Genomic DNA, 57,671 nt, shown 5'->3' with positions numbered 1-57,671 from the left:
AGCCGGGGTTTTTCTCCATGCCGTTGGCGCTGAGCGACACGACCGGGATATAGCCGTAGCCGCTTTTTTTGAGCGCCTTGCGCAGCAGATGGATATAGTTTGACGCGCGGCAGCCGCCGCCTGTCTGTGTGATGAGCAGGGCGACCTTATGCAGGTCGTATTTGCCCGACTCAAGCGCGTCGATCATCTGCCCGATGACAAGCAAGGCAGGGTAACAGGTGTCGTTATGCACGTTGCGCAGGCCGCTGTCTACGACGTTCTGGCCGCTGTTTTCCAAGAGCTCGGCCTTGTAGCCGTATTCGCGCAGGATGTTGATCATCAGCTTGAAGTGGATGGGCAGCATCGTCGGCACCAGGATGGTATAATCGCGTTTCATTTCCTTTGTAAAAAGGACGCGTCCGTCATTTTGCTCAGGCATGGACCCGCCTCCTTTCCTCCACAGCCTCCAGGAGGCTGCGGATACGGATTTTTACCGCGCCCAGATTTGATATCTCGTCGATTTTAAGCTGTGTGTACAGCTTGCCGCCGTCCTCCAGGATGGCGCGCACCTCGTCGGTTGTGATGGCGTCAATGCCGCAGCCGAATGACACGAGCTGTACGAGTTCCATATCCGGCTGACGCGTCACATATTTGGCGGCGTTATAGAGGCGTGCATGATACGTCCACTGATTGAGGACATGCACGCGCACCGGCTCCTCCAGATCGGCCACACAGTCCTCACTGACAACGGCGATATGAAACGACGCGATCAGCGCGTCGATGCCGTGGCTGATCTCCGGATCGATGTGGTACGGCCGGCCCGCCAGCACAACAATCCTGCGGCCGGCCGCGCGCGCCTCGTCGATGATGCGCCGGCCCTCGGCCTTTACATCCTGCATCCACTGGTCATACGCCGCATAGGCTGCGTCGGCCGCCGCGCGTACCTCGCTCTGCGTGATATCCGGGAACACAGCCGCCAGCGCGCCGCGTATCTTATCCGCGAATTTCTTCGGGCGGTGCACGGCGACATGCGGATACAAAAAGTGTACGTCAGGCTCGTTTAATTCCGCGACGTTTGAATGAAGCAGCTCGGGATAGTAGGCGACGACCGGGCAATTGAAGTGGTTATCGCCCTTCTCCTCGTCGAAATTGTATGTCATGCACGGATAAAAGATCGTTTTGACGCCGCGCTCCAAAAGATCCGCGATATGCCCGTGCATCAGCTTGGCTGGATAGCAGACCGTATCGGAGGGGATAGAGAACTGTCCTTTGATATAAGTTTCACGCGTCGATACGCCGCTGATCACAACCTCGAAGCCGAGCTTTGTGAGAAACGCGTGCCAGAACGGCAGGTTTTCAAGCATATTCAGCCCGAGCGGCAGGCCGATTTTCCCGCGCGGACCCGGCACGGGCGCAAGCGACAGCAGCTTTTGCAGCTTCCAGGCGTACATATTGGCCGGCGCTTCGGCAGCTGCGCGGCCGAGCGGACGCTCGCAGCGGTTTCCGGAGATAAATTTGCGTCCGCCGCCGAAGGTGTTGACTGTCAGATTGCAGTGGTTTCCGCACAATCCGCAGACAGCGGAGCGCGACTCATGCCGAAAGTCCCTGAGCGCCCCGGCCGTGATGACGGCCGACTGCTCAAGTCCCAGCTCGCGCGCGTAAAGCGCCGCGCCGAACGCGCCCATCAATCCGGCGATCTGCGGACGGATGACGTCGTGGCCAAGCTCCATCTCAAAGCTGCGCAGCACCGCGTCGTTTAAAAACGTGCCGCCCTGTACGACGATATTCTCCCCAAGCTCCTTGGCGGAATGGGCGCGGATCACCTTGTAGATCGCGTTTTTCACGACCGACATCGATATGCCCGCGGAAATGTCCTCGACGGACGCGCCTTCCTTCTGCGCCTGCTTCACCGAGGAATTCATGAACACCGTGCAACGCGACCCGAGGTCGACCGGATAGCGCGCGAACAGCCCCAGCTTTGCAAACTGCTCGACGTCATAGCCCATCGACTGGGCGAATGTGCTGATAAACGACCCACAGCCCGACGAGCACGCCTCGTTGAGCATGATCGAATCGATCGAATCGTTGCGCACTTTAAAGCATTTGATATCCTGCCCGCCGATATCGAGGATGAAGTCGACATCGGGATTGAAAAAGCGCGCGGCTTTAAAATGCGCCATCGTCTCGACAAGGCCCGCGTCAAGCGTAAACGCGTTTTTCACCAGCTCCTCGCCGTAACCGGTCGCCGCGCCGCCGCGGATTTGGACGCGGCCCTCGCAGCGCGGCAGCAGCGACCCAAGCTCGGCGCGCACTAGCTCGACGGGATTGCCGCGGTTGGCGCTGTAAAAATCGTAAAGGATTCGTCCGTCCTCGGCGATCAGCACAAGCTTTGTCGTCGTGCTGCCGCAGTCTATGCCGAGATACGCCGCCCCCTCGTATGTATCAAGATCGGCGCGCCCAACGGACGCCTTTGCATGGCGGTTTAAAAACGCGGCGTAGTCGTCGAGGTTTTCAAACAGCGGGCGCAGATGGCGCGAAGCGGGCGTTTCATTTGTTGTATCCTCGATTTTCGCCACAAGCTCGTCATACGTCAGCGGGCCGGCGGCTTTTTCGGCGTACAGCGCGCTGCCGAGCGCGACGGCATAGCGCCCCATATCGGGGAATACGGCGTTTCCGGGTGAAAGGCCAAGCGAGCGCACGAACTCGCGCTGAAGGGCCTTGAAGAAATAAAGCGGACCGCCCAGAAAAAGCACCTTACCAGTGATGCGGCGTCCCTGCGCCAGGCCGGTGATCGTCTGGTCGACGACGGCCTTGAAGATGGAAGCGGCGATATCCTCCTTGCGCGCGCCCTGGTTTAAAAGCGGCTGGATATCGGATTTCGCAAACACGCCGCAGCGCGACGCGATGGTATAGAGCTTCTCGCTGCCAAGCGCGAGCGTGTCGAGCTCGCCGGGCGTAACGTCGAGCAGCGTGGCCATCTGATCGATAAACGCGCCCGTCCCGCCGGCGCACGAGCCGTTCATGCGCTCCTCAAGCCCGCCGGTGAAAAAGATAATTTTCGCGTCCTCGCCGCCAAGCTCGATGACGCAGTCGGTGTCGGGCGCATACGCCTTGATCACCTCGCCGGTGGCAAAAACCTCCTGGATAAACGGCAGGCCCGCCGCCTTGGCGACGCCAAGCCCCGCCGAGCCGGACAGCGCCACACGCACCGGCTGGCCGCCGATGACGTCGCGCGCCATACGGATAAGCTCCAGAGTCTTTGGCCGCACCTGCGACATATGACGCTCATATTGTTGATAGACGACTTCGCCGTCTTTTACGATGATAACCTTGACCGTCGTCGAGCCGATGTCGACGCCGATTGTCAGCGGGCGAACACAGTCCGTCCTGTCCATGATAGAGCACCCCTCTTTGAAATCCCATGTCGGGCGAACGCCGTTTATTCCATTTCCGGGGAAATAAAAAAACGGACAAAACCGCCATGCGGCGGCTGTTTACACTATCTTAACATGTTTGCGGCGCACGGTCAATTTGCGTCTGCGCTTAAATTGTTGGCAGTTCGCGCTGAATTTGGGGGAATGTGCACAAATTTACTATACTTTAAAAAGAAAAAAATTTTACCCAGAAGATACCGCCGCGGCCAGCCGGATTTTGTCCGCAGCCAGCGGACATCGGCGGGCCGCGGCGTCCGTCATTCCTTTTTCATCTTAGCCGCCTTGATCACCTTCAGGCGTGAAAATTCCTCGCGGTCCTTCTCCTCAAGCGCGTCGGTGATAAAGCGCGCTGTCTCGCGATAGCGCGGGATCACAATATTCTCCAGGGCGTTCGCGCGGCGCTGCGTCTTGCGGATGGCGTTGGCCAGACGGTAAACGCTGTTTTCTACTTCGGCCAGCAGCGCCGTGACGCGCTTTGCCTTCTGAAAGCAGACATACGCGTAATCAAAGCGTGAATTCGTATGGTCAAAGCCGTAGCACATGCGGATTTCGCTCTCCGCCAACCGCACATTCGGGATTTCAACGCCCATGACGCTGCGATAGGTGATCGTCACGCCGTCCTCAACCGGCACGGCCATGGCCGTCTCCTGTACGACGCCGAGCGTGACGTTCGCCTCCTGGAGCGCCTCATAGGCGCTGTGGTACGTCTGGCTGATCTCGCCACGCAGCGATTTGACCTGGTCGATCAGCAGCATCATTTCCCGAATCAGAATATTGCGCTTGCGGTCGAGCAGATCAAAGCCGAGCGTTGACAGCTCCAGCGATTTCTGGATAGCGATCAGGCTTCCCTTGGTCGGCGTCACATTCAGTTCGTTCGGCATGGATATTTACCCCCTTCCCGCAGAGTGGCCGGCGCGTCAGACGCCGAACCGCTTGGCCGCCTCGTCCGGCTTGTAAAACTGCTCAAGCGTGTTCGAATCGACGCGGTCAAGCTCCTCGCGCGGCAGCAACGACAACAGCGCCCACCCGAGATCGAGCGTCTGCTCGATGGAACGGTTCTCGTCAAACCGCTGGCGCACAAAATGCTTTTCAAACATCCGCCCAAACGTCATATATTTCTGATCGGCGGGGGAAAGCTCCTCCTCGCCGATGACAGACGCGAGGGCGCGCGCGTCCTGCACGCGCGAATACGCGGCGAACAGCTGGTTGGAGCAGTCGGAGTGGTCGGCGCGTGTGTACCCTTCGCCGATGCCGTCTTTCATCAGACGCGACAGCGACGGCAGCACCGAAACCGGCGGATAGACGCCTGTCTGGTCAAGCTGGCGGTCGAGCACGATCTGCCCCTCCGTGATGTAGCCCGTGAGGTCCGGCACCGGATGGGTGATATCGTCGTTGGGCATTGTGAGAATCGGCACCTGCGTCACCGAACCGCCGCTGCCCTCGATGATGCCCGCCCGCTCGTAAAGCGACGCAAGATCCGAATACAGATACCCCGGAAAGCCCTTTCGCCCGGGGATCTCGCCTTTTGAGGAGCTGAACTCGCGCAGCGCCTCACAGTAGGCGGTGATATCGGTCATGATGACCAGCACATGCATCCCGCGCTCAAACGCAAGGTATTCCGCCACAGTCAGCGCGCAGCGCGGCGTCAGGATGCGCTCGATAATCGGATCGTTTGAAAGGTTTAAAAACATGACAACGCGATCCATCACGCCGCTGTCCTCAAACGAACGGCGGAAATAGTCGGCGATATCGTTTTTAACGCCCATCGCCGCAAACACAATCACAAAATTGTCGGCGCCCGGCCCGGAAAGGCGCGCCTGGCGCACCATCTGCACAGCGAGCTTATTGTGATTCATGCCGGAGCCTGAGAAAATGGGCAGCTTTTGCCCACGGATCAGCGTGGCAAGCCCGTCGATCGACGAGATGCCCGTGTTGATATAATTGCGCGGGTAAACACGCTCCACCGGGTTCATCGGCATTCCGTTGATATCCGCGGACTGCTCACAGAACAGCTCGCCAAGCCCGTCGATCGGGCGGCCGGAGCCTGAGAAGGTGCGCCCGAGCACCTCGGGCGAAAGCGGCATCTCCATCGGGTGGCCGAGCAGCGTTGTCTTTGTGTTTTCCAGCGACATGCCGCGCGTTCCCTCGAATACCTGGATCACGGCGCGCTCGCCCATCAGCTCCACAATGCGGCCAAAGCGGGTTTCGCCGCTTGTCAGGCGCAGCGAAACCATCTCCTCAAACGAGGCGGAGGGCACGCCGTCCAGTACGACCAGCGGGCCGTTGATCTCATGAAGCCCTATAAACTGTAACATCCATCCGCCTCCCTTCAAAGCGTCTGCGCGAGCTTGGCGATCCAGTCGTCGATCTCGCGGTAATAACCGTCAAACATGTCAAGGCGGTCGTTCGGCACGTCGTATTTGATCTTGACCAGCTTGTCGGGCAGGCCCGTTTCTGTAATTTCAGAGACGGGAAGGCCCTTTTCAACGACGGCCCTGGCCTTATCGTAAAAGTAGAGGATGACCTCCATCATCTTCATCTGCTTATTAAGCGGCACATAGGTGTCGTCGCGATGGTAGGCGTTCTGCTGGAGCAGGCCGACGCGGATGATGCGCGCGACCTCCAGCACAAGCTTCTGATCGTCGGGCAGCACGTCCTCGCCGATCAGCTTGACAATCTCCATCAGCTTGTTTTCCTCAAGCAGCACTGTTGAAACACGCTGCCGACGCGCCAGAAAATCGGGCGAAATATGTTTTGCATACCATGGCGCAAGATCGTCAAGGTATTCGCTGTAGCTGGTCGTCCAGTTGATGGCGGGGTAGTGGCGCGCGTAGGCGAGCGCCTTGTCAAGCGCCCAGAAGCAGCGGACAAACCGTTTTGTATTCTGCGTGACCGGCTCGGAGAAGTCGGCGCCCTGCGGCGAAACCGCGCCGATAATTGTGACGGAGCCTTCGGCGCCGCAAAGCGCCTGCATATAGCCGGCGCGCTCGTAAAACTGCGAGATGCGGCTTGAAAGGTAAGCCGGGAAGCCCTCCTCGGCGGGCATTTCCTCCAGCCGCCCGGAAATCTCACGCAGCGCCTCCGCCCAGCGCGACGTTGAATCGGCCATGATCGCGACGTGATAGCCCATGTCGCGGTAATACTCCGCGAGTGTGATGCCTGTATAGATCGACGCCTCGCGCGCCGCCACCGGCATGTTTGACGTGTTGGCAATCAGCACGGTGCGGTCGGTCAGCGGCTTTTTGCTTTTAGGGTCCTCAAGCTCGCCGAACTCCTTGAGCACCTGCGTCATCTCGTTGCCGCGTTCGCCGCAGCCGATATACACAATGATATCCGCGTCGCTCCACTTGGCGAGCTGGTGCTGCGTCATTGTCTTGCCCGTCCCAAAGCCGCCGGGGATCGCGGCTGTGCCGCCCTTGGCGACAGGGAACAGCGTATCGATGACGCGCTGCCCGGTGATGAGCGGCCGGTCGATCGGCAGGCGGCGCGCCACAGGGCGCGGCTCACGGATCGGCCAGAGCTGCGTGAGCGAAAGCGGATGCATATGCCCTTCATCGTCCCGCAGCATAAGCAGCGTTTCGCCGGCCGTATACGCGCCGTCCGGCCTGACGTCCACGGCTGTCCCGGAAAGCCCTGGCGGCACCATCGCGCGGTGCTCGATGATCGATGTTTCCGGACAAACCGCGAAAATCCGGCCGCCTGTCAGCCGGTCGCCCTCCTGGACGCACATTGTAACGTCCCATTTTTTCTGCATATCGAGCGCCGGCAAATCACCGCCCGCCGGGATAAATGCGCCGTTTGCGGCGGCAATTTCGCGCAGCGGCCGTTCAATGCCGTCAAAGATATTGGAAAGGATGCCCGGCCCGAGCGCCGCGCACATCGGCCCGCCCGTCCCCTCGACCGGCTCGCCGGGGCGCATACCAGTGGTCCCCTCATAAACCTGGATGGTCGTCTCGTCGCTGCCGACGCTGATGACCTCGCCGATCAGGCGCTTATGGCCGACAAACACCTTTTCCTGCATTTGCAGCGCGCCGGCCTCCTTGACCTTGACGACCGGCCCGTTGATGGAATAAACCGTATTCTGCGCCACCGGCAATCACCCCTGTCCTTCCTGCGTGGAGGCGTCCTCCAGCATAAAATGGGAGTTATGGTAAAACCAGTCCTTCTGCTGTGCGAGCGCCGCGCCAAGGCTCAAATCGATCTCGACGCCGCGCGCCCTGTTTACCAGCACAACTCCGCCAATCGGCACGGCCGCGTCGTCGGCCTCGACGGTGCAGCCGGGATACAGCTCCCGGATCTTTGCGTCGTAGCCGATGTCGTCGGCGCGCAGCTTGATCACGCTGCCGTCCATCGGCCAGTCGCGCGCCAGCGAGCGCACCCGCCCCAACAGAAATTCCTCATATTGGCCGCTTTTGCAAAACGAAGCCAGCTCGACGCGCGCCTCGGCCAGCAGCTCGGCAAGGTACTGCTCCCGCTGCCGGTAGAGCGCCTGCTTCATCTGCTGCGTTTCATGGGCGATCTCGCCGGCCGTCTCCTTTCGGATCTGCGCGACCTGTGCCTGAATATCGTTATACAGTTCGTCATACAGGCGCGCCTTTTCCTGTTCCAGCGCCTCGTCCTTCATCCGCTGCGTTTCCGTGCGGATTGCATCGCTTTCCGCCTGCACGCGGTTCATGATCTCCCGCTCGAAATACTCCAGTTTTTCGGTCTGTATATCGGACATGGCCTGTCACCTCCCGTTGGCTGCGCGGCTTACAGCTTGACGCCGATCGCCTCGCTCACATATTTTTCAATGGTCTGCGACACATCCCCCTCGCCATGCCGGTCGGGAATCTCAACGATCAGCGGGCGTTTCTGTGTCAATTTATAGCGGTACACCATTGCGGGACAGGTATTAATCAGTTTTTCCGTCATCAGCACAATACCGATTTCCGGGTCGGCCATCACACGCCGCAGCGACGCGAGTACCTCATCCTGCGTGTGGATCACCTCGCCTTCGATCCCGGCAAGGCGCATCCCCATCATGGTGTCAATGTTATCGCTCAAGGTATAGAATCTCATAAGCACCTTTCCCCGCTTTTTTGAAAAAAAGCTTGGCAAAAAACTTTCCGGCTTTTTTGAAAAAAGCCTCGGCAAAAAACTTTCCGGCTTTTTTGAAAAAAAGCCTCGGCAAAAAACTTTAATCGGCTGCGCCGCGAACAGTGGGGCAGGTCCCGACATTTTTACAGGCTGCGCCTGCCCCGGGGTTGGGTCCATGGGATAGGGGCGGCTCGCCCCTGTCCCGTGAGGCGCGCTGAGGGGCGCTGCCGCGGCTCGTCCGCGCCCGGCGCTATAGCGCCGGAAAGCCCCGAATAGCCGGCCGGGCAAGCGCAGCGCCCGGCGGTGAGCGACCCGCGCACGGGTCGCGCGCGCCAGCGCGTCCCTCCTATAGCTTATTGATCAGCAGGATTGAGATCAAAAGCCCATAGAGCGCGACGCCTTCGCCAAGCACGACAAAGATCAGCGCCTTACCAAACGCCTTGGGATCCTCGGAAAACGCGCCGATGGCGGCCGGGGCAGTGGAGGCGATCGCAATACCTGCGCCCAGGCACGAAAGTCCTGTTGCCAGCGCGGCCGCCAGAAAGCCCATACCCTGGCCGGCGCCTGAAGCTGTGGCCGCCGCTGCGGCTGCCGCGGCCGTTTCGGGCGCTTCGGCAGCCACGCCGACCGCCATAACGACCATCAACGCAGCGGCGACAAAAAACAAGCCCGCATTCATAACAAGACGGCGGCGCGCACGGCCCGTATCACGGTTTCTTCTGGTGGGAAGCAGCAGCAGGAGCGCAGCGATGACCGCAGCAGTTGGAATTAGATACAGCATATTGATGAACCTCCATATATTCATTTGCTTTCATCCGGCGTCACAGCGGCGGGGACAAACGGTTTTCCATCGCCGTCGAAATACCGGCTGAACAGTTCATAAAATTCCAGACGGAGCACCTGAATGCCGACAATCAGGCCCTCCATACCGATCACAAACAGATTTCCGACCACGATGACAACCGGGCTTGCCGCACCGCTGACCATCTCGGACAGCGTAAATACGACAGCCATCATACCCGCATGGCTCAATACAAAGCCTCCCACGCGCAGAAACGACATCGTGTTGGAAAAAAAGCTTAAAACCACCTCAAACAATTCAAACGCGCCTTCCGTCAGATACGCGCCCATGCCCTCGGCCGGACGCGCCGCCATATGACGGACCGCTTTGCCCAGCGGCTCCTTGAACAGGATCGCCGCAAGCGGCAGCACCATCAACAGGATGATGTAAAGCGGCGTAAACAGATTTTTCCCGGTCAGAAACAGCATGACCGCACCGAACAGGATAGAGCCGTAAAACAACAGCCCCGCAATGCCGTTCGCGGAAAATATGGCCCTCTCATAATCATGCCGCCGAAATCCGGTCCAAATGCCGATCAGGATGGAAATGCAGATCAGCGCCACGCCGAGCGCGACGGCCGCCAAAAGCACCAGGTTTGTATTTTCAGGCGCCATGACCTCAACCGGCTTTCCGGGCAAGCCGAGCACATCCGTATAAAACGGCGTCAACAGCTCCTCAAAACCGAATACGGAGCCGTAAAACGCGCCGAAGATACAGGAGAATATGCCGATGCGGTTGATTACGCGTCCAAGCGCGGCGCCCTTTATGCGCCAGAACAGCCATCCGCCGAGCGCCAGCAGGAGTCCCTGTCCCAGATCGCCGAACATCGCGCCGAACAACAGGCAATAGGTGATTGCGACAAACGGCGTGGGGTCCGGGTCGCTGTAGGCCGGCACACCGTACATCTCGACAAACAGTTCGAACGGCTTGGCAAACCATCCGTTTTTCAGCTTTGTCGGCGCCTTCAGGCGCTTGTCCGAATCATGCGGCCGGATTTCAACATCGACTCCGTCAAGCTTTTTTAATTCCGAGGCGAAAGCGGCCGCACGGTCCTGCTCGATGAAGCCGGTCAGATAAAACACATCCATATATTCGCGTCTGAGCACGGACACATAACGCCTCAGCTCAAATGAATCCGACAGAAACCGAATCCGTGAATAGATGCGTATAAATTCCGCATTGTTTTCACGCACTACATCGGCAAGCTGCTTTTTGGTCTGCGCCAGCGCGTCGCGGTTGCGCGCGATCTGCTCGCGCAGACGCTCGAGCGCCGCCTCCGGCGTCCCGTGGATAAATTCCGGCACGCGCACGCGCTCAAAGTAAAGCGATGAAAACAGATCGTCGATTTCCGGAGCGTTGTCCGTCAGGGCGAAATAGGCCCCCCACTGATAATCGCCCTCCACATCGAACGATTTAAAGATAAACGGCCGCTCGGCATAATGGTCGAGCTTGCGCGCCCCGTCAAGCGGAAGGCGCCCAAAGCGCACCTTTGTATATTCGCAGGAAAAAAGATCGTCGAACGCCACCTCAAGCTCCGCCAGGTGCGAAAGGATCACAAGCCCGGATTCATCCTGTTCAATCTCGCTGTGCAGATAGTTCTGCCGCTCGCGTAGCGCCGTCGTCTTTTCCCGGAAGGCGGAGCAGAAATCCTCACAGTAGCGCGCCTGAAGCGCCTCGCCCGCCGCCTTTGCATCGTAATGCGGCGTCAGCCCGGCGGCGACGCCCGCATCGGTGATTTTGGCGAGCAGCGGCCCATATGGATTTTCCTCCGCGAGCGGTGTAAAGCCCCGGATACCTCCGGCCGCCTGTAAAGGCGGCTCGGGGTGGAACGCCCCGCTGCCCAGACATCGCATGATCACGTCGTCCAACCGCCCAAGGTCGCCCGCGATACTCACGAGCGCCATTTTTGCAATGGCCATGACCAGCCTCCATTTCTCCGGCCTCGCCGGTAATTCGTTCAAAGTCCGCCCAGGGGCTGTTTGAAAATAGAGGAAAGAAAAATTTCCAAACCGTCCGATTCCCCGCGCATTTTGTTACGCCCGCGCGAGCATGGCGCCGATCCGTTCGGGCGGCAACTGGTAGCGCACGCCTTCAATGATGCGGATGATGTCCTCCGTCTCCATCGCGCGCAGCAGCATAAACGCCAGATAAACCACCTGCGGGTCCGTGGCGAAACGCAGTGTCCGCAGCGTTTCGTGATAACGGACACGTTCGGTTTCCGATTCAATGAAGGCTGCCTGCGGGTCGATATGACGCCCAAGCGCAGTCTGAGAAAGCAGCTTCATAAATGTCTGCGCGTCTTTCGCCTCGATCATCGCCTGCATCTGCTGCGGCCGGATACGCCAGTGATAGGGAAGTATCGTTGCACGGATGCGTTCAGCATCGGCATTGAAATACGTTTTCATGCGGAAAATCGTGTTGAGGTTCATCAGCTCCGCACGCATCCTGATCAGCCCCGAAAGCTGCATGGCCGCGCGTTTCGGCGCGCGCGACGCGCGGGAGAGCATCGACTCAAAATAGTATGTGCGCAGCGCCACCTCATACCGGGTGAAGCGCAGCGAACCGCTCTGCGGCGGGTACTGCTCGCGGCAGGCGCGCAGAATCGCTTCATACGGCGACGCCCGTACAGCCTCGATCAGTTCATCGAGCGTTTTCGCCTGCGCCAGCGCTACAAGGTCAAAATGGGCATGGCTCTGCATAAAGCTTGGCAGCGCCGCCAGCAGGTCCCCGCCGCCTGAAATGATAACGCGCAGGGCCGACAAAATCAACTCGATTTCCATATCGGGCACAATATAGCCATAGATGCCGCCGGCGCCCGACCCAGGCACGTAATGCGTCAACCGCGCGTACTGATAAAACAGATCGCGCCGCAGAAGCGTCTCCAGACGGCCGCGATGGATCGCGCTGTCCTGCACGCCCTCGAGCGCCTGCGCGTAGGCGGTGTGTTCGCGCAGATAGGCGGAAATCTCCTGCACGCTCTGCTTGCGCAGCAATTCATCATATTGGCCGGGCGTCAGCATCCGGCCAAAAGCCGCCCGCGCCTTGGCGGCGACCGCGTTTTCACCGTGCGGCATAGCCGTCACCCACCAATGCAGCGGCTGACGATCCGCCGCAGCCATTCATCATGGCGCGCCGTATAGGCGCGGCGCAGCGCCTGCATCCGTTGTTCATTCTGCGCACGCAGTCCTGCGAGGGCTTCGTCGCGATCCCTCCCCGCCTGCTGGCGGACCTGTTCGACGCGTTCGGCCGCATGCGCGCGCATCTGCTGTTCCATCGCGCGCTTGTCCTCATCCATATGCGCGAGCGTCTCGCGGCGCGCCTCCCGAGCCTGCCTCACAAGCTCGCGCCCCTTATTGTCATATTCCACCAGCAGTTTGATGACCCGCTCCATTGCGCGTCCCCCTTTGCAGCGAAAAAATTCGAATTCTGACCCATTATAATTTTATCCAGTGTAATCCCTTTTTTTTAGATTTGCAAGCGTTTTCAAAGCAGATTTCATCCTTTTTTCATTTCCTTCGCATGGTTTACAAATTTCCACTCCTGCTTTTGTCTATTTTATCTAAGCGGATGGAAAACCATTCGTCCGGCTGGAATTTTATTTGGTTCCCTTCGGGAAAATTGGTTGCCAATCGCTTGATTTTCATTATACTATTTGTTATAATCAGTATACATATAGATATAGCTACACATGCGGCGCCCCACGCCGCGCGCCACAAGAGAGGGAGGACCGCGCATTATGAAAAAACTGGTGGGAACGATCAGCCTGCTGCTTGCTTCTGTAACAATCCTTGCCGCGCCTGTTTCGGCGGCGTCGATCATTACAGGGGACAGCTTCGGCAAGTCGTCAAATAAGCCCTGGGAGGTTGACCGCTACGCCCCGGACGAGTTTGACACGAGTGAAAACGAATTGTACATCACTGTGGGAGCGAAGGGCTTTACTTCTGCGCGCCCCGCAGACAAGCAGGATAATTACTACGCCGTGCAGGGCAAAAAGCTCGCGGCTGCTAAAACCTCGTCGAACACATGGACTGCGACCGTCAAAATCAATGTTGACGACAACTGGTTTTCATCGAACAGCAACAATCGCCGCGCCGAGTTCCGCGTCGATCTCAAGGACGGCTCCGGCAATGCGATCAAGGAGTCTGCCACGCTCGCCCTCCAGAAAATAGGCAACAAGGCGCCGTATCTCGTCTACTACACCTCCAAGTCGAAAACTGGCTGGAGCCAGGCGCGCACCTTTGTCAACGGGGATAAGGAAACTGAGTATCTTGAAGTCGAACCGGGCTGGAACAGCCTGCTGATCAGGTGCGACAAGGGCGTCATCTCCTATTACCTCAATGAAAAGAAGCTTGGCAACTGCACGCTTTCCACAAATCAGAAGGATGTGTATCCGTCGTATCTGGCGCTTGGCGTCTATAACTACAACCGTGCCGATACCGTTTCGTTCGACAACCTTTACCTCTACGACGGCAGCTATGCCATGCGCCAGCTTTCTTCCAAGGCGCAGGATGAACGCGACGAGCGGCTGGAATCGCAGTATGAGAAAAAGCGCAACAGCTGGGAGGACAAATATACCGAGTACATGTTTAACCGCAATTCCGACGAGGACGTTTACCTCAACGGCAGGAAGGTCCTGGAGGGCGGCAAGTGGTATAAGCAGAGCACAGTCAAGAGCAAGCTCAAGGTGTCCAACAAGGATTTCGATGTTGAATATGACCTGCTGATGGAAAAGATCGCTCAGCTCACCACCGAGGACGGCGGATCGGTCGAATATGAGACGCGTGAAACCAAAGATATGCCTGACGAATACTGGGACTATTGATTCCCATTTACTCCTTTCCAGAACGGCGGATGTTTCTGCATCCGCCGTTTCTTTTTATTCCGTTTATTGGGAAAAGTCAACAAAATTCCATGCTCTTTCTTGACAAGATGCCGACTTGGTACTATGATAACGTCGTATGAGTATCGTAAAATCAGGGGAAAAGGGAGCAGCCAGATATGAAAATCAAACGCGACGATTTAAGGAATATTGCAATCATCGCGCACGTCGACCACGGCAAGACGACGCTCGTGGACGGCATGCTCAAACAGAGCGGAACTTTCCGTGAAAATCAGGCCGTGCAGGAGCGCGTCATGGACTCCAACGATATCGAACGCGAGCGCGGCATCACCATCCTTGCCAAAAACGCGTCTGCCGAATATAAGGGCGTCAAGATCAATATTGTCGATACGCCCGGACACGCCGACTTCGGCGGCGAGGTGGAGCGTGTGCTCAAAATGGTCGACGGCGTGCTGCTGCTTGTCGACGCGGCCGAGGGACCCATGCCGCAGACGCGTTTTGTTTTAAGCAAGGCGCTCGATCTCGATTTGGGCGTCATCATCGTCATCAATAAGATCGACCGGCCCGACGCGCGCGTTTATGAGGTCGTCGACGAGGTGCTTGAACTTTTGATGGATCTTGGCGCTTCAGATGAACAGCTTGACAGCCCGATGGTGTTCTGTTCCGGCCGCGATGGAACCGCCTCGTATTCGCCGGAAACGCAGGGTGTCGATCTTCAGCCGCTCATGGATACGATCGTTGACTATATCCATGCGCCCCAGGGCGACCCGGATGAACCGACGGCAGTGCTCGTTTCGTCGATTGATTACAACGAATATGTTGGACGCATCGCGATCGGACGTATTGAACAGGGGGAATTGAAGGTAAACGCGCCTGTCACCGTCTGCGATTACCACGACAAGGAGCTGTTAAAGCAGGGCAAAATCACGGCTATCTACCAGTTCACGGGCGTCGGACGCACTCAGGTGCAGTCGGCTACAGTCGGCGATATCGTCATGTTTTCGGGCATTGAGGATATCAATATTGGAAATACGGTCTGTGCCGCCGGCTCGCATATCGCGCTGCCGTTTGTCAAGATCTCCGAACCGACGGTTGAAATGACCTTTTCGGTCAATACAAGCCCGTTTGCGGGACGCGAGGGCAAATTTGTTACGACGCGCCAGATCCGCGACCGCCTCTACCGCGAGCTGCTGCGCGACGTCTCTCTGCGCGTGAGCGACGGCGACACAGCCGATTCCTTCGTCGTCTGCGGCCGCGGTGAAATGCATCTTTCAATTCTGATTGAAAACATGCGCCGCGAAGGATATGAATTCCAGGTCAGCACGCCCAAGGTGCTCTATAAGACGATCGACGGCGAGCAGTGCGAGCCGTTTGAGGAACTGACCATCGACGTTCCGGCCGAATATTCCGGCGCCGTCATGGAAAAGATGGGGCCGCGCAAGGGCGAATTGCAGTCGATGGACCCAGTTGGCAGCCGCATGAAAATGGTATTCATCATCCCGGAGCGCGGCCTGTTCGGCTATAAGAGCGAATTTCTCACTGACACGAAGGGCGAGGGCGTCATGAATACGCTGTTTCATGGTTACGCGCCGTATAAGGGCGATATTCCGCGCCGGCAAAATGGTTCGCTGATTGCGTTTGAAACAGGCGAAACGATCACCTATGGCCTGTACAACGCCCAGGAGCGCGGCACGCTGTTCCTCGGCGCAGGCGAACCGGTTTATGCCGGCCAGGTTGTGGGCATGTCGCCGAAAAATGAGGACATCGCGGTCAACGTCTGCAAGCGCAAGCAGCTTACAAACACGCGCGCCTCCGGTTCAGACGACGCACTGCGTCTCATCCCGCCGCGCCGCTTCTCACTTGAAGAGGCGCTCGAATTTATCGGCGACGACGAGCTGCTTGAGGTCACGCCAAAAAATATCCGTATCCGCAAAACCATCCTCGATCATTCGCAGCGTATGCGTGAGCAGATGAAAAAGAAATAACGAACGTGTAGGGGAAACGCTTATGAAAAAATGGATGATACGACTGGCTCTGCTGCTTGGATACACGGTCCCATATCTCTATTTATCCATGTATATCGATTTGATCTATGGAACCCCTGTTTTTTACGCCGCGGCACTGGCCGGTTATGTCATCCTGTATCTGCTGGCGGCTAAAACGCATAACCGCTCCGCCGCCCTCATTGGAACGGTATGAACCGCTGTTTCCTCATACTGCTTCATGCAGTATGGCTGGACGCAGGCATGGGAATGGTATTTTAAGCCTTTCACGGCCGCGCAGCTTTTGGCGGTACTGTCCCTGGCCGCCTTTTTCATCCAGCTTTTGGCCATATGGGCTGCTGAAAAAAAGAAGCCGTAAAAAAACCGGGCCGCCGCGCGTTTGCGCGGCGGCCTCTTTTTTGTATTCCTGGCTCTCTATTACGGCGCAGCCTGTATAAACGCAGGGCCTGCCCCACTGTTCGCGGCGCAGCCTGTATAAATACCGGAACCTATCCCGCTGTTCGCGGCGCAGCCGATTAAAGTTTTTTGCCGAGGCTTTTTTTCAAAAAAGCCGGAAAGTTTTTTAGCTTACCTTTTTTTCAAAAAAGCAGGCGCTTGCAAAATCCACGCCAGCCGCGCGGCGTCTGTCACGGCTTTTGCTGACGCAAGGCCCTGCGTTTGAACAGGATTCTTGCGGCCTGCGGTCCGCGCTTTTTACGAGGGCTGCGGCCCAGGAAAAGGGCTCCGCCCTCGAAAAAAGGCAAGACCCACGAGGGGCCTTGCCTTTTTTCTCACCCGCCGCCTTTTGAAAAAGGCGGGCGAAAACTTTTGATCGCCGCGGCGTAAAACTAATTATGCAGGGCCTGCCCCACTGTTCGCGGCACAGCCTGTATAAATACCGGAACCTATCCCACTGTTCGCGGCACAGCCGACTAAAGTTTTTTGCCAAGCTTTTTTTCAAAAAAGCGGGGCGTTACTTGAGGGCTTCTTCGACGGCGACAGCGCAGGCGACGGTCGCGCCGACCATCGGGTTGTTGCCCATGCCGATGAGTCCCATCATCTCGACGTGCGCCGGGACAGAGGACGAACCGGCGAACTGCGCGTCGCCGTGCATACGGCCCATGGAATCGGTCAGGCCATAGGAAGCCGGGCCGGCAGCCATGTTGTCCGGATGGAGCGTGCGGCCTGTGCCGCCGCCGGAAGCGACCGAGAAATATTTGACGCCGTTCTCATACGACCATTTCTTGTACGTGCCGGCAACGAGGTGCTGGAAACGTGTCGGGTTTGTCGAGTTGCCCGTGATGGAAACGTCGACCTTCTCATGTTTCATGATGGCGACGCCCTCAAGCACGTCGTTGGCGCCGTAAACCTTGACCTTGGAGCGTTCGCCGTCGGAATACGGCGTCTCGCCGACTACCTTCAGCTCGCTTGTGGCGAAATCGTAGTCCGTCTCAACATACGTAAAGCCGTTGATGCGGGAAATAATATAGGCAGCGTCCTTGCCAAGGCCGTTGAGGATGACGCGCAGCGGCTCTTTGCGGGCCTTGTTGGCGTTGCGGGCAATGCCGATAGCGCCTTCGGCGGCGGCAAACGACTCGTGGCCGGCGAGGAAGCAAAAGCACTTTGTCTCGTCGCGCAGGAGCATCGCGCCAAGATTTCCGTGACCAAGTCCGACAGAGCGCGTTTCAGCGACAGAACCGGGGACACAGAAGGCCTGCAAGCCGATACCAATGGCTTCGGAAGCGTCGGCGGCCTTTTTGCAGCCCTTTTTGAGCGCGACAGCCACGCCGAGCGTATACGCCCAGACAGCGTTTTCAAACGCGATGGGCTGCACGCCCTTCACGATTTTTTCAACATCGATGCCCTTATCGAGGCAAACGGCACGCGCATCCTCAAGGGAAGCCATGCCATATTCCGCCAGGCACGCGTTGATTTTGGGCATTCTTCTTTCCTGTCCTTCAAACTTAACCATGTTGTTACCTCCCTCTCCCTTTATTCTTCACGCGGATCGATATATTTCGGTGCGTCAGCATAGCGGCCGTAGGTACCGATATTCTTTTCATACGCTTCCTTCGGGTCGACGCCGTGACGGATATCCTCAAGCATTTTGCCTACGCGGACAAACTTGTAACCGATGGCCTCGTTGTTGTTGTCAACCGCTACGGACAGGATATATCCTTCGGCCAGCTCGAGATAACGCACGCCTTTGGCGTTGGTGGAGAAAATTGTGCCGACCTGCGAACGCAGGCCCTTGCCCAGATCCTCAAGTCCCGCGCCGATGGGCAGGCCGCCCTCGGAAAACGCGGTCTGGCTGCGGCCGTAAACAATCTGCAAAAACAGCTCGCGCATGGCGACGTTGATCGCATCGCAGACCAGGTCGGTGTTGAGCGCCTCGAGGATCGTCTTGCCGGGCAGGATTTCGCCGGCCATCGCCGCCGAATGCGTCATGCCGGAACAGCCAAGCGTTTCAACGAGCGCCTCCTCGATGACGCCCTCCTTGACGTTCAGCGTCAGCTTGCACGCGCCCTGCTGCGGGGCGCACCAGCCCACGCCGTGCGTCAGGCCGGAAATATCCTTGATTTCATAAGCCTTGACCCATTTGCCCTCTTCCGGGATCGGGGCGGGTCCATGCTTGGGGCCTTTGGCGAGAACACACATTCTCTCCACTTCATGGGAATAGTTCATATCGGTGCTCCTTTCGGTTTTTTAAAACGGGTTGTCCATTTCTTATTATAGGCATTTCGCCGCGCGCACGCAAGGGGATTTGTTAAGCTTTTGTTAATTCTTGGACAACAATTTCGTCCTGATTTCGGGCGATTTTTTGTATATAATAAAGATATCCGTCTGCACGCGGCCGCAAGGGTTTAAAAACGCTGGAATCTGTTGACATTGACGGCGGCTGGGAGTAAACTATATAAGTTGAATTGTGCGCAAATGCAAAGGCGAAAGCGCCTGCGCGCAAAGGGAACCTGTGAAGCGGTCCAAATAAACAGCGTTTCTTTGCGCTGCCAGGGTCGGGAATATAGGATGAGGTGACAAAATGGGTCTGATCAAAAAACTGTTCGGAAGCTATTCCGAGCGAGAGTTAAAACGCGTTTATCCGATCCAGCAAAAGGTTCTTGCGCTGGAAGAAACATATAAATCAAAAAGCGACGCCGAGCTGAAGGCCGCGACACAGGCGCTCAAAGAGCGCCTGGCAAACGGCGAAACACTCGACGATATCCTGCCGGACGCGTTCGCTGTCTGCCGCGAGGCGAGCGACCGCGTGCTTGGCATGCGTCATTTTCCGGTGCAGATCATCGGCGGTATCATTCTGCATCAGGGGCGTATCTCCGAGATGCGCACTGGTGAAGGAAAGACGCTTGTTGCCACGCTGCCCGCATATCTCAACGCCCTGACCGGCAAGGGCGTGCATATCGTTACGGTCAACGACTATCTGGCCAAGCGCGACTCCGAATGGATGGGCAAGGTCTACCGTTTCCTCGGCCTGTCGGTTGGTCTGATTATCCACGGGCTTGATACGCAGCAGCGGCGCGACGCATACGCCTGCGACATCACCTATGGAACCAACAACGAATTCGGCTTTGATTATCTGCGCGACAACATGGTCATCTACAAACGCGACAAGGTGCAGCGCGGCCACAACTACGCCATCGTTGACGAGGTGGACTCCATTTTGATCGACGAAGCGCGCACGCCGCTCATTATCTCCGGCCAGGGAGACAAGTCGACCGACCTTTATGAGCGCGCCGACCGCTTTGCACGCACGCTCAAATGCTATCGCGTCGCCGAGACGGATTCCAAGGAGGAGCACGACGATGTCGACGGCGACTATATCGTCGATGAAAAGGCTAAAACGGTCACACTAACCGCCTCCGGCGTCGCAAAGGCCGAGGAATATTTCGGTCTTGAAAATCTGACCGACGGCGATAATATGCAGATCCAGCACCATATTAACCAGGCCATCCGCGCCCATGGCATTATGCAGCGCGACGTAGACTATGTCGTCAAGGACGGCGAGGTCATCATTGTCGACGAATACACCGGCCGTCTGATGCTTGGCCGCCGCTACAACGAGGGCCTGCACCAGGCCATCGAGGCCAAGGAGGGCGTCAAGGTCGAGCGCGAGAGCAAAACGCTCGCGACCGTCACCTTCCAGAACTTCTTCCGCATGTATGATAAGCTCGCCGGTATGACCGGTACGGCGATGACCGAGGCCGACGAGTTTATGGAAATCTATAAGCTCGACGTCATCGAAATCCCGACGAACAAGCCTGTACAGCGTATCGACCACCATGACGTCGTTTACAAAACGGAAAAGGCGAAATTCAACGCGGTCATTGAAAACATCGTCGAATGTCATGAAAAGGGACAGCCTGTTCTGGTCGGTACGATTTCAATCGAAAAGTCGGAGCTGCTTTCCGGTATGCTCAAGCGCCGCGGCATCAAGCATGAGGTGCTCAACGCCAAATACCATGAGAAGGAAGCTGAGATCGTCGCGCAGGCAGGCCAGTACGGCGCGGTCACAATCGCAACGAACATGGCCGGACGCGGTACCGACATCATGCTCGGCGGAAACGCGGAATATATGGCCAAGGCGCAACTCCGCAAGGCCGGCTATGACGACGAGGTGATCAGCGAGGCGACGGGCTTTGCCGACACGGATGACGAGCAGGTATGCGAAGCGCGCCGGATGTTCCGCGAACTGATGGATAAGTATCGTGCGGAGATCTCCACTGAAGCGGAGAAAGTGCGCGCGGCGGGCGGTCTGTTTATCATCGGTACAGAGCGCCACGAATCCCGCCGCATCGACAACCAGCTCCGCGGCCGCGCCGGCCGCCAGGGCGACCCGGGCGAGACGCGCTTTTTCATGTCGCTGGAAGACGACCTGATGCGTCTGTTCGGCGGCGAACGCATCCAGAACATGATGAATATGATCGGCGCCGACGATGATATGCCGATCGAAGCGAAGATCCTGACCAATTCGATTGAATCGGCGCAGGCAAAAGTCGAAGCGCGCAATTTCGGCATCCGTAAAAACGTCCTCCAGTTCGACGACGTTATGAACCGTCAGCGCGAGATCATCTATTCGCAGCGCGACAAGGTGCTTGACGGCGAGGATATCAGCGGCATTATCAAGAACATGATCAAGGAGACGATTGATTCCACCGTCGACCGTTATCTTGTTGATAAAGAGGTCCATGATAACTGGAATCTTGAGGGCCTGCGCGACTACTTCCTCGGCTGGCTGACAACGCAGGAGGACCTGCGCTATACGACCGAACAGCTTGGTGAGGTGACGGATCAGCAGATCAAGGATATGCTCAACGACCGCGCCGAAAAGATCTATGCGGCGCGTGAGGCGCAGTTCACCTCGCCGATCACACGTGAAATCGAGCGCGTCGTGCTGCTGCGCAACGTCGATATGAAGTGGATGCAGCACATCGACGACATGGAGGAGCTCAAGCGCGGCATGCATCTGCGCGGCTACGCACAGAAAGACCCTGTTATTGAATACCGCATCGAGGGCTTTGACATGTTCGACGCGATGATCGAATCGATCCGTGAGGACACGGTCAAGATGATGTTCACAATCCGCCTGCGCACAAACGAGGAGCCAAAGCGCGAGCAGGTTGCCAAGCCCGCTCAGGAGAGCCGCGGCGAAAGCGACGGCACGCTTGAAAACCGTCCCCGCACCGTCAAAAAGGTCGGGCGAAACGATCCCTGTCCCTGCGGAAGCGGCAAGAAGTACAAGAAGTGCTGCGGCCGCGACGCCGAATAACCCCCAGCCTTTTTGAAAAAAGGCTTCGGCGAAAAACTTTAGTCGGCTGCGCTCCAGCCTTTTTGAAAAAAGGCTTCGGCGAAAAACTTAGTCGGCTGCGCTCCGGCCTTTTTGAAAAAAGGCCTCGGCGAAAAACTTTAATCGGCTGCGCCGCGAACAGAAAGATTAGCGCATCGTAATCAAAAGTTTTCGCCCGCCTTTTTCAAAAGGCGGCGGGTGAGAAAAAAGGCAAGGCCCCTCGCGGGTCTTGCCTTTTTTCGAGGGCAGCGCCCTTTCCCCGGGCCGCAGCCCTCATAATAGCGCGGCCCGCAGGCCGCAAGAGCCTGTTCAGACGCAGGGTCTTCCGCCAGCAGGAGGCGTGCCAGACGCCGCGCGGCTGGCGCGATCTCCTGCAAGCTTTCACCGTTTTGGGAGAACGCCGCTCTGTTTTTCCCTCCGTCCATTCTAACGCCAAAACGCCCTGTACCGCCGTCTGCCGGCCGATACGGAGCGTTTCTTTATCTTCGTTTATGGCTGATGCGCCGGGCGCCTTACGATTTTGGCGGGCAATAGGGCAGGTCCCACTTTGAAACTTCCAACCCCTTTGCGCGCACGGCGTCGATCAATTCTCCAAGGATAGAAGCATTGTCACTGCTGACTGCATGCAGTAAATAAATCGCTCCTTCATGGATAAACTTTTCTGTATAGGCGAGCGCCGCGTCATGGCCGCGCTGATCATTTGGATCGTAATCCTTGTATGCAAAGCTCCACAGGCACGTTGTATATCCAAGGCTCTGCGCCATCGCGAGCGTCTGTTCGCTGAAGGCGCCCTCGGGCGGGCGATAGAGCGTCATCTCGTAGCCAAAGTTCTCCAGCACATAGTTGTGAAGTTCCCGGATATCCTCAGCCGCATCGTCAATCGATTTGGAGGTTGGATTCCAGTGATGGCTTGTATGGTTGCCGACAACATGTCCCTCATCGATCATGCGCTGCACCAGCTCGGGACACGACTGCACATAGGGCAGCGTCACAAAAAAAACTGCGCTGCAATTTTTTTCCTTGAGCACGTCAAGAATTTCAGCGGTGTAGCCGTTTTCATAGCCTTCATCAAACGTTAAGTAAAATTTACCACAGTCGTCCGGCGCAATAAACCAGGCGCTGTATTCTCCATACTGCTCTTGCAAGCCGATTGGAGCGATCGTCCGATTGGCTTCATCGACCTGCACGCCTGGCCCCCACTTGATCTGGCTGCCGCCCAGAGCACCGATTTTGTCAAAATCGGTGCTCATGGTCGGCGTTACCATGCTGGCCACGCCGGAACGGATGTCGCTCGCCACATCTCCCAGATCGGAGGCAAGGCCATGCGAAGCCGCGGAATGCGGTGTGGACGGGGCAGACGGCGTCGACGGGGCCACAGACGCGGCCGACGACGAATTCGCAACGCTCGACGACTGCAGATTATCCTCATTGCGGGACGTACATGCAGCCATGGAAACGACCAGCGCGAGCGTCAAAGCCGCCGCGAAAATCGCTTTGATTGCTTTCATTGGATTTCTTCCTTTCACAATTAAACTGGGAAACCAAGAAATACAGCTTGAAATAACATGGTTACTTCGGTGTTAGTGTGTGCAGAAAATGAAAAATTACTACTTTGGACAATCGGTATAAATTTCCAAATTTTTATACTCTCTTTTATTAAGTGCGCTGTAATATTGATTTTCAGGCATTGGCCGGACTATTTTACAGATATCAATTGGCCATGCCGGTTTAAAAACCGGCATGGCCAATTTTAAAGCCTTGTTTTCAGTTTTGATTGCCGCGCCGGCGCAGGGCATCATATTTGAGAATTCCAATCTGCGTTTTTGCGTCCGGGATCTCTCCGTCAAGCACCATCTGTATCGCTTTTTCCACAGGAATGCGCCGGACGGTTAAAAACTCGTCGTCGTCAAGGTGCTGCCGCGCCTGGTGAAGGCCGGTTGCAAGAAAAATATGTATAATCTCCGTATCATACGCACAGGTTGGATACATCCTCGCAAGTGGGACAAAACAGTCCGCCTTGCAGCCGCATTCCTCCGATAGTTCGCGGACGCCGCATTCCTGTGGATTCTCCCCGCGCTCCAGCTTGCCGGCCGGCAGTTCGAGCAGGACGCCGCCAAACGGATAACGAAACTGAGACACAAACAAAATATGTTCATGCTCATCGATGGCCAGGACCGCCACGCCGCCCGGATGGTCAACCACCTCGCGCGCCGCGTGATTTCCATTTTCCAATTCCACTGTATCGCGGCGCAGCGTCAGGATCTTTCCCTCATAAATCACCTTGGAATCAATTGTTTTTTCATAATGTGCCAATTGGCAATCCCCCTTGCTCATCCCGCCTTGTTTTTGGGCTCTGAATTTGCATGTCCGCCTCAAATCCCCTTTTTTTGCGTCGAACTGCCATAATACAAGCATTTTGGCACATACACTGGGTTCAGAGGTGAAACAATATGTTTGACGGATTTTACAGACAGCCGCCCCGCTTTGAGCATATCCGGCAGGCAGTGTGCGCATTGCGCGACGAATACCCGTTTATACACGCCTTTCCGATCGGCAAATCCGTACTTGGCCGCGGACTTTATGCGCTTGGCTTTGGAAAAGGCGGCGGCGGGGCGCTGCTCGTCGGCGGCGTACACGGGATGGAATGGTTGACAACCATGCTGCTTCTGCGCTTCGCCGAGGATGCCGCACGCGCCATATCAACATGTGAGCCGCTGGCTGATATTGATTTGACCCATACCCTTGAAAACCGGCCGTTTACAATTGTCCCATGCCTCAACCCCGACGGTATGGAAATTTCGCTCGGCGGCGCCGATACAGCGGGCCATCTGCGGGCGTTTGTGGAAAAGGCGAGCGGCGGCGACACGCTGCATTGGCAGGCCAACGCCCGCGGGATAGACCTCAACCACAATTTTGACGCCGGTTTTGAAGAGCTCAAGGAGCTTGAACGGGCGGCCGGCATCGACACGCCCGGCCCGACGCGCTATGGAGGCCACGCGCCTCACAGCGAACCGGAAACACGCGCGCTTGTCAACTTTTGCGTCGCTTTCAGGCCGCGTACAGCCTATGCGTTCCATTCACAAGGCGAAGAAATATACTATCGCTACGGTCCACATACGCCCGCCAGAAGCCAGCTAATGGCGCAGGTGCTCGCCTCCTCGTGCGGCTACCGGCTGGCGTCGCCGGAGGGAACCGCTTCCCATGGCGGGTTTAAGGATTGGTTTATTGATTGTATGCGGCGTCCCGGCTTCACATTTGAAATCGGACGCGGCAAAAACCCGCTTCCCACTCAAGAATTTGAACCTATTTATGCGCGCCTGGTCGAGACGCTTTTGATCGCGACGCTTCTTTGATCAAGTAAAAGTCTTTCCATAGCTGCCGCCGCACACAAAGGATTTTATAAGTCGCAGCGCAACTATTTTGCCATCTTCGCCCTTCTTTGGGCAAGCATATTTAACTGATCAGACCTTTGCCGGAGTTAGGGACTGTTTGAAAAATCAAAATACCCGTCTTTTTCTGCAAACAGCGGCGGACACCGCGTTAAAAAGCTTTAGAATCCAAAAGGATTCCTGCGTTTTCTCCCTTGCGTTCTCCTGCTGTTTGCGAACAATCCGGCAATCCCTCTTTTTTCAAACAAGCCCTAATCTGGCGATCTATTTTTATATTATATCGCTGTTGGACAAAAAAGACAATAGATCAAAAAAAGATTACATCCGCTTTGGACATCTGTACAAATACGAGGTATCACCAGAAAAGCTGCTTAAACTGGGAAAAAAAGGGCTATACAAATATTCCTGTTTCCGATATAATGGAATTGTATAGTGTAAAAAGTGTATAAAATTCAAGAAAAATGAAGTGGTGAACAGTTTGGATATTTTTATGATCATCAGTATGTTAGGCGGCCTGGCGATGTTCCTTTATGGTATGTCCCTGCTCGGCAGCGGTCTTGAAAAGACCTCTGGCGGCCGTTTGGAACGAACGCTTGAGAAGCTGACAGATACAGTGATCAAGGGCGTACTGCTCGGCGCGTTCGTCACCGCCGCCATTCAGTCCTCATCCGCGACAACTGTTATTGTTGTAGGCCTTGTTAACGCACGGGTTCTCAAACTTCGCAACGCCATCGGCGTAATCATGGGCGCCAATATCGGTACCACTGTGACAGCTCATATCCTGCGTCTGTCTGATCTTGATTCCTCCAACCTTTTTTTCCGTTTTCTCAAACCGACAACGCTTGCGCCGCTGGCCTGTATCGTTGGTATCCTTCTGATCATGACGGCCAAACGCAATAAGGTGCGCGATATTGGATCCATTTTTATTGGCTTTGGCATCCTCTTTACTGGTATGTTTACGATGGAGTCGTCCGTTAAGCCGCTCGCGGAGCTGCCGCAGTTTTCCGCGGCATTTGCAGCAATGGGCAACATTCCTCTGCTCGGCGTGCTCGTCGGCGCAGGCGTCACGGCGCTTCTCCAATCCTCCTCGGCTTCCATCGGTATTTTGCAGGCGCTCTCCTCAACAGGGCAGATCACCTTCGGCATGGCCTTTCCCATCATTATGGGCCAAAATATCGGTACAACGATCACCCCGATTCTCGCCTCGATTGGCGCTACCAAAAACGCAAAGCGTTCCGCCTGCGTACATGTGACCTTCAATGTCCTGGGTACGGCTCTGTTTTTTATCGGCGGATATGCCTTCCAGTCTATCCTTCATTTTGCGTTCTGGGATCTGCCGGTCGATAAGGGTATAATCGCTAATTTCCATACGATTTTCAATCTCACCGTTACCATCCTCTTTATACCCCTTGTTGGAGTTCTTGAACGGATAGCCTGTACCATTGTGAAAGATAAGCCGGGTCAGGGCGAGCAGGAAATCACTGTTGCCTCGCTCGACGAACGTCTTCTTGTTTCTCCCGGCCTCGCGCTTGAGCATGTGCGCGGCGCCGTCGTACAGATGGCGCTGCTCGCACGCGGCAATTTCCTTGACTCTGTCACGCTGCTCGATCACTACGATCAAAAAATAGCCGATCGGATTCAGGAAAACGAAGACGTTGTAGATAAGCTGGAGGACCGTGTGGAAACGTATCTTCTCAAGCTTGGAGAGCGCGAATTGTCTGAAAGCGAAAACCGCAGTATCTCCGAGCTGCTGCACACATGCGGCGAATTTGAGCGTATCGCGGACCATGCGCAGAATATTGCTGAATGCGCCGATCGTATGGTTGATACAAAGACGACTTTCTCCAAGAAGGCGACAGAGGAAATGCACACGATCAGCGAAGCAGTCCATGAAATCCTTGATCTTGCAATCGACGCCTTCCAGAATATCAACCGCACGGCCGCCGCTAATATCGCGCCGCTCGAGGAGGTTGTCGACGAGCTTGAACAAGTGCTCAAGGACAAGCATATCGACCGTCTGCGGCGCGGCAAATGCACTGTGGACGCTGCTTTTCCGTATGTTGAGGCGCTCTCCAACATCGAACGTATCTCCGACCTTTGTTCAAATGTGGGCGAATCCGTCCTGACCTATGACAGCTCGCTTGTTGAAATCGACCGCCATGCTTACAAGCGCTTGCGCGCAGACCAGCATGATACCAGTTATCAGGACAAATACATTGTTTACAGTACGAAATATTTTGGGAAGGTAAAACGAGCGCAGGACAAATAAATGACGTCCATTGCCTCGCCTATCCTTTTTTCCTCTCCCTTGAAGGGCACGGCCCGCCGGGTTTTCTGGTAACGGGGGTTACCTTCTCTTTTTTTGATAATCAGGCCATCAAATGTATTCCATCTGTTCATTTTACCGCTGAACAGAAAATGGATACCGTCATTGCGAAAGCGATCAAAAATGGGGTGAGTATATGGATCAGGAGGACCATATCTGTAAAAGCTGTGCATATTTCAGACAGCATTATGTCAAGTTAGGTTGGAGCTACCGTGAAATCAAATTCGGTCATTGCGTTCATCCGCGGCTGAAAATTCGTGAAGCAAGCGCCAAAGCCTGTGCGCACTATAAGCAGCGGGAGCATACCTCATCTGCTGCAACATAAAACGGCCCCTAAAAGGGGCCGTTTTTTTCTTTATCAATCTTCTGTCGTTTTCTCCGTCGTTTCAGCGGTTTCGCCGGCGGCTTCCTCGCCCCCGCTGTTTTGCGTTTCCTCCTGCCCCTCGTCCTCGGAAGGCTCCTCTTTGGGCGCGCGCGCCAAAGTCACAACCCGGCTTTCCTCGGATACGCGCATTGCGCGCACGCCGCCGCCGTAGCGCGACTGCACGGTGATTTCACGTACAGGAATCCGGATGATGACCCCGTCGTCAGTGATGATGATCACGTCGTCGTCCTCGTCAACCATACGCACGCCTGCAACCGGCCCGTTCTTATCGACATAATAGTTGCGGATACCCTTGCCGCCGCGGCTTTGCAGGCGGTATTGCGACACCTCCGTGCGCCGGCCCAGACCACTTTCAGAGACGGTCAGCAGCGTTGCGCCGCTTTCCTTTCTGACACGCGCCATGCCGACGACCTCGTCGCCGTCCTCAAGTGTGATCGCCTTGACGCCGCGCGCAGTCCGCGACAGCGGCCGCGCGTCCTGCTCGTCGAAGCGGATCGCCATACCATTTTTCGTTGCGATAATCAGTTCGCTTGTACCGTCCGTCTGGCGCACCCACGCCAGCTCGTCGCCGTCGTCAAGGCCAATCGCGATCAGTCCCATACGGCGCACATTTTTATACGCGCCCAGCGGCGTGCGCTTAATGATACCCTTGCGCGTCACCATAACAAGACAGCGGTCTTCACGCTCATATTCGTCAGGCGTTACCTTGATGAGGGCCGTAACCTTTTCATCGCTGTCCATTGAGAGAAGATTCACGATATTTGTCCCGCGCGATGTACGCGACCCTTCACTGATTTCATAGCCCTTAAGGCGGAAGCATCGTCCTTTGCTTGTAAAGAACATGATATAGTCATGTGTGGAACAGATGAACAGTTCCTCAACAAAATCCTCCTCGCGCCGCGTCATACCGCTGACGCCGCGGCCGCCGCGCCGCTGTGTCCTGTATGCGTCGACTGGCTGACGCTTGAGATATCCGAAGTGTGTCAGCGTGATAACGCAGTCTTCAACCGGAATCAGATCCTCAATATCGACCTCCCCGCTGACAGCGACAATCTCTGTACGGCGCTCGTCTGCGTATTTGGCGCGCAGCACGCTCAATTCCTCCTTGACGATCGACATCACGCGCGTATAGTCGCCAAGGATAGCTTCATATTCCTTTACGCGCTCCAGGATTTTAGCAAGCTCCTCCTCAATCCTGATCCGTTCCAGACCTGAAAGCTGTCCAAGCTGCATGGCCACAATCGCGGTCGCCTGGATATCGGTGATGCCAAAACGCGCGATCAAATTGACCTTTGAATCGGGGCGGTCCTTTGAATGGCGGATAATCGAGATCACTTCGTCCGTGTTGTCGCAGACGAGCTTAAGCCCCTCCAGGATATGCTCGCGCTCTTTAGCGCGGCGAAGGTCGTACCTGGTGCGCCGCGTGACGATTTCACCCTGAAAATCGATGTAATGTGTCAGCACATCCTTGAGCGGCATCACCTTCGGCACGCCGCCTACAAGCGCGAGCATGATGACCCCAACTGTATCCTGAAGCTGGCTGTAGCTGTACAGACGGTTCAACACCACCTGCGCGTTTGCGTCGCGCTTTAATTCGATCACAATGCGCATACCGTCGCGGTCGGATTCGTCGCGCAGATCGGAAATCTGGTCGATGCGTTTATCCTTAACCAGGTCGGCGATCGATTCAATCAGGCGCGCTTTATTGACCATATACGGGATTTCCGTTACAACGATGCGTTCGCGGCCGTTCGCCATCTCCTCAATTTCCGTGCGCGCGCGCAGCGTCAGCCGCGCCCGGCCCGTTGCATACGCGGCGCGGATGCCGGCGCGTCCCATGATCACGCCGCCGGTGGGGAAGTCGGGACCCTTGATATGCTGCATGATCTCATCAAGGCCTGCGTCGGGGTTATCGATGAGAAGATTAACCGCGTCAATCACCTCGCCCAGATTGTGCGGCGGGATGTTTGTCGCCATACCGACGGCGATGCCTGTCGAGCCGTTGCACAACAGGTTCGGGAAGCGCGACGGCAACACCGTCGGCTCCTGAAGACGGTCGTCATAGTTTCCGGTAAAATCGACCGTTTCCTTTTCAATATCGGTCAGCATAGAAAGCGACATTTTACTCATGCGGCTTTCTGTATATCGATAGGCGGCCGGCGGATCGCCGTCGACTGATCCAAAGTTTCCATGTCCATCTACCAGCGGATACCTCATGGAAAAGTCCTGTGCCAGGCGCACCATCGCATCATAAACAGACGCGTCGCCATGCGGATGGTAACGGCCGAGCACAGATCCAACCGTATCGGCGCATTTGCGGTACGGTTTATCAGGCGTCAAGCCGTTTTCATGCAGCGTATACAGAATACGCCGATGTACGGGTTTTAACCCGTCGCGCACATCCGGCAGCGCACGGCTGACGATGACAGACATTGAGTAATCAAGAAACGACCGCTTCATTTCATGCTCGATATCCACATTGTGGATGCGCTGTTCTATCAGGACGGGATCAAACGCTTCGTCCTTGGCGTCGTGGTCCTGTTTCATCCGTATCATCTCCTATCATTGGGGGACTTTTGCCGTTCAGAGCCGTCCCGCCTTTGCCATGGCGCGCCGTTCGGCCACGCTGTATACCTTTTCGAACCGGTCGCCGAGCGCCTGCCGGAGCAGCGCGCACAGACAGTCCTGTGTATCGCCGTCAAGCTGATTTTTAGGAATGCCGAAGACACGTCCCTTTTCAAATGCAACGGCATAGACGTTTTCATAGTCATATACGTTGACGGCTCCTGAAAAGGCGATATAGTAGTGCGCGCCGCCCTCCGCCACATCGATTCCGTCCTCGTTTATGTCAAGCACATATTCCGGCGAGCCGGCTTCACGCGCGGCAGCCGCTTTCTGATTGACATGCTTTGGATAAAACAGGATAAAACCAAGCAGCGCCAGGGCCGCCGCGATCATAATCCAACTGACAATATGCCTCGGGTCCTCGAACGCATAAGGTACAAACATCCAGAGCACCACGAACACGCCCAAAATTTCCATATTGCGGTGCATATCAATCTTATTTTTCTTATCATAAACTTCCAAAGCCTTCATAACGTCGTCGTAGCGCGTCTGAAAAACAATATGCAGCGTCCTGTTTTCTGCCGGCTGCGCGTCCGCCTTATCCAACTGCCGCCCTGTCAGTCCTTCTGCCGGCCCCCCATTCATACGTCGTACCTCGTTTTTTCAAAGTTTTCACAAATGCTGTTGATCAGCGCCTCCATATCATCTCTATGCTCTCCGGCCTGGCTTTTCGGGATCAACAGGCAGCGCCGCTCTGCGAGCATAATCATATAAAGCCCGGCGCTTACGCGGATGGAATGAATCGTATGCCAATATGTTTCAACGCGCTGTTCGTTGACATGCTCGACACACTTGTTTGGATAGAAATCAACCACCATTTCAGCGTGCAGATAATTCAGTTTCTTATATTCTTTCGTTACTGCACGTATAAGCGCCTTATCATAAAACAATTTGTAATAAAAAAGGCTGCGGAAACCGAGAAAAAAGACCATCAAAAGCAAGATCATTGAAACCGGCGTCATGGGATTGATACCCGCAATTGTTGTCCCAAGCAAAAAGAGGCCGATCAACACCACAATCGCGCCCATAATTGTCATGCGCTTTTTATTTTTCACAATGCTGTCGGCCGTCATAACCCGGTAAAATTCGATATAATCGTCAAGCGGCAGATGAAATTTGAGCGTAAACAGCTTTTCATGTGTGGACGCCGTCTCACCATCTGCTGTTTCATCCGTCTGCTTTGCCAAAGTGTCCGGTTCCTTCTCTCCAACCGGCGTCTGCGCAGTTTCCTCCTGTGCAATTTGCGCCGTTTGATCCTGCTCAGACAATATGTTGGTTTGTTCCTGCACATCTTTGGCCGGCGCTTCGGCCACGTCCTGCCTGCTGTTTTCCTGCTCCTGCATAGGTCGTCTCCTTTCCTGCCCCGGGCCAAAAGGCCCGGACGTCTCCATCAGATATCAAGGTTTTGAACGTACTTGGCGTTTTGCTCGATAAAGTCCTTGCGCGGGGCGACCTTGTCGCCCATCAGCACCGTAAAGATTTCATCGGCGCGGATCGCATCGGCCATCTCCACCCGCAGCATTGTACGGTTACGCGGGTCCATTGTCGTTTCCCAGAGCTGTTCGGGGTCCATCTCGCCAAGACCTTTATACCGCTGTACATCCGCTTTCCCGTTTCCATCCGGGCAAAGCTCGCGGATATACTGATCGCGCTCCTCAGCAGAAAAGGCATACCGCACCTGTTTGCCCCGGCTGACCTTGAACAGCGGCGGCTGCGCGATACAGACATGGCCGTGTTCGATCAGCGGCCGCATAAAGCGGAAAAAGAAAGTGAGCAAAAGCGTGCGGATATGGCTGCCGTCAACATCGGCGTCGGCCATAATAATGACCTTGCCGTAACGCAGCTTTTCGATGTCAAATTCGTCTCCGATACCGGTGCCGAGCGCTGTAATAACAGGCATGAGCTTGTCGTTTCCGTACACCTTGTCCAGGCGCGCCTTTTCCACGTTGAGCATCTTGCCCCACAGCGGCAAAATCGCTTGGAATCGCCGGTCGCGTCCCATCTTCGCGGAACCGCCCGCCGAATCGCCCTCGACGATATAAATTTCTGTCCCGTCCCGGCCGCGCTGCGAACAGTCGGCAAGCTTGCCGGGCAGGGAAGCCGTTTCAAGCGCCGATTTGCGGCGCGCGACATCGCGCGCCCGGCGCGCCGCTTCACGCGCACGGGACGCATTGATCGATTTTTCGATGATCGCCTTGGCGACCGCCGGATTCTCTTCATAATACGTCGTCAGCTTATCATAGACAAGAGAACTGACCATTGCACGCATCTGCGTGTTGCCCAACCGCGCTTTTGTCTGTCCCTCGAACTGCGCGTCTGTCAGCTTGACGGAGACAATCGCTGTCAGCCCTTCAAGCACATCCTCGCCCGAAAACTTTTCATCGTCCTTAAGCAGCTTATATTTATGCGCATAATCGTTCATTGCGCGTGTCAAAGCCGTTTTAAAGCCGGACTCATGCGTACCGCCATCCGTCGTGTGGATATTGTTGGCAAATGACAGGATTAAATCCGTATAACTGTCGTTATACTGCATGGCAACCTCGGCTGTATTATCGCCGTCGCGCGCCGCCAAATAAATGATTTCGTCATGAATCGGCTCCACACCCTTTGATTTATGGATGTGTTCAACAAAGCTTCGAATGCCTCCCTCGTAATGGAGATGCTCCTCAACCGGCTCTGTCCCACGCTGATCGCGCAGAACAATATAAACGCCCGCGTTTAAGAACGCCTGCTCGCGCAAGCGCCGCAAAAGCGTATCATAATCGTATTCCGTCGTTTCTTCAAAAATTGCCGCGTCAGCTTTAAAGGCAACGCTGGTTCCCTTTTCCTCTGTCGGTCCGGTATTTTTAAGCGGTTCCACCGCTACTCCGCGTTCAAACCTTTGATAATACCGCGCGCTCCCGTCGCAGACCTCGACCTCAAGCCATTCAGACAACGCATTTACAACCGACGCGCCCACTCCGTGCAGTCCGCCCGACACCTTGTAGCCGCTGCCGCCGAATTTACCGCCTGCGTGCAGCACCGTAAAGACGACCGTAACAGCCGGGATGCCAAGCTTTGGCTGGATACCAACCGGGATTCCGCGCCCATTGTCGTTTACCTTTACGATATTCCCAGGCAGCAAATCGACTTCAATCTTTGTGCAGTGTCCAGCCAATGCTTCGTCAATCGAGTTATCGACGATTTCATACACCAGATGATGCAGGCCGCGCGGTCCGGTCGATCCAATATACATGCCAGGGCGCTTGCGCACCGCCTCCAGGCCCTCCAGAACCTGTATTTGTGAACCGTCGTACTCCTGCTCATCCGGCACAATACCGGGATTCAGCTCGTTTTGATCCCCCACTGTATCCACTCCTTTCAGGATGCTGTTTTTCATACATTGGAGATGCCATCTATAAACCCGGCGCGTTTTTTCAGCGTCGTAGAAGAAATCTGTGTGATGTAGACGGTTGCTTTTTGTCCTTCAACACAGATCACAAACGATTTTGGCAGCTCATAGGACACATTTACAACGCGGCCGCTTTGTTCTGATTTTGCAAGAAACTGCTTCGTGATTTTTGATACAGATGTATTTTCCAAATCAAAGATTCCGATCACATCGCCGGTCCGGACAACGGTATCCTGCCCAAGATGCAAATACATGCTATTCCTCCTGTTCTTTCACGCTGTCCGTTCCATGGCTGCTGCTCGCGGCGGCGCGGCCGCCTTCTATTCGCACGGACACGCCGTTGGAGAGCGCCTTAAATTCGCCGCCGTCACAACTTGTCATAATAATCTGCCGCCCCTTCAGATGGTTCAGCAGATAATCACGGCGCGCCGCGTCAAGCTCGCTCATCACGTCGTCAAGCAGAACGACCGGATATTCGCCGAGCGTTTCCCGAATCAGCTCACATTCGGCGAGCTTGAGCGCAAGCACACAACTTCGCTGCTGTCCCTGCGAACCAAACGCGCGCGCGCTCTGCCCGTCAAGCGTCAGATCAATATCGTCGCGGTGCGGTCCCGCGCCTGTCATGCGCATCCGGATATCTTCGCCGCGGTGTGCACGCAGATCCTCAAGCGCACGCTGTTCAATTTCGCCCATCGAAGCAGCCGTATCGACTGCCAAAGACGGCGCATACCGCGCGCCAAACTGCTCGCGGCCGCCGGCGATTCCACTGTAAATTTCCCAGGCGCACGGCGCGAGCCGCTCCAGAAACGACGCGCGCGTTTTAATCACAACAGCGGCGTACGCCGCCAATCGCGCGTCCCATATATCAAGCGTATCGAACAGGCTTGTTTCAAACGCAATATCCTTCAGCAGCCTGTTGCGCTGGTCAAGTACCCTTGTATATTGATTGAGCACATGGATATACTTGGGCTTGATCTGACAAATCGACGTATCAATAAAACGCCGTTTTTCCTGCGGCCCGCTCTTTACAAGCGTCAAATGTGCCGGTGAAAACACAACGGCGCAGAATTGGCCCGCCAGCTCGGACGCACTTTTTAATGGGACTTCATTAAGCGCGGCGGCGCGGCGTTTTTCGATCGTCAAAAACGCCTGCTGTTCACGTCCGGCTGCATGAAAACCGGCTTCAATCGCCGCCTGCGGCGCGCCAAAGCGCACAAGCTGCGCATCTTTTGCGCCGCGAAAGCTTTTAGCTCCTGTGCACATCCATATCGCTTCAATAAAGTTTGTCTTTCCCTGGCCGTTGTCGCCATAAATCACATTGGCGTCGGGGCAGAGCGCAAGCTCCAGCGAGGCGATGTTGCGAAAATCCGTGATGCGGATTCGGTCAATTCTCACACGCGAACCTCAATTTCAAGCTCCCCGGCGGTTACATGATCGCCGGGCCTGATCTTTTTGCCGCGCATTGCGCACGGTTCGCCGTTTACCCGCACCTTACCGGACGCAATCCATTCCTTCGCCTGGCCGCCGGTCTGCACCGCTCCCGCAAATTTTAAAAGTGCGTCCAGCTTGATAAACGGCGTTGTGATTGTTACCTGCATAGGACATCCTTTCACCACTTATTCCGATTTCAAGCGCACCGGCAGTACGAGGAACACGAACGAATCGCCTTCGACCGGCATCAGCTTGATCGGGGAAAGGGGGCCGTTGATCAGCACGCGGATTTCATCGCCTTCACTCGCCTTGAGCGCGTCGAGCATATACCGGCTGTTAAAGCCGATTTCTACATCGTCGCCGCTCTGTTCACAACGAATTTCATCATACGCCTTACCGATGGCTGTGGAACACGAAATTTTAATCAACCCTTCTTCAAACTTCATACGCAGTGGGCTTTTGATGTTATCTGAGATGAGAAGCGACGCACGATCGATCGCACTGATTAAATCGCGCGTACCGATTTTTACATTTGTTGCGCCGCCATCCGGAATCGCTGCGCGGTAATCGAGAAATTCCCCCTCGAGCAGGCGTGATACAATGCGATAACTGCCTGTACGAAAGATGATATGACGCCGCGCAACGCCAAGTTCGACGTCGCCTTCCTCGTCGCGCAGCAGCTTTGACACCTCGGAGAGTGATTTTCCCGGCACGATAAAGGAAAGCGTTTCGTCGAACGCGACCTTTTCGCGGCGCAGCGCCAGACGATAACCGTCAACAGATACAAGGCACAGCTCGCCGCCCTTAATATCAAAGAGGGAACCTGTATGCACCGGCTTGCTGTCGCTGACGGCGATCGCAAAAAGTGTCTGGCTGATCATATTCTTTAAAACCGCCTGCGCAATGGAAAACTCTGTCGTTTCAGATACTCCGGGCAGCTCCGGATACTCCGAGGCAGGCAGGCCAAGGATGGTATACTCAGTCATGGAGCCTTTTACAAGCGTCAGCATTTTCGCATCGCTGGAAATGCTGATTTTCTCACTCGGCATACGGCGGATCATGTCAAGAAATATCCGTGCAGACAGGACGATTTCGCCTGCTTCGCGTACATCCGCCTCTATTTCTGTTGAAATGGCCAGCTCAAGGTCATAACCTGTCAGAGAAAGCGTATTGTTTTTAGCGCGAAGCAGCACGCCCTCCAGCGCTGCCAGCGTATTTTTGGAGGAAACAGCGCGCGATACGTTTGCAACCGCATCGACCAGTAGCTGCTTATCACATATTACCTGCATAAATATCTCCTTTCCGGCCTTTTTGAAAAAAGGCCTCAGCGAAAAACTTTAGTTGGCTGCGCCGCGAATAGTGGGGCAGGGTTTTGGATAAAAGCCCGTTATAAGATTGTTCTTTTCACAGTTTACGTACTGCTTTTATTTCCACACCCTTGTTTTGTGTCCTTATAGTAAGAAAGTAAGTATATAAGGATCGTAGTAGTAGTAGGGGATGTTGAGATGTATAAAAGCTTACAGATTGGCTTATAGAGCCAATTTAGAAGTTTTTTTTCATTGGAGGGAGTTGTTGCGGGATTGTTAAAATCTTTAAAAAACGTATTGATATTAACGACACTGTGGAAAACTGGATGTTAAATGAGAAAAAATGTGGAAAACTTAGTGGAAAACGTGGAAGACTTTGGCGTTACTTTTCCACATGGGGGAAAAGGTGGAAAAGTAAAATGTGAAAAACTAGCTGTCGCGGATATTTTTGATAATATCCTCAATCGTTTCTTTATACCGTAAATCGTTGTTCATATTTTTTTCAACCTGCTGGATTGCGTAAACGATTGTGCTGTGATCGCGGCCGCCGAATTCCTCACCGATGGTCGACATCGACATTTGAGTGATCTCGCGGACGATATAAATGGAAATCTGACGTGCGGCTGAAATCTGTGCGCTGCGTTTGTTTGAGCGGATGTCCTGCGGCGAGATGCCGTAGGTGCGCCCCACCTCGGAAATAATACGCTCGACTGTGACCGGCGCCGGCTGGTTATCGTTGAGGATGTCGCGGATTGCGTTTTGTGCGATCATAATGGAGGGATTGGTACCCTGAAGCAGCTTGTAGGCCTTGAGCTTTTTGACAGTCCCTTCAAGCTGGCGGATATTTGTTTTGAGGCGGTTGGCAATGTATTCAGCAACATCATCCGGCATCTGAATATCGAGAAGCTGCGCTTTGCGCCGGATGATTGCGATGCGCGTTTCAAAGTCCGGTATCTGGATATCCGCCAAAAGGCCCCATTCAAAGCGCGTGCGAAGGCGCTCTTCCAGTGTTTTGATCTCTTTGGGCGGCCGGTCGGACGCCAAGACGATCTGCTTGTTTGATTCGTATAGTGTATTAAAGGTATGGAAAAATTCCTCCTGTGTGCTTTCTTTGCCGCCGATAAACTGGATATCGTCGACGAGCAGCACGTCGGCCTTGCGGTATCGTTCGCGGAATTCAGCCGTGCGCTGGTCGCGGATGGCTGTGATAATATCATTGGCAAATTCGTCGCCCTTTACATAGATAATGTTATAATTTGGGCGGTTTTTACGGATTTCCGCGCAGATGGCGTACAACAGATGTGTTTTGCCAAGACCTGAACCGCCATAAATAAACAGCGGGTTATAGGCGTTTGCGGGGTTGGCCGCGACGGCAAGGGAAGCGGCATGTGCAAATTTATTGGAGGAACCAACGATAAACGTATCAAACGTATAGTCATATTCGCCGTTGACGGCCGCTGCGACGGTAGGCGGCGGCTCGGCCGGTTTTTTGACGGGCTGCGGTATTTCACAGGTAACGATGACATCGACGGGAAAACCCAACGTCGTTTCAAATGCTGATTTAAGGATCGAGGTGTATTTTTCACGGATAATGTTCATTTTAAATTCGGAATTAACCTGTAAATAGGCGGCCGAGCCTTCCAGGCGCAGCGGAATGATATCCTTGAGCCACAGGTTAAAGGCAACGTCGGAGATCTGATTTTTGCAAAGGTCAAGGACGAGGGCGAATAATTCTGCGAATGAATCCATAACAGGGGTTCTCCTCCCAATAATCTGCGTGGATAACCGGTTGAGAACGCGGCGGGCGTTTGTTAAACCGGGCCTTTTTACACAGTCCTTCAACAGAACCGGTATCTTTTTTATCATAACACAAATTCAGTATCCTTTCAAGCATTCAACAGATGGCCGCATAGACATTATTATATAGTATATGCTTCTTGAGAGGGCGGCTGGGCCGCGGCGGTAGACAGTAAACGCATGGATTGGCGAAATTGCTCTTTGGCTTTGAAGGCTTTGTGTATTTTGTGCTTTGATCTGTAATCTCCGGCAATGAATTCCACGAATATTGAATTGCGCTTGCATCCATGTTATAATTAAGCCTAAGATTGAGATCAGGGCTTCTTTAAAAAAAGATGGGTGTTTGGATTTTTCAAACAGCCTCTATAAAAAGGATGGGAAAAGATCAAATGAATACAGCAATTGAAATCACCAATTCCCTGCTCCATGTTCAGATAGAAGTCACCCCCCCCCCCGTATCCGGATCCCTCTTTTTCCAACGTACAATATGCTTACTATCTGCATAAAGACGATGCGGTTGCCGAAAAGAAATGGTATTCAGAAAGCAGAGAAGCCGGCTGGAAGTTGACTGAAAACGGTATTTACTATGTAACTACGTTTGTCAAAGATATGGAAACCGGGAAAATAAAAACCTTTACAAGTGATAAGCTTCGGTACATAAAAGGTCGGAACCCGGAATATCTCCCCTTTTACCAGCTGGAAGAGATGGAGATGACCAATTGCTGTAATCTTTCCTGTCAGAACTGTTGCACCCCCACCAGCCGTTATCCGCGTGGTTTTATTGATGACGGCACCGTACTTGCTGCGCTTTCCTGGACGCAGGCCGGGCAAACATTGAATTACCACCGCCAGGGAGAGCCGCTGCTTCATAAAAATTTGGAAAAATATATCGGATGGGGTGTACAGGCCGGTATTAAGCCGGTTATCAGCACAAACGGCATCCTGCTGACAGGGGAGAGGCTGGAGGAGCTGTACCGGCAGGGTCTGCGCCATCTGGTGTTTACCCTGCATACAATGGATTCCCTGAAAAGCTTTTGTGATGCCTATGCATATCTGAAAAAGCAGAATGAAAACCTGTTCCATTTCAACAAGCGCGCGGCCTCAGGGCTGCCGTCCGGTTCGATGTTTTTTGCCGGGAAGGTTTTGGACTTTTCCGATGACGTGGAGCAGAGCCGGGATGTGCGGCAGGCAATTTCCCAGCTTCCCGAGGAGGTCAAAGCGTTTTTAGCTCATACGCCGGTTCATACCTGGGCAGGAAACGTTGAGAACACCCGGCAGAATTTTCAGGAGGACGTTGTTGCCGCCCGGCAGAAACAGTGCTATTTTATCCAGCGGCATGTTGTCAATATGCGGTGGGATGGTACCATTGTAGGCTGCTGCTTTGATTCGGAAAACGACAATGTCCTTGGGCATATCCGGGATTTCGCTTCCCTCCGGCCGGATATCGAGAAATACCGGCTGTGTGAACACTGCGACAGCAACTGGGCCGTTGGCTTATAAATATGAATGTCCTCCGGCGCGTTGCCAGAATGTTATTTTTTTAGCGTGCCTTTCCTTTTTCCCATTTTTGTTAATTCTTTCATCTTTAAGTCGTGGCTAAAAAAGGCAGGGGTATTGACAAATGCCCGCGCCATGCGGTATAATGCTTATCTGCAAGGTAAAAAAGAAGGAGCCGCGGGGCGCCGGTAAAAACGCAGTGCAAAAGTGGCTCTTTTGCGCATCCTTGACGAGGGGAGGTTTAACAATGGTAAGAACGTATCAGCCGAAAAAGCTCCAGAGAAAGAAGGAGCACGGTTTCCGCAAACGTATGGCGACTCGCAACGGACGCAAGGTTTTGGCCCGCAGACGGGCAAAGGGTAGGGCGCGCCTGACCCACTAAGCGTATAAACAGACAGGCGGCTGACGACCAATGCCGCGGATATGGCCACAGCTTGCGTTGTGGCCTTTATTTTTATCATTGTCCGCGCCGGACGGTACGCCGCGAAGCTGCGCGCTGTTTGATCTAAAGGACGGATAACATGGCGAGAACCCAAACGCTGACATTGAATAAGGAATTTAAACGGGCCTATTATCGGGGCCGTTCCTTTGCTACACCTGTGCTTGTTGTTTATGCTCTTAAAAACCGGCGCGGGGAGAACCGTTTGGGGTTGACCGCGACTAAAAAAGTGGGTAAGGCTGTTAAACGCAACCGTGCGCGCCGTGTGATGCGCGAGGCATTTTATTTGATTGAGCCGGAGCTTATGGCCGGATATGATTTTGTCTTGGTTGCACGTGTTAGGACAGCATTCGTTTCCATGCAGCAGGTATTTGAGGCTCTGCGGCGCGCCTGCGAAAAGTTGGGACTCTTAAAATGAAAGCCTTCCTGCTTGCGGTTATCCGTTTTTACAGAAGGTATCTTTCACCGCTCAAGCCGCATCCCACTTGCCGGTTTTATCCAACGTGTTCTGAATACGCGCTGACGGCAATTTCCCGCTTTGGCGCGCTGCGGGGCGGCTGGCTTGCGGTCAAACGGGTTTTGAAATGCCATCCGTTCCATCCGGGCGGGATTGATCATGTGCCCGAGTCGCTGCCGCGGCGAACTACCAAGAAGGAGAAATAAAGCAGATGTCCTTAATTTATACAATATTTGGCTATCCGCTCGGATGGATTATGTGGGCGTGTTTCAAGGTCCTTCCGATTTATGGCGTTGCGCTTGTACTCTTTACATTGATTGTGCGCGTCTGCCTGGTGCCGCTGTCGATTAAACAGCAGAAATCGATGGTTAAAATGCAGATTTTCCGGCCGCGTATGGAAGAAATACAGAAAAAATACGCGAACAACCGCGAAAAGATGAATGAGGAAATGATGAAGCTCTATGAGGAGGAGCATTACAATCCGGCTTCGGGTTGTCTGCCCATGCTCATTCAGATGCCTATCCTCTTTGGTCTTTACGACGTGATTCAACGCCCGATTACACATTTGCTGCGTATCAGCGGCCCGGTGGTTGATCAGGCGACCGAGATTGCGGCGACGGTATTGAATAACGCGAATCTGGCAAAGGATTATTCACGTCAAATCCGCATTATTGATGCGGTGAATACAAATCCTGACGCCTTTGCTGGGCTGGGGGATTTTGTATCGAAGGTACAGACGCTGGATCTGTCGATTGGCCCTATCGATTTGACGCAGCAGCCGACTTTCGCTTTTAATTTGTTGATCCTGATTCCGATTTTTTCGTTTTTGACATCTCTGCTTGTGTCTTTTGTATCGATGCGGCAGACGGCTGATATGAGCGGGAATGCGGCGGCAGCGGCCGGTATGTCCAAGAGTATGATGATTATGATGCCGCTGATGTCTGCATGGATTTCCTTTGTAGTGCCGGCTGGCCTTGGCGTGTACTGGATTATTTCAAATGTTCTGATGGCTCTTCAGACGTATCTGCTTAATAAATTCATGAATCCCAAGGAGCTTGCCGAAAAAGCGCGCAAGGAATCTGAGGAGCGCAGGGAGGCTGAACGGCAGGCGAAAATAGAAGCGAAGAAACGCGCCCGCGAACGTGGTGAGACGGATATTGAACAGGCGCTTTCCCAAAAGGAAATTAATCGCCTGAAGCTGGCTGCCGCCCGGAAACGCGATGCGGAAAAATACGGCGAGACATATGCTGAGGTCACGGACGACGATCTGAAATCATAAGTTTATTGAAGCGGAAAACCGGGTGAATCCTCCACAACATCGTTGCAGAAGAAAAATTCTGTATACCGCCCGGAGCACGGGGCGCAAAGCGCCGGATGTGGTACAAGCGTCCCTATATTATCGGAGGTGTCAAGGATGCGTGAGGTAATAAAAGAAGCACGCAATGTAGAAGATGCGATCGAACTGGCTTGTAAAGAGCTTGGTGTTCAGCGTGATGCGGTTGATTTTGAGATTATAACGTTGCCAAAGCGTGGTTTTCTTGGATTGCGCAATACGCCTGCGCGGGTGCGTGTTTTTATAAACGAGCCAGAGCCTGCGCCGGAAATAAAGAAGGAAAAACAGCCTGTTCCACGGGCGGAGCAAACGCCGTCCGGAAAGGAACAGAAGGCGGACAGGGTGCCTCAGACTGAAAGAAGGCCGCAAAAACCTGTATCGAAACCTGAGCCAAAGCATGAGCAGCCGCTACATGTACAGTCTGAATCTGTAAAAAAACAGGAAAAAAGTGAAAATACAGCGTCTGATGAGCTGGCAAAGGCTGCCCAAACGCTTATGTTTGTTGCGGTTGAGCAAGTCGAAGGGAAGGCGCGCGTTGCGGCTGAATATGTGCGCGGCGTTTTAAAAGCTATGGAAATTGACGCTGATTTGAGCGTTGCAAAAACAGAAAACGGCGTTGTGCTGCGTTTGTCCGGCGAAGGTCTTGGCGTGATCATTGGCCGCCGTGGTGAAACGCTTGACGCGCTGCAATACCTTTCCAGTCTTGTCGCCAACCGGGAGGAAGGCGATTATATCCGTGTGACGATTGATTCGGGTAATTATCGTGAAAAACGCGAGCGAACGCTTGAGCAGCTTGCGCAAAAGCTTGCTGCCGGTGTGCTGCGTTATGGCCGTTCCTCCACCCTGGAGCCGATGAATCCATATGAGCGCAGGATTATTCATTCGACTGTTGCGAAGATTGATGGTGTTACTTCGTCCTCGACAGGCGAGGAACCAAATCGCCGCGTTGTGATATCGCCAATGAATCCGCGTCCGCAACAAGGAGGCGGAAGGGGCGGCCGGGGAGGACGCGGCCGCACGGGTGCAAATCGTGGCCCGCGCCGTGATGACCGAGCGCCGCGAAGCGGCGAGCATTCGGAGGAGCGCAGTGCGCGTCCGCCGCGTCGGGAACGCGGCCCGCGCCGCGTTGACCGCGCGCCGCGCGGGGAAACGGTCAAGCCGACTTCGACAGAGGTTGATCGCGCTTATGCTGCTGAATTGGAACGCGAAGGCACATTGGAGCGGTCTGCGCAGCCAAAGCCAAAGACAGAACAAAAGCCTGTTCGTCAGCAGGCGCGTCATGAGGGCGACGATCTGCCTTTGTACGGAAAGATTGATCTTTAATTGTTTGATGATCGTTGGGGGAGGATGTTTCACGTGAAACATCCTCCCTTTTGTCGATGTACAGGAGAAAAGCACACCGTTGTTATGTTGCTGCTGCTTCTTCCTGCTTTTAGTGGTCTGATGGGGGATTGTTATGGTCGAAATGGATACAATTGCGGCGATTGCGACGCCGCTTGGAACAGGCGGAATTGGAGTCGTCAGGATTTCAGGGCCAAAGGCCCTTACTACAGCTGACAGAATAGTACGTTTGGCGAACGGAAAGAGGGTCTCCTCGCTTGAGGGCTATACCTGTGCCTATGGGATTGCTGCTGATCGTGAAGGACCGATCGACGAGGTGATCGTTACAGTTTTTCGCGCGCCGCGCAGTTATACAGGTGAGGATGTCGTCGAGTTATCCGCACATGGCGGTGTCTATTTGATGGATCGCCTTCTGAACGCTTGTTGTGAAAATGGCGCACGCCCTGCTCTGGCGGGTGAATTTACAAAACGGGCTTTTTTAAACGGAAAGCTTGATTTGACGCAGGCCGAAGCGGTGATTGATTTGATCTCGGCGCGTGGTGGACAGGCGGCGCGTGCGGCTCTTTCAGCACGCGGTGGTGCTCTTTACCGCTGTGTTGAGAAGATCGTAGATAGATTGACACATTTTGCGGCGCATCTGTCCGCCTGGATTGATTATCCCGAGGAAGAAATCGAAGCGGTGGATTCACGGACTTTGCACGATGCTTTGTTGGAATCCCTTCGGACACTTGATTCTTTGGCAGGTTCCTATGAAACGGGTCGTCTTGTCCGTGATGGAATTGAGACGGTAATTGTCGGGCGTCCAAATGTAGGAAAATCGTCTTTGATGAATTTGATGACAGGTATGAAGAGGAGCATTGTTTCGGATATCCCTGGAACGACGCGCGATCTTGTCAGCGATACGGTTTTATGCGGCGGTTTTGTTTTTCATCTCACTGATACGGCAGGAATCCGCAGGCCGGATGATCCGATTGAGCGGGAGGGTGTGGCTTTAGCGCTTGAACAGGTGGAACGGGCACAGCTTGTATTGGCGGTGTTTGACGGTTCGGAACCGTTAACGGAGGATGACCGGCGCGTTATGAAAGCATGCCGCGGATTGAACGCGCTTGCTCTGATCAATAAAGCCGATTTGGCGCAGGTTCTCAATGCAGAAGCTTTTACATCCGATTTTAAACGCGTGCTTTGTATTTCGGCGCGTGGTGAAGATATACCAAAGCCTTTGACGAAGGCGTTGACTGAAATGGTAGGATTAGGCGCCTTTGACAGCTCTGCTGCGATTGTAGCAAATACACGTCAGCGCGCAGCGGTCACGGAAGCTGCCGGGGAGCTGCGGGAGGCGGTAGAGGCGCTGGAAAGCGGTGTTTCCTACGACGCAGTTGCTGTTTGTATTGAGCGCGCGCTCGATGCGCTGCTGAAATTGACAGGTAAGCGCGCGTCACAGGCGGTTGTTGATTCTGTATTTTCACGGTTTTGTGTGGGAAAGTGACATGTAAAAGGAGGGAAGATAAGGATGGATTATGAGGCGGGAAATTATGATATTGCGGTTATTGGCGGCGGCCATGCAGGTATTGAGTCCGCTTTGGCCGCTGCGCGCCTTGGCGCGCATACGGTGCTTTTTACAATGTCGCTTGATGCAATCGGAAATATGCCCTGCAATCCATCGATTGGCGGAACAGCAAAAGGGCATCTTGTACGTGAGATCGACGCGCTCGGCGGTGAAATGGGTCGTGCTGCCGATGCGGCGATGATTCAAAGCCGTATGCTTAACAGAGGGAAAGGGCCGGCTGTCCATTCGCTGCGTGCGCAGGCGGATCGAAGAAATTATCACTGTTATATGAAGCGCGCTGTAGAAAATCAGGATGGGCTCGATGTGATCCAGGCGGAAATAGTGGATATCCGTACATCTCACGGCGCAGTTGAGTCGGTTGTGACGGCCTTGGGTGCACTTTATCATGTGCGCGCGGTCATTCTCTGCACGGGTACTTATTTGCGTGGGCGCATCTTTGTCGGGGAGTATACGGCGGAAAGCGGGCCTGACGGTCTGCATGCGGCAGGTCGGCTGACCGCGGCGCTTGAGCGTCTCGGATTGCCGCTGCGCCGTTTTAAAACGGGTACGCCTGCGCGTGCCGACCGGCGATCGATTGATTTTCAGATGCTTGAGATACAGGAGGGTGACGACCCGGTTACGCCTTTTTCCTTTGAAACAGACGCTGGTGCGCTGAAAAACCAGGCTGTTTGCCATATCGCATATACAAATGAGCAGACACATCGTGTTATTATGGAAAATTTGCATCGCTCACCGCTTTATAGCGGACAGATCGAAGGGATTGGACCGCGCTATTGTCCAAGTATTGAAGATAAAGTTGTTCGGTTTTCTGATAAGCCGCGCCATCAGATTTTTATTGAGCCGATGGGGCTTGATACGAATGAAGTTTATTTACAGGGGATGTCATCGTCCCTCCCGGAGGAGGTACAGGTGAAGCTGTACAGGACAGTGAAAGGCTTTGAACGGATACGCATCATGCGCAACGCCTATGCGATCGAATACGATTGCCTTGATCCGACCTGTTTGCAGGCGACATTGGAATGTAAGGCGGTACGCGGCCTTTATGGAGCGGGCCAGTTTAACGGTACCTCCGGCTATGAGGAAGCAGCCGCACAGGGTTTGATCGCTGGGATCAATGCCGCGCACGCTGTACAGGGAAAGCCGCCGCTTGTGCTTGATCGCGCCAGCAGCTATATTGGAACCTTGATTGATGATCTTGTTGTGAAAGGCTGTAACGATCCATATCGAATGATGACATCGCGTTCGGAATACCGTTTGATTTTAAGACAGGATAATGCGGATATGCGCCTGACGCCGGTTGGACACAAAATTGGCTTGATCGGAGAGAAGCGTTGGCTTTCTTTCCTGGCAAAACGTGAATTGGTGGAAGGGGAACTGAAACGCCTGCGTGCGGTGCATGTGGCGCCCAGTGAAGGATTGAATAAGCTGCTTGTTTCACGTGAAACATCACCGGTTGCGACAGGAACACGTCTTTGCGAGCTGCTCAAACGGCCACAACTCTCCTATGCCTCGCTTGCGCCGTTTGATCCAGGGCGTCCTGATTTACCCGCACAGGTTTGCGAACAGGTGGAAATCACAATCAAATATGAAGGGTATATTAAAAAGCAACTTGAACAGGTGGAGCAAATGCGGCGTCTGGAGGGAAAGCAGCTCCCGCACGATTTGGATTATCAGTCGATCGGCGGGCTGCGGCTTGAAGCAGTTGAGAAACTGACGCGCCTGCGGCCGCTGAATATTGGACAAGCTTCACGTATCAGCGGCGTCAGCCCAGCAGATGTGTCTGTACTGTTGATTTGGCTTAGCCAGCGCCACACGTCCGCACAGAAGACAGGGGAGGATGACAAATGATTGACCAGGATATGTTAAAGGAGTATGCGGCCGGTTTCGGCGTAACGCTTGATACCGCGCAGTTGGATGCATTTGATCGCTATGCGGCGCTGCTGGTTGAATGGAATAAAAAAATGAATTTGACGGCGATCACAGAGCCGCGAGAAATTGTTGTCAAGCATTTTATCGACAGTCTGTCGCTGCTATCAGTTTATTCCATCCCGCAAGGGGCGCGACTCGTCGACGTCGGAACAGGAGCGGGATTTCCCTCTGTCCCGTTGAAAATTGCACGTCCGGACCTGAATCTGACGCTGCTGGATAGCCTGAACAAGCGGATTACATTTCTGCAAACGGTATCGGAGGCGCTGGGCCAGGACAATGAATGCATCCATGCACGCGCTGAGGAGGTGGGACGAGGGCCGGACCATCGCGAAAAATATGACGTGGCTGTTTCACGCGCTGTCGCACGTCTGTACGAGCTGAGTGAATATTGTCTGCCGTTTGTCAGGATAGGGGGGATATTTGCCGCCTACAAGGGGAATGATTGTGATAAGGAATGCGTCGAAGCCAGGAACGCCGTTCATTTGCTGGGTGGGGTACAGGAAGCAGTCAAGCGCCTTCAGCTGCCGGATGGAAGTGGCCGGGCGATTGTATTGATCAAAAAAAGATCGCAGACCTCGACAAAATATCCAAGACCACATGTTAAAATAGCAAAAAATCCGCTGGTGTAATGAAAAAACCGGCGGATTTTGCTTTTTTCTGCGATGAAATGTTCTGGAAATTTGGAATATTTCATGGTATGATGCAGGCATGGACAAGAAAAAGAAGGGATGTGGGAAGCATGAAATTTTCAAAGCAGCGGACTGTCAACCGTGTTGTTCTGATCGATGTTGACCGCATCGTGCGCAGCCCTTATCAACCGCGGCGTCAATTTGAACCACGCGCCATGCAGGAGCTGGCCGACAGCATTGCACAGAACGGTCTGCTCCAGCCTGTGATGGTGCGTCCGGTTGGGAGCGGATATGAGCTGGTCGCGGGCGAACGGCGCTTGATGGCATGCCGTATGAATGGACTTGACAAAATCCCCGCGATCATAGAACAGTTTGACAATGAAAAATCGGCTGTTTTTGGACTAATTGAAAACTTACAGCGTAAAGATCTCAACTATTTTGAGGAGGCGCAGGGAATCCGCCGTCTGATGGAGCTCTACGATATGACGCAGCAGCAGGTGGCCAAGCGACTGGGGAAGGCGCAGTCCACGATTGCAAACAAGCTGCGGCTGCTCAACTTCAACGAGGATCTGCGCAGGCGGATGCTTGATGCAGGATTGACAGAACGCCATGCAAGGGCGCTGTTGAAACTGGAAAATGATCAACAGGTGCAAGCCGCTTTGGAAACGATTATGCGTGAACGTCTGAACGTCGGTGAAACGGAACGTTTGATTGAAACGATGTTGAGTCCAGCTCCGGCGCCTGTAAAGCCGGAGCAGAAAGCGACAAAACTGTTTGTACTCAAAGATTTCCGCATTTTTATGAATACAATCACAAAGGCGGTTTCGACGATGAAGCTGGCTGGAATCGACATTAATACAGAAAAATTTGAAGATGAGGAATTCATCAATTATACGATGCGCATTCCAAAAAAGAGCGCCTATCGCCCACACAGCGCATAACAAATCATCAGAGAAGGCCATCCGCCACAGGACGCCCACAGGGAGGACAGCACCCAAAAAAGCGGCCGTGTGGTTTGGTAAAATAAATACACGTTTCCCTGCAACAAAAGCCGCCTATCAGGCGGCTTTGTTGCGTCCTGAGAGCTGCGCGGATAAAGGTTATGACAGTGGGATGTTTCACGTGAAACATGAAAGGATATCAGAGGGGAAAGTTTTGCCGGATGAGGGCTGCCAGTGACAGTATAGGCGAATGAGAGCGGACAAAAAGACTTTCCTTTAAGAAATGAATGTGATATAATCATAAGGAAATCCATTCAAAAAGGAAGGGTATTCGCTTTTAAGGGGTATCGGAGGGAAAAAATGGGCAAGATAATCGCGGTGGCAAACCAGAAAGGCGGAGTCGGCAAAACGACAACCGCTGTCAATTTGACTGCAGCGCTCGGCGCGCGCGGATATCGCACGCTGTTGGTCGATGTGGACCCGCAGGGAAACTCCACATCGGGGCTTGGCGTCAATAAACGCGGCTTGACGTGCTCAACCTATGAGCTGCTTGTCTCCACGGCCGGGGCCGAAGAGGCGCTCCAGCATACGCCGTTTCAAAACGTGGACGTGCTTCCTTCCAATATTTCGCTGGCAGGCGCGGAGATTGAATTGGTCGAATTGGATAATCGTGCGATGCGGTTGAAAACGGCGCTTCTGCGGATTCGGGATCAATATGATTTTATCTTTATTGATTGTCCTCCGTCGCTTGGCATCATCACTCTGAACGCCTTTGCAGCGGCAAATTCACTGTTGATTCCGATCCAATGCGAATATTACGCTCTGGAAGGGCTTTCTCAATTGATAGCAACGCTGCGGCAGGTAAAGCGGCTTTATAATCCCGATGTCGATATCGAGGGCGTTTTGCTCACAATGTATGACAGCCGGCTCAACTTGACGGTACAGGTTGTTGCAGAGCTGAAAAAATACTTTCCGCAGAAGATCTACCATACCGTGATACCGCGAAATGTGCGTCTGTCTGAAGCCCCCAGCTTTGGTCAGCCGGTTTTGTATTATGATCGCTCGTCAAAGGGCAGCGCCGCCTATGAGGAATTGGCCGACGAATTCTTGAAAAAGAACAGGATAAAAAGGGGGGACTGATTTGGCAAAAGCGAAAGGCGGACTGGGTAAGGGTCTGGAGGCTCTGTTTGCCGACAACAGCACGGACAGTGGAGCTGTTTCATCGCTGGCAGTCAGCGAGATTGAACCAAACCGCGGCCAGCCGCGCCGTCATTTTGACGAGGCGGCGCTCGCCGAGCTGGCCGATTCTATCCGGCAGTATGGCGTTTTGCAGCCGCTTGTCGTCCGTCCGATGGAATCGGGCGGCTATCAGCTTGTCGCAGGTGAACGGCGGTGGCGTGCTGCGCGTATGGCGGGGCTGTCACAGGTGCCGGTTGTGATCCGGGAATTGAGCGACAGTGAAACAATGGAGCTTGCGCTCATTGAAAACCTACAGCGCGAGGATCTCAATCCAATCGAGGAAGCGGCTGGATACCGGGAGCTGATGGAAACGTTTGGATTGACCCAGGAGCAGGTGTCCGAGCGCGTGGGCAAATCGAGGCCGGTAATCACGAACGCGATGCGCCTGCTTGGCCTTCCGGACGCCGTGCGGTCGCTCGTAGGTCAAGGGGAGCTGTCGGCAGGACACGCGCGCGCGCTGCTCGGCCTTGAGGACGAGGCGGCAATCTGCGCATTGGCCGAGGAAATCATTAAAAAGGGTTGGTCTGTCAGGCAGACGGAAGCCTTTGTCAAGCGTCAGAAACAAGCGGGAAAACCGGAAGAAGGAGCGCCGCGTACCGCATGGGACAACAGTACATTCGCAGAGGTACAGCTCGCTTTGATGCAGAGCCTTTCGCGTAAAGTATGTGTGGAATGCAAAAAGGGTGAAAAAAAAGGACGGCTTGTCATTGAGTTTTATGACGAACAGGACCTGCAAAGCCTGGCGGCGTTGTTTGACAGGGGACAGGGGTAAGCAGTAGAGAGAATGAATTGGCGGCTGCCGCTCCATTTGTTTGCGGCGCAGCCTGTTTTCACGCAGCGCAGCGCCCCGCTGTTCGCGGCGCGGCCTGTAAAAATACTGGAACCTGCCCCACTATTCGCGGCGCAGCCGAACTAAGTTTTTCGCTGAGGCCTTTTTTCAAAAAGGCCGGAAAGTTTTTTGCCAAGCTTTTTTTTCAAAAAAGCGGGAAAGGGGAAGAAAGATGCTCGATATTAAATTTGTCCGGGCTAATCCGGATGCGGTCAGGGAAAATATCAGGAAAAAATTTCAGGAGGAAAAGCTGCCGCTGGTCGACGAAGTGCTTGAACGCGACCAGAAGTTCCGGGAGACAAAAACACGCTGCGACAATCTGCGCGCACAACGCAATACCATCAGCAAACAGATCGGCGGACTGATGGGCAAGGGCCTGCGTGAGGAGGCCGAACAGGCCAAAGCGCAGGTGACTGCGATGGCGAAAGAGCTTGAGGAGCTTGAGGAGCTTGAAACAAAGCTTGAAGCGGAGATACGCGAGCGGATGATGGTGATCCCGAATATCATCGATCCATCCGTACCGATTGGCCGTGATGACAGCGAAAATGTAGAAGTCGAACGCTTCGGCGATCCGGTTGCGCCGCCCTTTGAGGTGCCTTATCATGTGGAGATTATGGAGCGGCTCAACGGGATCGATCTTGACAGCGCGCGTAAAACAAGCGGCAATGGCTTCTATTATCTGTGCGGGGATATTGCGCGACTGCATTCAGCGATTCTGTCCTATGCGCGCGACTTTATGATTGACCGCGGCTTCACCTATTATATCCCGCCGTTTATGATCCGCAGCAATGTTGTCAACGGCGTGATGAGCTTTGCCGAGATGGAAAACATGATGTACAAGATCGAAGGGGAGGACCTCTATCTGATCGGTACAAGCGAGCATTCAATGATCGGCAAATTTATTGATACCATGCTTGATGAGGATAAGCTCCCGCAGACGCTTACAAGCTATTCGCCGTGCTTCCGCAAGGAGGTAGGCGCGCATGGCATTGAGGAACGCGGCGTTTACCGCATCCATCAGTTTGAAAAGCAGGAGATGATTGTCGTCTGTAAGCCGGAGGACAGCGCCGCCTGGTACGATAAGCTTTGGAGGAATACAGTCGATTTCTTCCGTTCGCTCGATATCCCAGTGCGCACGCTTGAATGCTGTTCCGGCGATCTGGCTGATCTGAAGGTCAAGAGCGTCGACGTGGAAGCGTGGTCGCCTCGCCAGAAAAAGTACTTTGAGGTCGGAAGCTGTTCAAATCTTGGCGATGCGCAGGCACGGCGCCTGGGCATCCGCGTCAGGAATAAAGAGAAGGGCAACTACTTCGCGCATACGCTCAATAACACGGTTGTTGCGCCGCCGCGTATGTTGATCGCATTTTTGGAGAACAATTTGAACGATGACGGATCTGTGCGTATCCCAGAACCTCTGCGCATGTATATGGGCGGAAAAGACGCAATCCGGCCATAAAAGGATGTATCGCATCAGCGTCGAAAAAAGCAACCTATATGGGGGGCGACACCGGGGCCGCCTTTTCAGGCGGCCCCGGCGTCCAGGAATGATGAAAGGCGGGCATATCGCTTGATCCGTGAGTTTGAAAAATGGATAGAAGTAACCGAGCCTGAATGTGATCTTACACATCGTATGAGCTTATCGAATATCATGCGCCATACACAGCAGATGGGGAGCGATCACATTGCGCGGGAAGGGATCACATATGAGCGGATGCAGCGGGACGGCATGGTATTCCTTGTCAATAAGATGTTGATTACAATCAAGCGGCGGCCAATCTATGCTGAGCGCCTGCGCCTGATCACCGTTCCACGCGCGCCGAAGGGCGCACAGTTTATCCGGGACACATATTTTGATACCAAACAGGGGGAACGGCTTGTCGAGACAAGCATTTCCTGGATTTTGGCCGATCCGTGTACACACCGCATCCTGCGGCCTGCGGCATTCGATATCTATGGGCTTGAGATGTTCCCAAACGATGGGGAGTATATCACCGCGTACCGGATCAAAAAACCGGATGCGGCGGGTGTACGTCATATGCGTCAGATAAAGTACAGTGATCTTGATTCGAACAGTCATGTAAACAATGCAGTTTATGCTGATATCGTCTGTGATACGCTGCCGCTGGATTGGCTCGTTGAACGTGAAATTGAACGGTTCGGAATTGTGTACCAGAAAGAAGCCGTCACGGGACAGGTGATCGAGCTTGATACCGTCCAGATTTCTCAATGCGCATATTATGTAGGCGGCATGGTCGGTGATGGACGCTGCTTTGAAGCGGAAATAAATTTTACAGAAAAGCTGCAAAACCCTTGACAAAATAAAGATTCTACGGTATAATTTAGTACGCTCGCTCATATAATAAGGGAGCAGAAAATGGCGGTATAGCTCAGTTGGCTAGAGCATTCGGTTCATACCCGAAGTGTCACCGGTTCGAATCCAGTTACCGCTACCAACCGGGCCTCACAACAGCGTGAGGCCCAATGTTTCCGGCCTGTTCGTCAAGTGGTTAAGACACCGCCCTTTCACGGCGGGTTCACGGGTTCGAATCCCGTACAGGTCACCAAATCCCCCGGTTCTATACGGAACCGGGGGATTTTCTACATAAAGCGCATAAACAAAATAAAAAAGGGAGCGAGGAAGCCGCATGAATGATCTAAGCGCATATATCCGCTTTATCCAGGAGGCTGAAGGTCTGAAATGCATAACGCGCACGGCTTGGACAACCACAGGCCGGCGTGAAAGCACAGCGGAGCATTCCTGGAGGCTGGCGCTGCTGGCCGGATTGTTGCTGCCCGCATATCCTGGACTTGATACCCGGCGGGTGCTGATGCTCTGCCTGATACATGATCTGGGCGAGGTGTACGAGGGGGATATCTCTGCGGCGCTACGGCCGGACCAGAATGAAAAGGAGCGGCAGGAACGCGCGGCTATTAAGCGGGCGGCGGCGCTTCTGCCGGAGACGGCCGGCCAGGAATTGTGTAAGCTTTGGGAGGAGTACAACGCCTGCGTAACGCCGGAGGCGCGTTTGGTGAAGGCGCTGGATAAGGCCGAGACAATATTGCAGCACAACCAGGGCGCGAATCCGCACGAATTTGATTATGCGTTCAATTTGGAGTATGGCAAAAAATATTTTGAACACGACCCGCTGCTCCAAAAGCTGCGTGCGCTTCTGGATGAACAGACACGGAAAAGGGCGCTGGAACAAAAGCAGTAATACTGACAGGCAAACGCCCGCCCGGCCTTTTGGCCGGGCGGGCGTTTGAAAGTGCGGGAGAGGGGAGCGCTAGACTTTTTTTCGACGTTTCTTATTCATAACAGTTAGAAAATCCGGTAGATGGAAGATCTCAAGGCTGGCGGATCGGTCAAGGTTGCGGATATGGTGGCGCATACGCCCTTCTGCACGCGTTGAGATAACAAGATCACATTTGTCGTCACCACGTTGGAGGATGCTTTGACGTATATTGATCAGTGCAATTTTATCATAGGAAAAAACTACTGTGTGTAGATAATATAGCTTCGAATAACGTAAAGTATAATAATTATCGCTGCATGAAATACCGGATGAGGCGAAATCAAGCAACCTGACGCCCAGGAACCAAAAGGCTGGCAAGCAGAGCATAAAGCCGGCAAAACGGATGATTTCCACCCAGCTTGGCAGAAGCCAGCAGGCGGCGAGCGTGCCGGAGGGAATCAGAAGGCAGGGCCAAAGCGGCTCGATGATAAATTTAAAGATTGCCCCGCCGTTTGGCTTCAGGATACGCTGCGAAAGACGGTATTCGGGAAACAGCAAGGTCAGGCGCTTTTCCGTGCGCTTCTTGGTAGAGAAAGGGATGACCGCCGCAATATCGGATTTTTTGTCCTTGGCGAAGCCGATCGCGTTGATATAGACGGAATACAGGCGCAAAAGACGCGTTGCCAGGCTTTGACGGATATCGATAAAGCTCACATCGTCGCGCCGCAGGAAATATTCCTTTTGGACAAGCACGCCGCCGCTGATATGAAGGGTGTTGTCTGTGCGGCGGATAAACAGGTTTTTGACCTGGAGCAGGCTGATACAGAAAGCGACAAGCCACCCGCACAACAGCAAAAGCGCAGCGCCCGCAAAGATGGGCGGAAGGCCGAAGGCGATCCGACGGGACAGCTCTTCGAAGGTTGTAACCAGGACAGTGGACAGCTCCTCACCGAGAATCTGACCCATATGTGAAAAAAACGTTGCAATGAAAACAATGCCGATGAAGGAATTGGAGGTTAAAAGCGAAAGCAGCACAAGCTCATAAAGGTGCGGCCGATCCTCCGCAGGGGCGCCGTCCAAATCGACAGCTGGGGGCGCCGCCCGCAGCGAAACAATGCGGTCGGCTTCATGCGCCCAGACATAAAAGGCAGCGTCCGGGCGGCGCGGATTGCCTGCGATGGTATCGATGCGTATAAGGGCAATCCGAAATGGACGCAGCCAAAAGGGACGTATCACAGAAAGGGTAGAAATACGTTCCTGAGAAATGTAAAATTCACTGCGAAAAAATATACCTGTTGCAATATATATGCCATCAAAATCCATATAGTATTGAAAATGTTCCCACTTTTGGTAGGCAAGAAGGATAATCAAGGCTACAATCAGGATATCGAACCAGGCGCCGCGCACCCATGAAAAGATGTCGCCTGTCAGCGCGCTGATAAAACCGCGGGCCAGGGGGAGGATTAAAAGGAACAGGAAGCGGTATAAAAAGGTGAGAATGGAAAAGGGGTGTGCATGGATGGTACGCGCGGACATGTCAGGCATCGCGGCCACCACCTTCCGGGCCGGCTCTGTGCGGGCAGCCTGGCGTCAAAAGCGCCTGAAGCTCCCGTGCGTCCTGCGGTGCGAGGCCAGGGATATAGACGCGGCCTCCGGCTGCGTAGACAAACAGGGAGGCGACGCCGAACAGACGTTCCAGGGGGGTTGAAAAGACAGAGGTATACTGGATGCTTGTAAAGGGAACAGCCTTCACGCGCGTATAAATGACACCGCAATACACAAGCAGGCAATGCGCATTAACGCCATAGGCCAGCTTGCGGTATTTTATCGGATAATAGAATATGTAAAAGTACAGAAAGGCGCACATCCAGGCAGCCGTAAAAAGCCACCACAGCCAATTGACGCGGGGCGAAAACCATGCGGTCAAAAACGAGGGCACGAGCGCGGCCGCCAAAAGCCGCAGCCGCCAAACGGTCAGAATGTGCAGGTCAGGTTTTTTTAATGTCACGAAAGGCCGCCTTTCCACCACGCCGGTTTTAATAATGTATCCTCAAGTATTATATAGGAAAACACAGGGAAAAAACAGAGCTTTTTGTAAAGTATTAAACGAATAGTATATATTATAATAAATTATACCAAATTTGGCGTCCAAGCAGTTCAAAAGACCTGCCCAGACGCCTGAATATTGGGGGGAATCTTTTGACAGGCCTAACTGCAAAACAGATGGGCGCCAATACGTTTGATAACTGGACGCGTCCGGATCCATTTGTTTGAGGTCTTGTCAGGATTATAATAATAGAGCGCGCCGCCCGATGGGTCGGAGCCGGCCAGCGCTTCGCGCGCAGCCTTTTTGGCAGATTCAGCGACCGCCTCGTTGATCTGGCCATCTGTGATCGCCGTGAATGCGCCCGGCTGATAGACAACGCCCGCGAGCGTATCAGGGAAGGAAGGATGCTCCACACGGTTGAGCACGACCGCCCCCACAGCGACCTGCCCTTCAAACGGCTCGCCGCGCGCTTCCGCCGAGATGATATTTGCAAGCAGGGCAACATCGCTGTTGGAATAACCGCCGTTGCCGCCTGTCTGCTGCGAGGACTGAATCCCCATCGCCTTGAGGGTGGCGTTGCCGGCGATCCCGTCAACAGTCAAACCATTTTTGCGCTGAAAGGACATGACGGCCTTTTTTGTTTCCACGCCGAAAATTCCATCCACCTCGCCTGTATAATAGCCCCAGTTTTTTAATCGCTGCTGAATCTGGCGCACCTCGTTGCCGCGCGAACCGGTTTTTGAAAGCACGTTTTCCGCCTGGCCGCCGACGCGCGCAATATAAACAATCATTGCGCCGAGCAGCAGCAGCGCAAAGGCAAGCGATACCGTGCGGATCACAATGACGGCACGCGGAAGGGAAGCGCTTTGTTTGGACATGAAAAAGCCTCCTTTAAGTGGCCTGATAGTTGCAGTATGCGCGGCGAAGCCGCCTTTATACATATGCAAATACCGCATAAAATGCGGCTTTATAAGGAAGTTCGACTTTTTTAAAAAAAATGCTAAAAAGTAGTTGACAAGCATGGCAGAGTGTGGTATTATACAAAAGCTGCCTCGTGCGAACGACACAAAGGGCGATCAAACGACAGCACACAGCACCTTGAAAAATGAACAACGAGAAGGAAAGAACCGAAGCGAAACCGGAAGGACCCGAGAGGGTTTGGAAGGGGAAGCTAAGGACCCTGGAAACGAAATTGAGTGCATCCATCGAGAGATGGACGTACAAGCGAAACCAGCAAAGGAAACGAAGCTGGATCGACTTTGATTAAGATTGGAAGCCCGAGAGGGTTTTTAATACCATTATCAAAGAGTTTGATCCTGGCTCAGGACGAACGCTGGCGGCGCGCCTAACACATGCAAGTCGAACGGGGCTTACATTCTGAAGTTTTCGGATGGACGAGTGTAAGCTTAGTGGCGGACGGGTGAGTAACACGTGAGCAACCTGCCTTTCAGAGGGGGATAACAGCCGGAAACGGCTGCTAATACCGCATGAAGTTGCGGGGACACATGTCCTTGCAACCAAAGGAGCAATCCGCTGAAAGATGGGCTCGCGTCCGATTAGCCAGTTGGCGGGGTAACGGCCCAC

General features: G+C 54.2%; 48 protein-coding genes, 2 tRNA genes and 1 rRNA gene (1 of these 51 running past the window's edge). 24 read left to right on the top strand and 27 right to left on the bottom strand.

Features of this window, described 5'->3' with window-relative positions:
- The 11 genes from FMM72_RS15580 to FMM72_RS15530 all read right to left on the bottom strand — a co-directional run.
- Positions 1-418, bottom strand: the start of a protein-coding gene (locus tag FMM72_RS15580; RefSeq protein WP_162221942.1) for a 2-hydroxyacyl-CoA dehydratase. The gene continues 962 nt to the left of window position 1, outside the view; 418 of the gene's 1,380 nt are visible here — the first part of the coding sequence; it begins with the start codon at positions 416-418; its stop codon lies beyond the left edge, outside the window.
- Complete coding sequence (locus FMM72_RS15575) at positions 411-3,374, bottom strand: acyl-CoA dehydratase activase (RefSeq protein ID WP_162221941.1); 2,964 nt, start codon at positions 3,372-3,374, stop codon at positions 411-413. The genes FMM72_RS15580 and FMM72_RS15575 overlap by 8 nt, the downstream gene beginning before the upstream one ends.
- A gap of 296 nt (positions 3,375-3,670) precedes the next feature.
- On the bottom strand, positions 3,671-4,294 hold the full coding sequence (locus FMM72_RS15570) for a V-type ATP synthase subunit D (protein WP_162221940.1): 624 nt from the start codon (positions 4,292-4,294) through the stop codon (positions 3,671-3,673).
- Between the two features lie 36 nt (positions 4,295-4,330).
- On the bottom strand, positions 4,331-5,728 hold the full coding sequence (locus FMM72_RS15565; protein ID WP_162221939.1) for a V-type ATP synthase subunit B: 1,398 nt from the start codon (positions 5,726-5,728) through the stop codon (positions 4,331-4,333).
- A gap of 14 nt (positions 5,729-5,742) precedes the next feature.
- Positions 5,743-7,503: a V-type ATP synthase subunit A gene (locus FMM72_RS15560; RefSeq protein WP_162221938.1), complete on the bottom strand. Its 1,761-nt coding sequence runs from the start codon at positions 7,501-7,503 to the stop codon at positions 5,743-5,745.
- Between the two features lie 6 nt (positions 7,504-7,509).
- The gene (locus FMM72_RS15555) at positions 7,510-8,136 is read right to left on the bottom strand and encodes a V-type ATP synthase subunit E (RefSeq protein ID WP_160210047.1); all 627 of its coding nucleotides are present in this window, start codon (positions 8,134-8,136) and stop codon (positions 7,510-7,512) included.
- Between the two features lie 29 nt (positions 8,137-8,165).
- A complete protein-coding gene (locus FMM72_RS15550; protein ID WP_160210048.1) occupies positions 8,166-8,474 on the bottom strand; it encodes a V-type ATP synthase subunit F in 309 nt (102 codons plus the stop codon).
- A 364-nt stretch (positions 8,475-8,838) separates the two neighbouring features.
- Positions 8,839-9,273: an ATP synthase subunit C gene (locus FMM72_RS17435; protein WP_279286007.1), complete on the bottom strand. Its 435-nt coding sequence runs from the start codon at positions 9,271-9,273 to the stop codon at positions 8,839-8,841.
- A 20-nt stretch (positions 9,274-9,293) separates the two neighbouring features.
- The gene (locus FMM72_RS15540) at positions 9,294-11,252 is read right to left on the bottom strand and encodes a V-type ATP synthase subunit I (RefSeq protein WP_160210050.1); all 1,959 of its coding nucleotides are present in this window, start codon (positions 11,250-11,252) and stop codon (positions 9,294-9,296) included.
- Positions 11,253-11,366: 114 nt separating this feature from the next.
- Positions 11,367-12,452: a V-type ATPase subunit gene (locus tag FMM72_RS15535; RefSeq protein ID WP_162221937.1), complete on the bottom strand. Its 1,086-nt coding sequence runs from the start codon at positions 12,450-12,452 to the stop codon at positions 11,367-11,369.
- Positions 12,413-12,724: a hypothetical protein gene (locus tag FMM72_RS15530; RefSeq protein ID WP_160210052.1), complete on the bottom strand. Its 312-nt coding sequence runs from the start codon at positions 12,722-12,724 to the stop codon at positions 12,413-12,415. Before FMM72_RS15530 ends, FMM72_RS15535 begins: the two co-directional genes overlap by 40 nt.
- A 345-nt stretch (positions 12,725-13,069) precedes the next feature.
- On the opposite strand from FMM72_RS15530, the gene FMM72_RS15525 reads away from it, so the two are divergent.
- The 3 genes from FMM72_RS15525 (at position 13,070) to FMM72_RS15515 (ending at position 16,372) form a co-directional block, all read left to right on the top strand.
- Complete coding sequence (locus FMM72_RS15525; RefSeq protein WP_160210053.1) at positions 13,070-14,155, top strand: hypothetical protein; 1,086 nt, start codon at positions 13,070-13,072, stop codon at positions 14,153-14,155.
- Positions 14,156-14,331: 176 nt separating this feature from the next.
- Positions 14,332-16,158: a translational GTPase TypA gene (typA, locus tag FMM72_RS15520; RefSeq protein WP_160210054.1), complete on the top strand. Its 1,827-nt coding sequence runs from the start codon at positions 14,332-14,334 to the stop codon at positions 16,156-16,158.
- Between the two features lie 22 nt (positions 16,159-16,180).
- On the top strand, positions 16,181-16,372 hold the full coding sequence (locus FMM72_RS15515) for a hypothetical protein (protein ID WP_162221936.1): 192 nt from the start codon (positions 16,181-16,183) through the stop codon (positions 16,370-16,372).
- A 756-nt stretch (positions 16,373-17,128) separates the two neighbouring features.
- Here FMM72_RS15515 and FMM72_RS15510 read toward each other — a convergent pair.
- Both FMM72_RS15510 and FMM72_RS15505 read right to left on the bottom strand, forming a co-directional pair.
- Positions 17,129-18,127, bottom strand: coding sequence for a GGGtGRT protein (locus FMM72_RS15510; protein WP_162221935.1), 999 nt, complete (start codon positions 18,125-18,127; stop codon positions 17,129-17,131).
- A gap of 20 nt (positions 18,128-18,147) precedes the next feature.
- Positions 18,148-18,840, bottom strand: a complete 693-nt coding sequence (locus FMM72_RS15505) for an iron-sulfur cluster assembly scaffold protein (protein ID WP_006873128.1) — start codon at positions 18,838-18,840, stop codon at positions 18,148-18,150.
- 355 nt (positions 18,841-19,195) lie between these two features.
- Here FMM72_RS15505 and secA point away from each other — a divergent pair, with 355 nt between their 5' ends.
- Positions 19,196-21,937: a preprotein translocase subunit SecA gene (gene secA, locus FMM72_RS15500; RefSeq protein ID WP_160210471.1), complete on the top strand. Its 2,742-nt coding sequence runs from the start codon at positions 19,196-19,198 to the stop codon at positions 21,935-21,937.
- 530 nt (positions 21,938-22,467) lie between these two features.
- Here the strand turns inward: secA and FMM72_RS15495 are convergent.
- Positions 22,468-23,463, bottom strand: coding sequence for a polysaccharide deacetylase family protein (locus FMM72_RS15495; protein ID WP_162221934.1), 996 nt, complete (start codon positions 23,461-23,463; stop codon positions 22,468-22,470).
- Between the two features lie 256 nt (positions 23,464-23,719).
- Positions 23,720-24,289 carry an NUDIX domain-containing protein gene (locus FMM72_RS15490; protein WP_162221933.1) on the bottom strand — a complete coding sequence of 190 codons (570 nt, stop codon included), beginning with the start codon at positions 24,287-24,289 and terminating at the stop codon, positions 23,720-23,722.
- Positions 24,290-24,405: 116 nt separating this feature from the next.
- Here FMM72_RS15490 and FMM72_RS15485 point away from each other — a divergent pair, with 116 nt between their 5' ends.
- Positions 24,406-25,308: a M14 family metallopeptidase gene (locus FMM72_RS15485; RefSeq protein ID WP_162221932.1), complete on the top strand. Its 903-nt coding sequence runs from the start codon at positions 24,406-24,408 to the stop codon at positions 25,306-25,308.
- A 526-nt stretch (positions 25,309-25,834) separates the two neighbouring features.
- Positions 25,835-27,613, top strand: a complete 1,779-nt coding sequence (locus FMM72_RS15480) for a Na/Pi cotransporter family protein (protein ID WP_160210467.1) — start codon at positions 25,835-25,837, stop codon at positions 27,611-27,613.
- A gap of 415 nt (positions 27,614-28,028) precedes the next feature.
- Here FMM72_RS15480 and gyrA read toward each other — a convergent pair whose 3' ends face one another.
- The 9 genes from gyrA to dnaA form a co-directional block, all read right to left on the bottom strand.
- A complete protein-coding gene (gene gyrA / locus FMM72_RS15475) occupies positions 28,029-30,602 on the bottom strand; it encodes a DNA gyrase subunit A (protein WP_207710364.1) in 2,574 nt (857 codons plus the stop codon).
- Between the two features lie 36 nt (positions 30,603-30,638).
- Positions 30,639-31,265, bottom strand: coding sequence for a YcxB family protein (locus FMM72_RS15470; RefSeq protein WP_162221930.1), 627 nt, complete (start codon positions 31,263-31,265; stop codon positions 30,639-30,641).
- Complete coding sequence (locus FMM72_RS15465; RefSeq protein WP_162221929.1) at positions 31,262-32,023, bottom strand: YcxB family protein; 762 nt, start codon at positions 32,021-32,023, stop codon at positions 31,262-31,264. The genes FMM72_RS15470 and FMM72_RS15465 overlap by 4 nt, the downstream gene beginning before the upstream one ends.
- Positions 32,024-32,070: 47 nt before the next feature.
- A complete protein-coding gene (gyrB, locus tag FMM72_RS15460; protein ID WP_243157850.1) occupies positions 32,071-34,059 on the bottom strand; it encodes a DNA topoisomerase (ATP-hydrolyzing) subunit B in 1,989 nt (662 codons plus the stop codon).
- Entirely contained in the window at positions 34,056-34,325 is a 270-nt protein-coding gene (gene remB, locus FMM72_RS15455; RefSeq protein WP_162221928.1) for an extracellular matrix regulator RemB, read from the bottom strand. The genes gyrB and remB overlap by 4 nt, the downstream gene beginning before the upstream one ends.
- Before the next feature lies 1 nt (position 34,326).
- A complete protein-coding gene (gene recF / locus FMM72_RS15450; protein ID WP_162221927.1) occupies positions 34,327-35,466 on the bottom strand; it encodes a DNA replication/repair protein RecF in 1,140 nt (379 codons plus the stop codon).
- Positions 35,463-35,669, bottom strand: coding sequence for an RNA-binding S4 domain-containing protein (locus tag FMM72_RS15445; RefSeq protein ID WP_162221926.1), 207 nt, complete (start codon positions 35,667-35,669; stop codon positions 35,463-35,465). The genes recF and FMM72_RS15445 overlap by 4 nt, the downstream gene beginning before the upstream one ends.
- Before the next feature lie 18 nt (positions 35,670-35,687).
- Positions 35,688-36,791: a DNA polymerase III subunit beta gene (gene dnaN / locus FMM72_RS15440; protein ID WP_162221925.1), complete on the bottom strand. Its 1,104-nt coding sequence runs from the start codon at positions 36,789-36,791 to the stop codon at positions 35,688-35,690.
- Between the two features lie 447 nt (positions 36,792-37,238).
- Entirely contained in the window at positions 37,239-38,558 is a 1,320-nt protein-coding gene (gene dnaA / locus FMM72_RS15435; protein WP_160210450.1) for a chromosomal replication initiator protein DnaA, read from the bottom strand.
- Between the two features lie 612 nt (positions 38,559-39,170).
- On the opposite strand from dnaA, the gene FMM72_RS15430 reads away from it, so the two are divergent.
- The 17 genes from FMM72_RS15430 (at position 39,171) to FMM72_RS15350 (ending at position 54,022) form a co-directional block, all read left to right on the top strand.
- Entirely contained in the window at positions 39,171-40,106 is a 936-nt protein-coding gene (locus FMM72_RS15430) for a radical SAM protein (RefSeq protein WP_162221924.1), read from the top strand.
- Between the two features lie 244 nt (positions 40,107-40,350).
- Positions 40,351-40,485 carry a 50S ribosomal protein L34 gene (gene rpmH, locus FMM72_RS15425; protein ID WP_024731371.1) on the top strand — a complete coding sequence of 45 codons (135 nt, stop codon included), beginning with the start codon at positions 40,351-40,353 and terminating at the stop codon, positions 40,483-40,485.
- A 139-nt stretch (positions 40,486-40,624) separates the two neighbouring features.
- A complete protein-coding gene (gene rnpA / locus FMM72_RS15420) occupies positions 40,625-40,960 on the top strand; it encodes a ribonuclease P protein component (protein WP_160210449.1) in 336 nt (111 codons plus the stop codon).
- Positions 40,957-41,205: a membrane protein insertion efficiency factor YidD gene (gene yidD / locus FMM72_RS15415; protein WP_160210448.1), complete on the top strand. Its 249-nt coding sequence runs from the start codon at positions 40,957-40,959 to the stop codon at positions 41,203-41,205. Before rnpA ends, yidD begins: the two co-directional genes overlap by 4 nt.
- Positions 41,206-41,210: 5 nt before the next feature.
- On the top strand, positions 41,211-42,278 hold the full coding sequence (locus tag FMM72_RS15410) for a YidC/Oxa1 family membrane protein insertase (protein WP_160210447.1): 1,068 nt from the start codon (positions 41,211-41,213) through the stop codon (positions 42,276-42,278).
- A 135-nt stretch (positions 42,279-42,413) separates the two neighbouring features.
- On the top strand, positions 42,414-43,655 hold the full coding sequence (gene jag, locus FMM72_RS15405; protein WP_162221923.1) for an RNA-binding cell elongation regulator Jag/EloR: 1,242 nt from the start codon (positions 42,414-42,416) through the stop codon (positions 43,653-43,655).
- Between the two features lie 133 nt (positions 43,656-43,788).
- A complete protein-coding gene (mnmE, locus tag FMM72_RS15400) occupies positions 43,789-45,159 on the top strand; it encodes a tRNA uridine-5-carboxymethylaminomethyl(34) synthesis GTPase MnmE (RefSeq protein WP_162221922.1) in 1,371 nt (456 codons plus the stop codon).
- A gap of 24 nt (positions 45,160-45,183) precedes the next feature.
- The gene (mnmG, locus tag FMM72_RS15395; protein ID WP_162221921.1) at positions 45,184-47,088 is read left to right on the top strand and encodes a tRNA uridine-5-carboxymethylaminomethyl(34) synthesis enzyme MnmG; all 1,905 of its coding nucleotides are present in this window, start codon (positions 45,184-45,186) and stop codon (positions 47,086-47,088) included.
- The gene (gene rsmG / locus FMM72_RS15390; RefSeq protein ID WP_160210443.1) at positions 47,085-47,798 is read left to right on the top strand and encodes a 16S rRNA (guanine(527)-N(7))-methyltransferase RsmG; all 714 of its coding nucleotides are present in this window, start codon (positions 47,085-47,087) and stop codon (positions 47,796-47,798) included. The genes mnmG and rsmG overlap by 4 nt, the downstream gene beginning before the upstream one ends.
- 110 nt (positions 47,799-47,908) lie before the next feature.
- Positions 47,909-48,739 carry a ParB/RepB/Spo0J family partition protein gene (locus FMM72_RS15385; protein WP_160210442.1) on the top strand — a complete coding sequence of 277 codons (831 nt, stop codon included), beginning with the start codon at positions 47,909-47,911 and terminating at the stop codon, positions 48,737-48,739.
- Positions 48,740-49,099: 360 nt separating this feature from the next.
- Entirely contained in the window at positions 49,100-49,879 is a 780-nt protein-coding gene (locus tag FMM72_RS15380; protein ID WP_160210441.1) for a ParA family protein, read from the top strand.
- Position 49,880: 1 nt separating this feature from the next.
- A complete protein-coding gene (locus tag FMM72_RS15375; RefSeq protein WP_162221920.1) occupies positions 49,881-50,750 on the top strand; it encodes a ParB/RepB/Spo0J family partition protein in 870 nt (289 codons plus the stop codon).
- A gap of 229 nt (positions 50,751-50,979) precedes the next feature.
- Positions 50,980-52,263 (top strand): serine--tRNA ligase, encoded by a 1,284-nt coding sequence (serS, locus tag FMM72_RS15370; RefSeq protein WP_160210439.1) that lies wholly within the window; start codon positions 50,980-50,982, stop codon positions 52,261-52,263.
- Between the two features lie 111 nt (positions 52,264-52,374).
- Positions 52,375-53,121, top strand: a complete 747-nt coding sequence (locus FMM72_RS15365) for an acyl-[acyl-carrier-protein] thioesterase (RefSeq protein ID WP_162221919.1) — start codon at positions 52,375-52,377, stop codon at positions 53,119-53,121.
- A gap of 62 nt (positions 53,122-53,183) precedes the next feature.
- Positions 53,184-53,260 (top strand) — tRNA-Met (locus FMM72_RS15360).
- Between the two features lie 36 nt (positions 53,261-53,296).
- Positions 53,297-53,371 (top strand) — tRNA-Glu (locus FMM72_RS15355).
- A gap of 81 nt (positions 53,372-53,452) precedes the next feature.
- Entirely contained in the window at positions 53,453-54,022 is a 570-nt protein-coding gene (locus FMM72_RS15350) for an HD domain-containing protein (protein ID WP_162221918.1), read from the top strand.
- Positions 54,023-54,091: 69 nt separating this feature from the next.
- Here the strand turns inward: FMM72_RS15350 and FMM72_RS15345 are convergent, their stop codons facing one another.
- The 3 genes from FMM72_RS15345 to sleB all read right to left on the bottom strand — a co-directional run bounded on the left by FMM72_RS15345 (position 54,092) and on the right by sleB (position 56,965).
- Positions 54,092-55,585: a PH domain-containing protein gene (locus tag FMM72_RS15345; RefSeq protein ID WP_162221917.1), complete on the bottom strand. Its 1,494-nt coding sequence runs from the start codon at positions 55,583-55,585 to the stop codon at positions 54,092-54,094.
- On the bottom strand, positions 55,578-56,048 hold the full coding sequence (locus tag FMM72_RS15340) for a PH domain-containing protein (protein WP_162221916.1): 471 nt from the start codon (positions 56,046-56,048) through the stop codon (positions 55,578-55,580). The genes FMM72_RS15345 and FMM72_RS15340 overlap by 8 nt, the downstream gene beginning before the upstream one ends.
- Before the next feature lie 200 nt (positions 56,049-56,248).
- Positions 56,249-56,965, bottom strand: a complete 717-nt coding sequence (gene sleB / locus FMM72_RS15335; RefSeq protein ID WP_160210804.1) for a spore cortex-lytic enzyme — start codon at positions 56,963-56,965, stop codon at positions 56,249-56,251.
- A gap of 420 nt (positions 56,966-57,385) precedes the next feature.
- On the opposite strand from sleB, the gene FMM72_RS15330 reads away from it, so the two are divergent.
- Positions 57,386-57,671 (top strand): 16S ribosomal RNA (locus FMM72_RS15330); the annotation flags it as partial.

The organism is Anaerotruncus colihominis, assembly GCF_010206195.1.
Taxonomy (GTDB): domain Bacteria; phylum Bacillota; class Clostridia; order Oscillospirales; family Ruminococcaceae; genus Anaerotruncus; species Anaerotruncus colihominis_A.
Note: the sequence above shows the minus strand (reverse complement) of the source record. Positions and strands in the feature narration are given on the sequence as shown.

Excerpts from the sequence above, each read along its gene's own strand:
- remB (WP_162221928.1), bottom strand. The coding sequence starts at position 34,325 with ATGTATTTGCATCTTGGGCAGGATACCGTTGTCCGGACCGGCGATGTG.
- rpmH (WP_024731371.1), top strand. The coding sequence starts at position 40,351 with ATGGTAAGAACGTATCAGCCGAAAAAGCTCCAGAGAAAGAAGGAGCAC.
- dnaA (WP_160210450.1), bottom strand. The coding sequence starts at position 38,558 with ATGGATTCATTCGCAGAATTATTCGCCCTCGTCCTTGACCTTTGCAAA.
- FMM72_RS15345 (WP_162221917.1), bottom strand. The coding sequence starts at position 55,585 with ATGCCTGACATGTCCGCGCGTACCATCCATGCACACCCCTTTTCCATT.
- yidD (WP_160210448.1), top strand. The coding sequence starts at position 40,957 with ATGAAAGCCTTCCTGCTTGCGGTTATCCGTTTTTACAGAAGGTATCTT.
- FMM72_RS15535 (WP_162221937.1), bottom strand. The coding sequence starts at position 12,452 with ATGGCTGCGGCGGATCGTCAGCCGCTGCATTGGTGGGTGACGGCTATG.
- FMM72_RS15530 (WP_160210052.1), bottom strand. The coding sequence starts at position 12,724 with ATGGAGCGGGTCATCAAACTGCTGGTGGAATATGACAATAAGGGGCGC.
- serS (WP_160210439.1), top strand. The coding sequence starts at position 50,980 with ATGCTCGATATTAAATTTGTCCGGGCTAATCCGGATGCGGTCAGGGAA.
- FMM72_RS15510 (WP_162221935.1), bottom strand. The coding sequence starts at position 18,127 with ATGGTTAAGTTTGAAGGACAGGAAAGAAGAATGCCCAAAATCAACGCG.
- FMM72_RS15385 (WP_160210442.1), top strand. The coding sequence starts at position 47,909 with ATGAAATTTTCAAAGCAGCGGACTGTCAACCGTGTTGTTCTGATCGAT.
- FMM72_RS15380 (WP_160210441.1), top strand. The coding sequence starts at position 49,100 with ATGGGCAAGATAATCGCGGTGGCAAACCAGAAAGGCGGAGTCGGCAAA.
- FMM72_RS15550 (WP_160210048.1), bottom strand. The coding sequence starts at position 8,474 with ATGAGATTCTATACCTTGAGCGATAACATTGACACCATGATGGGGATG.
- dnaN (WP_162221925.1), bottom strand. The coding sequence starts at position 36,791 with ATGCAGGTAATATGTGATAAGCAGCTACTGGTCGATGCGGTTGCAAAC.
- FMM72_RS15480 (WP_160210467.1), top strand. The coding sequence starts at position 25,835 with ATGATCATCAGTATGTTAGGCGGCCTGGCGATGTTCCTTTATGGTATG.
- FMM72_RS15410 (WP_160210447.1), top strand. The coding sequence starts at position 41,211 with ATGTCCTTAATTTATACAATATTTGGCTATCCGCTCGGATGGATTATG.
- FMM72_RS15540 (WP_160210050.1), bottom strand. The coding sequence starts at position 11,252 with ATGGCCATTGCAAAAATGGCGCTCGTGAGTATCGCGGGCGACCTTGGG.
- FMM72_RS15515 (WP_162221936.1), top strand. The coding sequence starts at position 16,181 with ATGAAAAAATGGATGATACGACTGGCTCTGCTGCTTGGATACACGGTC.
- FMM72_RS15565 (WP_162221939.1), bottom strand. The coding sequence starts at position 5,728 with ATGTTACAGTTTATAGGGCTTCATGAGATCAACGGCCCGCTGGTCGTA.
- FMM72_RS15525 (WP_160210053.1), top strand. The coding sequence starts at position 13,070 with ATGAAAAAACTGGTGGGAACGATCAGCCTGCTGCTTGCTTCTGTAACA.
- mnmE (WP_162221922.1), top strand. The coding sequence starts at position 43,789 with ATGGTCGAAATGGATACAATTGCGGCGATTGCGACGCCGCTTGGAACA.
- FMM72_RS15495 (WP_162221934.1), bottom strand. The coding sequence starts at position 23,463 with ATGAAAGCAATCAAAGCGATTTTCGCGGCGGCTTTGACGCTCGCGCTG.
- FMM72_RS17435 (WP_279286007.1), bottom strand. The coding sequence starts at position 9,273 with ATGCTGTATCTAATTCCAACTGCTGCGGTCATCGCTGCGCTCCTGCTG.
- FMM72_RS15555 (WP_160210047.1), bottom strand. The coding sequence starts at position 8,136 with ATGTCCGATATACAGACCGAAAAACTGGAGTATTTCGAGCGGGAGATC.
- FMM72_RS15490 (WP_162221933.1), bottom strand. The coding sequence starts at position 24,289 with ATGAGCAAGGGGGATTGCCAATTGGCACATTATGAAAAAACAATTGAT.
- FMM72_RS15575 (WP_162221941.1), bottom strand. The coding sequence starts at position 3,374 with ATGGACAGGACGGACTGTGTTCGCCCGCTGACAATCGGCGTCGACATC.
- rnpA (WP_160210449.1), top strand. The coding sequence starts at position 40,625 with ATGGCGAGAACCCAAACGCTGACATTGAATAAGGAATTTAAACGGGCC.
- FMM72_RS15350 (WP_162221918.1), top strand. The coding sequence starts at position 53,453 with ATGAATGATCTAAGCGCATATATCCGCTTTATCCAGGAGGCTGAAGGT.
- rsmG (WP_160210443.1), top strand. The coding sequence starts at position 47,085 with ATGATTGACCAGGATATGTTAAAGGAGTATGCGGCCGGTTTCGGCGTA.
- gyrA (WP_207710364.1), bottom strand. The coding sequence starts at position 30,602 with ATGAAACAGGACCACGACGCCAAGGACGAAGCGTTTGATCCCGTCCTG.
- FMM72_RS15465 (WP_162221929.1), bottom strand. The coding sequence starts at position 32,023 with ATGCAGGAGCAGGAAAACAGCAGGCAGGACGTGGCCGAAGCGCCGGCC.
- FMM72_RS15445 (WP_162221926.1), bottom strand. The coding sequence starts at position 35,669 with ATGCAGGTAACAATCACAACGCCGTTTATCAAGCTGGACGCACTTTTA.
- gyrB (WP_243157850.1), bottom strand. The coding sequence starts at position 34,059 with ATGAAAAACAGCATCCTGAAAGGAGTGGATACAGTGGGGGATCAAAAC.
- FMM72_RS15485 (WP_162221932.1), top strand. The coding sequence starts at position 24,406 with ATGTTTGACGGATTTTACAGACAGCCGCCCCGCTTTGAGCATATCCGG.
- typA (WP_160210054.1), top strand. The coding sequence starts at position 14,332 with ATGAAAATCAAACGCGACGATTTAAGGAATATTGCAATCATCGCGCAC.
- FMM72_RS15505 (WP_006873128.1), bottom strand. The coding sequence starts at position 18,840 with ATGAACTATTCCCATGAAGTGGAGAGAATGTGTGTTCTCGCCAAAGGC.
- FMM72_RS15570 (WP_162221940.1), bottom strand. The coding sequence starts at position 4,294 with ATGCCGAACGAACTGAATGTGACGCCGACCAAGGGAAGCCTGATCGCT.
- sleB (WP_160210804.1), bottom strand. The coding sequence starts at position 56,965 with ATGTCCAAACAAAGCGCTTCCCTTCCGCGTGCCGTCATTGTGATCCGC.
- mnmG (WP_162221921.1), top strand. The coding sequence starts at position 45,184 with ATGGATTATGAGGCGGGAAATTATGATATTGCGGTTATTGGCGGCGGC.
- jag (WP_162221923.1), top strand. The coding sequence starts at position 42,414 with ATGCGTGAGGTAATAAAAGAAGCACGCAATGTAGAAGATGCGATCGAA.
- FMM72_RS15470 (WP_162221930.1), bottom strand. The coding sequence starts at position 31,265 with ATGAATGGGGGGCCGGCAGAAGGACTGACAGGGCGGCAGTTGGATAAG.
- secA (WP_160210471.1), top strand. The coding sequence starts at position 19,196 with ATGGGTCTGATCAAAAAACTGTTCGGAAGCTATTCCGAGCGAGAGTTA.